45 protein-coding genes and 6 pseudogenes are annotated in these 44,698 nt (G+C 57.0%); 22 read left to right on the forward strand and 29 right to left on the reverse strand.

Annotated features, from left to right (window positions below):
- The 4 genes and pseudogenes from AC0QUY_RS36845 to AC0QUY_RS36860 form a co-directional block, all read left to right on the forward strand.
- Positions 1–1,505, forward strand: a 1,505-nt coding sequence (locus AC0QUY_RS36845; RefSeq protein ID WP_475390924.1) for an alpha-amylase family glycosyl hydrolase, incomplete at its 5' end; no start/stop codon positions are given.
- Position 1,506: 1 nt separating this feature from the next.
- Positions 1,507–2,639: pseudogene (locus tag AC0QUY_RS36850) on the forward strand (glycosyltransferase family 4 protein).
- A 354-nt stretch (positions 2,640–2,993) separates the two neighbouring features.
- A complete protein-coding gene (locus AC0QUY_RS36855; protein ID WP_475390927.1) occupies positions 2,994–4,016 on the forward strand; it encodes an alpha/beta fold hydrolase in 1,023 nt (340 codons plus the stop codon).
- Positions 4,017–4,561: 545 nt separating this feature from the next.
- Positions 4,562–4,825 (forward strand): hypothetical protein, encoded by a 264-nt coding sequence (locus AC0QUY_RS36860; protein WP_475390992.1) that lies wholly within the window; start codon positions 4,562–4,564, stop codon positions 4,823–4,825.
- A 1,340-nt stretch (positions 4,826–6,165) separates the two neighbouring features.
- Here the strand turns inward: AC0QUY_RS36860 and AC0QUY_RS36865 are convergent.
- The 8 genes and pseudogenes from AC0QUY_RS36865 to AC0QUY_RS36900 all read right to left on the reverse strand — a co-directional run bounded on the left by AC0QUY_RS36865 (position 6,166) and on the right by AC0QUY_RS36900 (position 12,232).
- Positions 6,166–6,312, reverse strand: coding sequence for a hypothetical protein (locus tag AC0QUY_RS36865; protein ID WP_475390929.1), 147 nt, complete (start codon positions 6,310–6,312; stop codon positions 6,166–6,168).
- 359 nt (positions 6,313–6,671) lie between these two features.
- Positions 6,672–6,746 (reverse strand): annotated as a pseudogene (locus tag AC0QUY_RS36870) (GlsB/YeaQ/YmgE family stress response membrane protein); the annotation flags it as partial.
- 22 nt (positions 6,747–6,768) lie between these two features.
- On the reverse strand, positions 6,769–7,224 hold the full coding sequence (locus AC0QUY_RS36875; RefSeq protein ID WP_475390931.1) for a YidB family protein: 456 nt from the start codon (positions 7,222–7,224) through the stop codon (positions 6,769–6,771).
- A gap of 334 nt (positions 7,225–7,558) precedes the next feature.
- Entirely contained in the window at positions 7,559–8,494 is a 936-nt protein-coding gene (locus AC0QUY_RS36880; RefSeq protein WP_475390933.1) for a PhnA-like protein, read from the reverse strand.
- 843 nt (positions 8,495–9,337) lie between these two features.
- On the reverse strand, positions 9,338–10,240 hold the full coding sequence (locus tag AC0QUY_RS36885) for a hypothetical protein (protein WP_475390935.1): 903 nt from the start codon (positions 10,238–10,240) through the stop codon (positions 9,338–9,340).
- A 416-nt stretch (positions 10,241–10,656) separates the two neighbouring features.
- Positions 10,657–11,106 carry an iron-containing redox enzyme family protein gene (locus tag AC0QUY_RS36890; protein WP_475390937.1) on the reverse strand — a complete coding sequence of 150 codons (450 nt, stop codon included), beginning with the start codon at positions 11,104–11,106 and terminating at the stop codon, positions 10,657–10,659.
- A gap of 122 nt (positions 11,107–11,228) precedes the next feature.
- The gene (locus tag AC0QUY_RS36895) at positions 11,229–11,537 is read right to left on the reverse strand and encodes a hypothetical protein (protein WP_475390939.1); all 309 of its coding nucleotides are present in this window, start codon (positions 11,535–11,537) and stop codon (positions 11,229–11,231) included.
- Positions 11,531–12,232, reverse strand: a complete 702-nt coding sequence (locus AC0QUY_RS36900) for a methyltransferase (RefSeq protein WP_475390941.1) — start codon at positions 12,230–12,232, stop codon at positions 11,531–11,533. Before AC0QUY_RS36900 ends, AC0QUY_RS36895 begins: the two co-directional genes overlap by 7 nt.
- A 67-nt stretch (positions 12,233–12,299) precedes the next feature.
- Between AC0QUY_RS36900 and AC0QUY_RS36905 the strand changes: the two genes are divergently transcribed.
- The 6 genes from AC0QUY_RS36905 (at position 12,300) to AC0QUY_RS36930 (ending at position 15,158) form a co-directional block, all read left to right on the forward strand.
- Positions 12,300–12,821, forward strand: a complete 522-nt coding sequence (locus AC0QUY_RS36905; RefSeq protein WP_475390943.1) for an SET domain-containing protein-lysine N-methyltransferase — start codon at positions 12,300–12,302, stop codon at positions 12,819–12,821.
- Between the two features lie 405 nt (positions 12,822–13,226).
- A complete protein-coding gene (locus AC0QUY_RS36910) occupies positions 13,227–13,619 on the forward strand; it encodes a hypothetical protein (RefSeq protein ID WP_475390945.1) in 393 nt (130 codons plus the stop codon).
- A gap of 152 nt (positions 13,620–13,771) precedes the next feature.
- Positions 13,772–14,008 carry a DUF6894 family protein gene (locus tag AC0QUY_RS36915; RefSeq protein ID WP_475390947.1) on the forward strand — a complete coding sequence of 79 codons (237 nt, stop codon included), beginning with the start codon at positions 13,772–13,774 and terminating at the stop codon, positions 14,006–14,008.
- 55 nt (positions 14,009–14,063) lie between these two features.
- On the forward strand, positions 14,064–14,243 hold the full coding sequence (locus AC0QUY_RS36920; RefSeq protein WP_475390948.1) for a hypothetical protein: 180 nt from the start codon (positions 14,064–14,066) through the stop codon (positions 14,241–14,243).
- A gap of 45 nt (positions 14,244–14,288) precedes the next feature.
- Positions 14,289–14,510, forward strand: a complete 222-nt coding sequence (locus AC0QUY_RS36925) for a DUF6894 family protein (RefSeq protein ID WP_475390949.1) — start codon at positions 14,289–14,291, stop codon at positions 14,508–14,510.
- 138 nt (positions 14,511–14,648) lie between these two features.
- On the forward strand, positions 14,649–15,158 hold the full coding sequence (locus tag AC0QUY_RS36930; RefSeq protein ID WP_475390950.1) for a DUF2243 domain-containing protein: 510 nt from the start codon (positions 14,649–14,651) through the stop codon (positions 15,156–15,158).
- Between the two features lie 1,628 nt (positions 15,159–16,786).
- Here the strand turns inward: AC0QUY_RS36930 and AC0QUY_RS36935 are convergent.
- Positions 16,787–17,752 carry a DUF6328 family protein gene (locus tag AC0QUY_RS36935; RefSeq protein ID WP_475390951.1) on the reverse strand — a complete coding sequence of 322 codons (966 nt, stop codon included), beginning with the start codon at positions 17,750–17,752 and terminating at the stop codon, positions 16,787–16,789.
- Positions 17,753–17,768: 16 nt separating this feature from the next.
- Between AC0QUY_RS36935 and AC0QUY_RS36940 the strand changes: the two genes are divergently transcribed.
- Positions 17,769–18,203, forward strand: coding sequence for an HAD family hydrolase (locus AC0QUY_RS36940; RefSeq protein ID WP_475390994.1), 435 nt, complete (start codon positions 17,769–17,771; stop codon positions 18,201–18,203).
- Between the two features lie 352 nt (positions 18,204–18,555).
- Here AC0QUY_RS36940 and AC0QUY_RS36945 read toward each other — a convergent pair whose 3' ends face one another.
- Entirely contained in the window at positions 18,556–19,065 is a 510-nt protein-coding gene (locus tag AC0QUY_RS36945; protein WP_475390953.1) for a hypothetical protein, read from the reverse strand.
- A gap of 181 nt (positions 19,066–19,246) precedes the next feature.
- Here AC0QUY_RS36945 and AC0QUY_RS36950 point away from each other — a divergent pair, with 181 nt between their 5' ends.
- From AC0QUY_RS36950 to AC0QUY_RS36960, 3 genes and pseudogenes are all read left to right on the forward strand, one after another.
- Positions 19,247–19,450: a hypothetical protein gene (locus tag AC0QUY_RS36950; protein WP_475390954.1), complete on the forward strand. Its 204-nt coding sequence runs from the start codon at positions 19,247–19,249 to the stop codon at positions 19,448–19,450.
- A 346-nt stretch (positions 19,451–19,796) separates the two neighbouring features.
- The gene (locus AC0QUY_RS36955; protein ID WP_475390996.1) at positions 19,797–20,069 is read left to right on the forward strand and encodes a hypothetical protein; all 273 of its coding nucleotides are present in this window, start codon (positions 19,797–19,799) and stop codon (positions 20,067–20,069) included.
- A 309-nt stretch (positions 20,070–20,378) separates the two neighbouring features.
- A pseudogene (locus AC0QUY_RS36960) lies at positions 20,379–20,726 on the forward strand (DUF2269 family protein); the annotation flags it as partial.
- Positions 20,727–21,950: 1,224 nt separating this feature from the next.
- On the opposite strand, the gene AC0QUY_RS36965 reads toward AC0QUY_RS36960, so the two are convergent.
- From AC0QUY_RS36965 to AC0QUY_RS36975, 3 genes are read right to left on the reverse strand one after another with little or no spacing between them, the layout of a single operon-like run.
- Positions 21,951–22,262: a hypothetical protein gene (locus AC0QUY_RS36965; RefSeq protein WP_475390955.1), complete on the reverse strand. Its 312-nt coding sequence runs from the start codon at positions 22,260–22,262 to the stop codon at positions 21,951–21,953.
- Positions 22,249–23,532: a DUF892 family protein gene (locus AC0QUY_RS36970; RefSeq protein WP_475390998.1), complete on the reverse strand. Its 1,284-nt coding sequence runs from the start codon at positions 23,530–23,532 to the stop codon at positions 22,249–22,251. Before AC0QUY_RS36970 ends, AC0QUY_RS36965 begins: the two co-directional genes overlap by 14 nt.
- A 59-nt stretch (positions 23,533–23,591) precedes the next feature.
- The gene (locus AC0QUY_RS36975; protein ID WP_475390957.1) at positions 23,592–24,512 is read right to left on the reverse strand and encodes a DUF72 domain-containing protein; all 921 of its coding nucleotides are present in this window, start codon (positions 24,510–24,512) and stop codon (positions 23,592–23,594) included.
- 84 nt (positions 24,513–24,596) lie between these two features.
- Here AC0QUY_RS36975 and AC0QUY_RS36980 point away from each other — a divergent pair, with 84 nt between their 5' ends.
- Both AC0QUY_RS36980 and AC0QUY_RS36985 read left to right on the forward strand, forming a co-directional pair.
- Positions 24,597–25,073: an FAD-dependent oxidoreductase gene (locus AC0QUY_RS36980; RefSeq protein ID WP_475390959.1), complete on the forward strand. Its 477-nt coding sequence runs from the start codon at positions 24,597–24,599 to the stop codon at positions 25,071–25,073.
- Positions 24,971–25,501, forward strand: coding sequence for an NAD(P)/FAD-dependent oxidoreductase (locus AC0QUY_RS36985; RefSeq protein ID WP_475390960.1), 531 nt, complete (start codon positions 24,971–24,973; stop codon positions 25,499–25,501). Before AC0QUY_RS36980 ends, AC0QUY_RS36985 begins: the two co-directional genes overlap by 103 nt.
- A gap of 8 nt (positions 25,502–25,509) precedes the next feature.
- On the opposite strand, the gene AC0QUY_RS36990 is transcribed toward AC0QUY_RS36985, so the two are convergent.
- From AC0QUY_RS36990 to AC0QUY_RS37000, 3 genes and pseudogenes are all read right to left on the reverse strand, one after another.
- A complete protein-coding gene (locus tag AC0QUY_RS36990; protein ID WP_475390962.1) occupies positions 25,510–26,049 on the reverse strand; it encodes a cell envelope biogenesis protein TolA in 540 nt (179 codons plus the stop codon).
- A gap of 122 nt (positions 26,050–26,171) precedes the next feature.
- Positions 26,172–26,555, reverse strand: a complete 384-nt coding sequence (locus AC0QUY_RS36995) for a hypothetical protein (protein ID WP_475390963.1) — start codon at positions 26,553–26,555, stop codon at positions 26,172–26,174.
- A gap of 201 nt (positions 26,556–26,756) precedes the next feature.
- A pseudogene (locus AC0QUY_RS37000) lies at positions 26,757–27,390 on the reverse strand (cysteine hydrolase family protein).
- A 345-nt stretch (positions 27,391–27,735) separates the two neighbouring features.
- Between AC0QUY_RS37000 and AC0QUY_RS37005 the strand changes: the two are divergent.
- From AC0QUY_RS37005 to AC0QUY_RS37015, 3 genes are all read left to right on the forward strand, one after another.
- The gene (locus AC0QUY_RS37005) at positions 27,736–27,957 is read left to right on the forward strand and encodes a hypothetical protein (protein ID WP_475390999.1); all 222 of its coding nucleotides are present in this window, start codon (positions 27,736–27,738) and stop codon (positions 27,955–27,957) included.
- A complete protein-coding gene (locus AC0QUY_RS37010) occupies positions 27,944–28,297 on the forward strand; it encodes a hypothetical protein (protein ID WP_475390965.1) in 354 nt (117 codons plus the stop codon). The genes AC0QUY_RS37005 and AC0QUY_RS37010 overlap by 14 nt, the downstream gene beginning before the upstream one ends.
- Positions 28,298–29,102: 805 nt before the next feature.
- Positions 29,103–30,272, forward strand: coding sequence for an ATP-binding protein (locus AC0QUY_RS37015; RefSeq protein WP_475390968.1), 1,170 nt, complete (start codon positions 29,103–29,105; stop codon positions 30,270–30,272).
- A gap of 159 nt (positions 30,273–30,431) precedes the next feature.
- Here AC0QUY_RS37015 and AC0QUY_RS37020 read toward each other — a convergent pair.
- The 5 genes and pseudogenes from AC0QUY_RS37020 to AC0QUY_RS37040 all read right to left on the reverse strand — a co-directional run bounded on the left by AC0QUY_RS37020 (position 30,432) and on the right by AC0QUY_RS37040 (position 34,847).
- Positions 30,432–32,366: pseudogene (locus tag AC0QUY_RS37020) on the reverse strand (hybrid sensor histidine kinase/response regulator).
- 462 nt (positions 32,367–32,828) lie between these two features.
- Positions 32,829–33,002, reverse strand: coding sequence for a DUF2934 domain-containing protein (locus AC0QUY_RS37025; RefSeq protein WP_475390970.1), 174 nt, complete (start codon positions 33,000–33,002; stop codon positions 32,829–32,831).
- Complete coding sequence (locus AC0QUY_RS37030) at positions 32,986–33,366, reverse strand: response regulator (protein WP_475390972.1); 381 nt, start codon at positions 33,364–33,366, stop codon at positions 32,986–32,988. The genes AC0QUY_RS37025 and AC0QUY_RS37030 overlap by 17 nt, the downstream gene beginning before the upstream one ends.
- Positions 33,367–34,114: 748 nt before the next feature.
- Positions 34,115–34,354 (reverse strand): hypothetical protein, encoded by a 240-nt coding sequence (locus AC0QUY_RS37035; protein ID WP_475390974.1) that lies wholly within the window; start codon positions 34,352–34,354, stop codon positions 34,115–34,117.
- A 229-nt stretch (positions 34,355–34,583) separates the two neighbouring features.
- Positions 34,584–34,847 carry a hypothetical protein gene (locus AC0QUY_RS37040; protein ID WP_161849329.1) on the reverse strand — a complete coding sequence of 88 codons (264 nt, stop codon included), beginning with the start codon at positions 34,845–34,847 and terminating at the stop codon, positions 34,584–34,586.
- An 881-nt stretch (positions 34,848–35,728) separates the two neighbouring features.
- Here AC0QUY_RS37040 and AC0QUY_RS37045 point away from each other — a divergent pair.
- Positions 35,729–35,917, forward strand: coding sequence for a hypothetical protein (locus AC0QUY_RS37045; protein WP_475391001.1), 189 nt, complete (start codon positions 35,729–35,731; stop codon positions 35,915–35,917).
- 706 nt (positions 35,918–36,623) lie between these two features.
- Here AC0QUY_RS37045 and AC0QUY_RS37050 read toward each other — a convergent pair.
- From AC0QUY_RS37050 to AC0QUY_RS37070, 5 genes and pseudogenes are all read right to left on the reverse strand, one after another.
- Positions 36,624–38,564, reverse strand: coding sequence for an AI-2E family transporter (locus AC0QUY_RS37050; protein ID WP_475390976.1), 1,941 nt, complete (start codon positions 38,562–38,564; stop codon positions 36,624–36,626).
- Between the two features lie 633 nt (positions 38,565–39,197).
- Positions 39,198–39,465: pseudogene (locus tag AC0QUY_RS37055) on the reverse strand (SOS response-associated peptidase); the annotation flags it as partial.
- Between the two features lie 417 nt (positions 39,466–39,882).
- The gene (locus AC0QUY_RS37060) at positions 39,883–40,092 is read right to left on the reverse strand and encodes a hypothetical protein (RefSeq protein WP_475390978.1); all 210 of its coding nucleotides are present in this window, start codon (positions 40,090–40,092) and stop codon (positions 39,883–39,885) included.
- Between the two features lie 165 nt (positions 40,093–40,257).
- Positions 40,258–40,548 carry a hypothetical protein gene (locus AC0QUY_RS37065; protein ID WP_475390980.1) on the reverse strand — a complete coding sequence of 97 codons (291 nt, stop codon included), beginning with the start codon at positions 40,546–40,548 and terminating at the stop codon, positions 40,258–40,260.
- Positions 40,549–40,921: 373 nt separating this feature from the next.
- Positions 40,922–41,107, reverse strand: a complete 186-nt coding sequence (locus AC0QUY_RS37070) for a hypothetical protein (RefSeq protein ID WP_475390982.1) — start codon at positions 41,105–41,107, stop codon at positions 40,922–40,924.
- Positions 41,108–42,147: 1,040 nt separating this feature from the next.
- On the opposite strand from AC0QUY_RS37070, the gene AC0QUY_RS37075 reads away from it, so the two are divergent.
- Positions 42,148–42,366, forward strand: coding sequence for a hypothetical protein (locus tag AC0QUY_RS37075; RefSeq protein WP_475390984.1), 219 nt, complete (start codon positions 42,148–42,150; stop codon positions 42,364–42,366).
- Positions 42,367–42,648: 282 nt separating this feature from the next.
- On the opposite strand, the gene AC0QUY_RS37080 is transcribed toward AC0QUY_RS37075, so the two are convergent.
- Complete coding sequence (locus AC0QUY_RS37080; RefSeq protein WP_161854610.1) at positions 42,649–42,897, reverse strand: DUF3551 domain-containing protein; 249 nt, start codon at positions 42,895–42,897, stop codon at positions 42,649–42,651.
- 17 nt (positions 42,898–42,914) lie between these two features.
- Positions 42,915–43,040: a hypothetical protein gene (locus tag AC0QUY_RS37085; RefSeq protein ID WP_475390986.1), complete on the reverse strand. Its 126-nt coding sequence runs from the start codon at positions 43,038–43,040 to the stop codon at positions 42,915–42,917.
- 645 nt (positions 43,041–43,685) lie between these two features.
- Between AC0QUY_RS37085 and AC0QUY_RS37090 the strand changes: the two genes are divergently transcribed.
- Positions 43,686–44,177 (forward strand): hypothetical protein, encoded by a 492-nt coding sequence (locus AC0QUY_RS37090; protein ID WP_475390988.1) that lies wholly within the window; start codon positions 43,686–43,688, stop codon positions 44,175–44,177.
- Positions 44,178–44,234: 57 nt separating this feature from the next.
- Here AC0QUY_RS37090 and AC0QUY_RS37095 read toward each other — a convergent pair whose 3' ends face one another.
- Positions 44,235–44,375 carry a hypothetical protein gene (locus AC0QUY_RS37095; RefSeq protein WP_475390990.1) on the reverse strand — a complete coding sequence of 47 codons (141 nt, stop codon included), beginning with the start codon at positions 44,373–44,375 and terminating at the stop codon, positions 44,235–44,237.
- Between the last annotated feature and the right edge of the window lie 323 nt (positions 44,376–44,698).

The raw sequence follows: 44,698 nt of genomic DNA on the forward strand, positions 1-44,698 counted from the left end.
TCGAAAATGAAGCAAAATCGCCTCCGAGACACCGCCTACGGCGTCGTTCAGACCTCGGAAGTCGCCGCATCCTCGCGCCGATCAAGAAAATCGCTCCTGCAATCAGCTTTTTCAGCAGCCTGCTAGACCTAGTTCCTAATCATACATCCGATCAACACCCCTGGTTTGTTGAAAGCAGAGCATCTCGCCATAACCCGAAACGCGATTGGTTTATCTGGCGTGATCCGGCTCCAAACGGCGGGCCTCCAACTAACTGGCTTTCAGAATTTGGAGGAAGCGCGTGGGAATTCGATCCGAACACTAATCAGTATTATTGTCATACTTTCTTGTCCGCACAGCCCGACTTAAACTGGCGCAATCCCGCCGTTCGCAACGCCATCCACGACGTCATGCGCTTTTGGCTCAGACGTGGTGTCGATGGATTCCGCGTAGATGCCGTCTGGTATCTCATTAAGGACGATCAGTTTCGCAACAATCCCCCGAATCACGAATTCCGGCCCGGTGGGCTTCCTCGCGATGCGCTAATCCCACTTTATACAGCTGACTTGCCCGAAGTTCATGATGCGATTAGCGGTATGCGGCAAGTGACAGACGAATTTTCCGATCGGGTGCTACTGGGAGAAATTTATCTTCCGATCGAGCGCCTCGTCGCGTACTACGGTCGCGATTTGGATGGAGTCCACTTTCCGTACAACTTTGCGCTCCTTACGGCCAAATGGGAAGCACGCTTGCTCGCACGGCTGATCGATGAGTATGAGGCCGCTCTTCCGTCGGGAGGGTGGCCGAATTGGGTTCTGGGCAACCACGACCGACCGCGCCTCGCAACCCGAATCGGGGCGGACCAAGTGCGCGTCGCTGCAATGCTTCTGATGACATTGCGCGGAACGCCAACCCTCTACTACGGTGACGAGATCGGCCTTCAGCAGGCGGCTATTTCCCCGGATCAGGTTCGGGACCCGTTCGAAAAAAACGTTCCAGGGATCGGGGTAGGTCGTGACGGGTGCCGCACCCCGATGCAATGGGATGCCACGAAATCTGCCGGTTTCTCGGACGCGGATCCCTGGCTGCCTGTGGCCGACAATTTTCGTGATGAAAACGTGGACTATTTCCGCAAGGATAAAGGATCGCTCTATTGGTTATATCGTCAGCTGATCGATCTCCGGCGCAATCATATTGCTCTCACGGAGGGCTCGTACACGCCTTTAAAGGCCAGCGGCGATCTGTTGCTGTTCTATCGTGAGCTGAGCGAGGAGCGGTTGTTGGTGGCGTTGAACATGGGACCTGTGCCTATCTCATTTCCTGATGAAAGCTTATCAGGGCGTGTCATTCTATCTTCGTTTCTAGACCGCGGGGGGGAGGAGGTGCTGGACAGTATCGATTTACGCGGCAATGAAGGGTTGCTCGTGAAAGTGGGTGTCGGACGCGCTCAAGTAGGAACATTAAGCAATTCCGAACGTTGGGTGCGTTACTGGACATCAGGCGGTTCGCGCGGGGGTGAAAACTAAGATGAGAATCGCGCAGATTGCCCCGCTGATGGAGAGTGTGCCCCCAATCTCTACGGTGGGACTGAGCGGATCGTTTCCTACCTCACGGAAGAATTGGTCAAATTAGGCCACGACGTTACCTTATTCGCCAGCGGCGATTCAGTAACCTCGGCAAAATTAGTGAGCTGCGTTCCTAAAGCACTTCGGCTGGACGCCAAAGTCTGTGACGTCATTCCATACTACATGCTCATGCTCGACCGGGTGCGGCGCCAGTCGCACCAGTTCGATATTCTTCACTTCCACATCGACTATTTGCACTTCCCACTTTTCCGAGACATGTCCTCGCGTGTCCTACACTCTTCACGGGCGGTAGGATCTTCCTGATAACAAGCCGATTTACATTGGTTTTGATGAAATGCGTTTGATCTCCATTTCTGACAGCCAACGCACACCGATCTCAATCGGAAACTTCGCCAAAACGATTTATCACGGTCTCCCTGAAACAGATCTTAAGCTGACCCTGCATCCCCGAGGTGGCTATCTTGCTTTTCTTGGTCGAATTGCTCCCGAGAAGGGTCCCGAAACCGCTATTCAGATCGCACGATCCGCCGGTATCCCACTAAAAATGGCCGCGAAGATTGATCGGGTGGACGAACAATACTTCGCGAACGGATCGCTCCATTGCTGGATCAACCGGGCATCGAATTCATTGGCTAAATCAACGAACATCAGAAAGCAAAATTTCTGGGTGAAGCCTCCGGTTTGCTATTCCCGATTGATTGGCCGGAGCCATTTGGCCTAGTAATGATTGAGGCGATGGCATGCGGCACGCCGGTTCTCGCTCACAATCGAGGCTCGGTGTCGGAAATCATCGAGGATGGCAAAACGGGCATCGTGGTCCAGTCGAAGGACGAGGCGATCAAGAAATTACCCCATCTTCTGACTTTGGATCGACGGAGAATCCGGCATGAGTTCGAGCGACGTTTTTCGTCTCAACGAATGGCCCATGATCACGTTGGACTGTATCAAGAGCTAATAGGGGCCGAGTGTCTCCAAAGCGATTTTCCAAGTGATGCACTCGCTCAGCAAGCGGATGAGTCGAGGTCCGCCATTTCGATGACCGAGGTGGCCGGCGCCAGCAGCGCGGCGAATTGAAACGGCTGAGGCAAACGCGCCGATTAATCCAATGAGCCGCTCTCGCGGAACAGCGCGCCGGCGTTTAGATGATTAACGAGAAGCACATCGCGAACTCTGTGCGGGAGCCCGAGCGGTCGGCGCTGTAAGCGCTTCCGGGCGAGACGTCGATGGACCAACATTAGGCGCTTTCGGCGTTAGCCTGGTTCCAACAGCACCGGTAAACTGACCGCACAGGACTCTTACCGACCACGGTTAGTCGGCAATTTCGCAACTAAAGCGTTAGGAACGATCAGAGTCATCGCCGGTTCACTTAGCAGGTGCAACATCTCCCAGATCATCTGGATTTCGTGCACGCGCTCTCCGAGTACCATTATGATTTCAGCCAACGCTAGACGCCTGCCTTCCATCCGGGTTCAACGTCGCAACGCAAAGGCACCTTCCTTCGCGGCAGCATCGGCGGTTGCGATCGGAGCCCTCGCCGCAATTGCCCTAGTTAACCGCCAACTTGAGATGAACGCGGAGCATGACAATCCGGCCCCCGGTCGCTTCCTCGACGTTAATGGCGTTCGGCTGCACTATGTTGAACGGGGCTCAGGCGAACCGCTGATCCTGTTGCACGGTAATGGCAGCATGATTGACGATTTCGAATCCAGCGGTCTAATTGATCTTGCAGCTAAGAACTACCGGGTAATCGTCTTCGACCGTCCCGGCTTTGGCCACAGCGACCGCCCGCGCAACGTAGTCTGGACGCCGGATGCCCAGGCCGAACTGATCATAAACGCCCTCGAGCGGCTCAACGTTTCCAACGCCATCGTTCTTGGCCACTCATGGGGCGCTTCGGTTGCCGTGGCACTGTCCCTAAAGTATCCTGATCTAGTTCGCGGACTGGTCCTTGCCTCGGGCTATTACTATCCGACTGCGAGACTTGACGTCATCGCGATGGGCACGCCGGCCTTGCCGCTGATCGGGGACATTCTCAGTCATACCTTGGCGCCGCTGATCAGCCGCGCGATTTGGCCGCTGATGATGGCGAAAATCTTCGGTCCTCAATCCGTGCCGGAAAAGTTCCGGGCGTTTCCGAAGGAGATGGCGCTGCGTCCTTCACAGATCCGGGCATCGGCGGCTGAGTCGGCTATGATGATTCCCGACGCCTTCACGCTGCGCAATCGGTATGCGGATTTGAAGATGCCCGTAGTCATCATTGCGGGCGAGCAAGACCGGTTGATCGATATCGACACACAGTCAGCCCGGCTTCATTCCGACGTTCGACAAAGTAAATTTCACCGCGTTGTCGGTAACGGCCACATGATCCAGCAGACCGCAACAGATCAGCTATTATCCGCTATACGCGAGGTGGCGGCCGTGCCGACGAAGTTCAGCACCGCGGCCGAATGACCCCTCTGTGGCATTCATCGCATGCAAAGAGGCAGCCTCAAGACGTGCTTAGCCCGGCGAGGGAAGGCAGCAGCTTCGAGCGCTCGACTAAGCACACACGCAGCGCTAGTCGCGAGAAGACGCGGTCGCACCCCTTAACGCGGCGTGCGCCCCGTTGTCCTCCTTGCAACATCAACCGATATAAATCGCTCTTTGTCCGCTCGGCTACTGTCCGGCCCATGCTATCGTGCCGATTTTAGGCGACCGGCCTGTAAGGGCGCGCGACGCTGTCAGCTCGCCTGGGTTAATGGCGACCAGGTCGGCGTCGATTTCTTCGGCCGGGCAAGAAGAGAATCGTCTCGGTTCGATGATTTAGGCAAGCCAAGCTAGAGCTATTAGGAACAGGATTTCAACGCCCCAGTTACTCTAGTCTCTTGCCAAGGCCCTTGTTGAAGCCGGCGGTGACGGTGAGACGTTTACTTCGCTTGCATTGGGAGGCCGTGGCACGGTCAACTTATTACTTTGATTTTTACCAAGTTGACTTGGTCATCGTCGATGAGCAGGGCATGGAGCTGCGGGACATTTTAGCTGCGCAAGAAGAGGCCGCGCGAGCCGTGGCTGATTTCGCGGGAGATGCCATTCGTGCGGATGACTCGCGGGGTCATCGAGTTGCGCGACGCGCAGGGCCCAGTGATGGACGTCAAGTTTTCGTATCGCACGCAGGCGGTAAGGTAGCCGTCTCCCAGCAAAAATCTGCCAGATGGTCTAGGTCGGTGGCGCGCTTGACGACGCGCAAGGTCGGGCAATCTACTTGGACTGCCCGACTGTAATTGCGAGTAATACACCCAAGTTCCTCGCCACTCTCTTCACCTCCAGCTCCTGCGCCTTCTCGGGTAGGCGGCCAGCGTAAAGGCTCATCCTCTCGTAACGGCTCCAATTACTCGCGTAATCACAAACGAGCGTGAATCATTGACATAAATGCCGATCGAAGGTCGAAGCTTGGCCGGTACGTCTGCATCAAGGGCGTCCCGGCCATGTTGCGGGAATTAAAGCGAACATTTTCCATTTGGCTTCTCGACGGGCTCCTTCTACTTGGGTTTTTATTATTGTCGGCCATGAGGATTTCTTTGAAATCATTAACAAGCTTGAACGGGATTACGGCAGCTATACTAACTATGATTACCGACTTCAGCGGAGCGACCCTTGAGCGGATGTTCCTGGGAAAGCGTCTATGTTGTTTTCCGGCGGGGCGCCCGGTCTCGACGTCGCGTGATCTGCGTCCGTCACGACTCCCGTAGCCTCAATACAAAGCTTGACGGTCTCGCTCATACTTGTGGCCGCAAGGTCCGCTTTTGCGCCTTCCCGCAACGAGGCTAACCCGGCAGGGTCAACTTCCTTGGCCCAACAACCTAGAATAATAGTTGCATTGGGGAACTTCCGCCTAAGACGTCGACCCGAGTAGCGCATGTGTGCTGGACCCTCGGCATCGAGGTAGACCAAGCAACGCGGGTAATATCTAGGCGGAAGATATTCGTTGTGGAAAGGGCTTCTGCCTCCTCGAAGCGCGCCGCCAGGCCATGCACTCGAGAGATGAGCCAGCATAATCGCGGTGGCCTCGTCAATGAGACTGCGTCCAGCCACGCAGAGAACTGGATGCTCAGCTTGCCAATCCGCCGGCAGGTTTTCCTTGAGAATTGGCAAATCCGCAATTGTCGGACTTTGGTCGACACTTTCTACCGCAGACGATGCTTCTGCATCGGTGGTCAACTCGCCCGTTGGCGGCGGGCGGTCATCCTGTTCGGAGAGATCAGGGCCCGCAGGCTTTCAAGTGCGCTAGGATCGGTCTGCCGCGTACCGAGAGCACTAAAAAAGCCGCTCGGGCATTACTCCGCGCGACTCTGATAACTGCCGTTTCCGGTTCTACCGCCCATACCAACTGGCGAAGTGCGCAAAGGTTTCGTGCTACCGAAAAGAATGCTCAGTCCGGAAAATGTTCTAGTTCGGGCTGGTCGGGACGGGCGTTGGCCACGAACCCTTCGGATGCGCAAGTCTGATTTGCCGTCGACTTAGCATATAGCTGATTGACGTCTAGGCTCTGATTATTGAGCGTCAATGGAGCCGCGTCTATTTGTTTGCGCAACATCCGGCTCACCTTCTCGAATGTTTTCAATTACCTCTGGCTCGCTTTCGTCAATCGAAGCTTCGTCAATCGAAGCGAGTTCGGTTTTGTGTCATGAATTGCTCTCAAGAGTTCGTCAAGTTTTGCAAGGACTGCCAGTGTGTCGCGCCGTCCCGCTCGTTGTATAAACAGCGTCATGGCCCATACCACCAAGGTGGTAATCGCAGGCCAGCCGAAGCTTGCCGGCTCAAAAATGAAAAGGCGTTTGGTCCCTTCTCAGCGCCGCAGCCACTGGATTAGGCTGCCCACGTACCAGCCTACGATGCCGGCGATAAGAAAGAGAACGGCTATCGACGGGAGCGCCACTTCGGGACTTAGCTGATCGATCCAGTCCAGATACCTCATCGTTCGATCTTCCAAAGCGGAGGGTCCGATTCCTTCCCTAAACCGCCCATCCGCAGCATTGGGCGCGCTGCGGAATCACCGCGCGAAGTGTGAGGGCGCCGATCGACCGTGCGCTCTTCTTAGATCGCGCGTCGACGTCCTGCGACCATGCCGTTGTCTCCCGGCATGATGAACTTGGCAATCATACCCGCTACAAAGCCGATTATAATCGTCCATAAAATACCCATGTCATGTTCCTTCGGTTGAAGGTTAGGCGGGGATACGGCCGTCGGGCGTATATTGATCGATGGCCGAAGGGAGTTCTCGGGAAAGCCGCGCCAAGAGTTCTTCTTGCGACAGCCCGGTTTGTTGCTCGAGTGCGGCCAGTACATCTGAGCCAATGGCTTGCTTTAGCTGGGGTGGGGGAAGTTCTTTATTGGGACCTTTGTTGATCCACGACTCCGCCGCATCGCCTTGTCCATTCTGCTTGAACCGATCCAGCAGTTCTCCCAGTCCGCCGCCTAATAGGCCACCAACACCACCCCCAGCGGCGGCACCACTTAAGCTGCCGAGGAGGCCTCCTAGCGGCCCTTGCTGAGTACTGGCCCCGGGCTGCGTATTGTTTCCGGCTCCCTTGAGCAACTCCGCCAACTTGTCCCTGTTCTGATAACCTGCCAGAGCGAGCAAGCCCAATAACGCCGTCATTGATGGCATTCCACGTGACATATTTCGCTCCTGTAGCTGAATACTCCGGCAGCAACGTTCCAGGTCGGCTTGCGTTCCAGTTCACTCCTAGCCGCGACGAACTTGCCTCTTGTTGGCGATGTCATCCACCGAGCGTGACGCGTCCGCTGCCCTAGGCGGTCTGTCCGGCAGGGCCTAGTCCCAGAGAGCTCCTCAAACTGTGCATTCGTCATGCCCGTGCAGCTTCAAAGCCGCTCCAGGCTCGGTTGCCACACATTACCACCAGGCCGAAACGATATGGGCACTTAAGATTTGAAGTGCGTTTGCGGGCGTCGGGCTACGATGCGTTGCCTGACGCCCGCCGTGGTCGCTGGGGTCAGTGCGAGGCCCTGGGGGAGCTGATGACGGTAGGAACGACCGCCCCAGCTTGACCAGCGAAGAACGCGGCTAGCGCGCCTAGCAGGAGCGCCAGAGCGCCGAACAGGGCACCTCGCGAGACAGCTTTTGCAGTGGCGTCTGCAGCTTCCTTTGCCTGCTGCTTAGTCTTCGCGACCATGTCCTTGTACTGTTGCTGATACTGCGCGATTTGAGCCTTAGCCTGATCGGCAGAAATATTCTGCGCCTTAGCTAGAGCTTCAGCGGCCTTGTCGGTAGCGGCTGCTTGCTGCCCTGGGTCGCCCGACAGAGCAGCCCGTACCGAAGTAGCAGCGGCATCGCGAAGCGCCGCGGGATCCTGGCCACCTGATGCACTTCGAACCTGACCCTCAATGCTAGCCAACGGATCATTCATGCTGTTCAGTGAAGGGGCAGCTGTTTGCACGGCAGTCTGTACGGAACCACCGACCGCTTTGCCGGCGCCGCCCAACACGCTCGTCGCTCCACTAACGGCCCCACCGATCAAGCCACTGGCCGCTGACGACACTAGGTAGACGACAATCAGCGTTGAAACTGCCCAGGCAATCAAACCATGGTAGGCGGTTGTGGAGTGGGACGGCTTGCCAGATAAACGACCGGCCAAGTAGCCGCCGATGCCCGCCGCGACAATTCCAGATATTACCCACCAAAGGCCTGCGCCGATTGAGATCGAACCAACGCTTGGGCTGTCGCCGGCAACCGCATCGATGGTAGAAAGTCCGATCCCAATTCCGATCATGTTTAGGATCAACTGGACGACTAGGCCAATGATGGCGCCGGCGAAAACGGCGCCCCACGAGATTTCATTGAGCATGATGGTTCGGACATCGTCCGATGCCGAAACGCGCGTCGTTTGAGGAGGCGCCCGTTCGGGCGTAGCTGTTTGATAGACTGTCATGTTTGTTCTCACAAAAAACGAGGTCCACCCACCGGATGGCAGGAGAGTAGAAGAGTAAAAAGTTGCACCTGCTGATTTAGAGCACCGCGTAGAGGCCGATCTCGCACAAGTTGGCTACGAGAGACCCGCGCTTGCCGAGTTCTCATCTGAACAAGGGATGAAGCCCTTTGTTCCTATGTCGCATTCCGCCAATCGTCCCCCTAGAGATGGCCCGAACTCCGTGAGGAGGCCGGGGCCTAGGTTAGCGTTATCTCCGGTAGGGCATACGCGACCAAGTCACTTCGCGAGCAGGGTTCCAGAAAGGGCTTGCCGCTTAATTGCGGTAGCGGATGGCTAAGACGATGAATATCGACGGGACGCGGCGGAGTGTAGCGATGTGGCGGAAAACGCCATGACCCCCCTACAAGGAGGCCCGGTTGAGCCGAGGGCAGAATCGAAATAGGAACGGAATGCTGATGGAAGTATTATTTGCCGCAACGAGGTAGGCCATGACAAGTTGCGCGGCACTAATGGCTGCCTATTTCGGTGGAATGCAGATCGCAGATGTCGACAGATCAAAAGTTTACGACGTGCCGGCGGCCGTCATAACCCGTATGACAGTCATTGAGCGCGCAACCGCCAAAGGTTGCGCCTTACGTTACGGAATTCGGTATCGCGTGCACCAATAGTTGTGCTGTCGCTGCTCTGGTACAGAAATCCGGCTCTCGACAATTTATAATTACCGTAGGGCGCCGTCGACCTGGACTTCCCCGTGTTACGTATGCGTAATCGCATGCGTTCGCAGAAGGCGCGGGAATCCGGAGCACGCAAATAGGCGTAAAGCCCCCGAGACTCGAAGGGGAGCTAAATATCAGCGAAGTTTATTGGCTCCAGCAACTTAAGTCTCTCGATGAATGCAAAATCCTGCGCCACTAAATCTGAGCCGATATCGCGCCGGTATCGCACATTCGGAACGACAATTTTCTCCGCTAGCACAGTAGCTTTGTTTCGAGCAGTCTCGATTGTACTTGCGGTAGCAGTGGCCACCATTGTCCAGCCATATTGGCCCGACGTGATAAGTTGTCCATCGAGCAGGCCAACCTCACCATAATAGAGATGGTCCAGCTCGGTTGCCATTAGCTGCCCGTCGAATACCACGGGCAAGCCAACGGGCTCGTCCACGGCTTTGCGATCATAGGGGAACGGCGGAATCGTCAAAACGATGGCCGCGCAGAACCCTGGACGCATTCGCACACGCCCTTTGTGGCCCGTCATTACAGCAAAAAGATCCGCCCAGTTCGTCTCTTGCAGGGGGCCTAAGACAGCAGAACCCGGATAGCCGAAGCGACAGGTGAACTCGAGGGGCCAGATGCCGGACCTATTAACGATAGTGTTTAGATTTATATAGCCCCGGTAGCCACCCGCTGACAACAAAGGCGCTATTGGCTTCAGCGTCTGCTCGAAAAACGTTTCAGATCGATCAAAGGTCGCAATGGTGCCCATCTCGCCGGTCAATTCGCCAAGGTTTCCAGGAAAAAATTTCTTATGCTCCCAATCGAGGCAGGCCCTTCCGACGAACTGCTCGCCGTCGAAATAGGCACCGACGCCCATCTCTACGCCCTCGACATGTTTCATCAATATAAAACTGAGGTCATTCCCAAATTGCGACGCCTTGGCCTGCAAGACCGCGCGCACGTCTGTCCCATCGCAAAGCTTGCCTACATAATTGTCTCTTGAACCGAAATTCTGCCCATTAAACTTCAGCACCTAACGGCCCGGATGGTCCGTCAAAAACTGACTGCCGCTCGCTACATCGGCAAATTCTTCAACTTTGGCCGTCTGAAGTCCGATGTCAGCGAGGATCCGCTGAGCGAATGCCCTGTCGTTTTCGAGGCGGTCGCCGTATGCACTTCCGTCTATAACTTGAAAGGCGTAGGCGATCCCGAAGTTCGCCTCGAGATTTCGCAACGTTTTCGAACGGGATGATGCCGTCGTCTCCCGAAGACTTAATCCAATCGAGCTCGCGTTCCCAGTCTGACGTATGTTCGACCAGACCGCTCATGGTACCATTGAGCCAATGGTTCGGCGACATGAACTTTCACCTCATGCCCATCAGCAAGAAGTCGCATGTACAGCGCACCGAGATCGCATGTATCGCCTATTCCCAGAAAGCGCATCGATTATCAGATTCCGAACTCGGTCCGGTAGCGTTCAAAGCAACGCGCCCCGCATTGCAATCGCATCAGGGCACCCTCAGCGATGGCAATAGCTACCTCAGGAGTTAGAGTTATTAGAGGCTTGATGGCTTCGGTGTTCCAAGCCATTGAGTGTTTCACATCGAGCACGGCGTGAAGGGCGAAGTAGTGTCTGTTGCCGGCCCTGACGCCGAGCCGCTTTAGACCCGCCGACGTTGCAGCCGAACGTGCAGGCGCGGTCATTTCGATCACCCCGAGGGCGCCCACCGAATGGTACGCGTAACGCCGGTTAGCCGCGAGTCCGGCCATGGTGTTTGCGAAAGCTAATGCTTCGGTCACGGTTGTTTCCGGCAACGGATGGAGTTCAAGGTGGGTGGATAATGCGGCGAGCAGGGGTCCATGCATGGCTTTTGGATACCCGCGTCCCATTTCATCCAATAGTTCCTCGCTAACTCAAGTTTCGGCTGCATTGGAAGCTTTAACTGCGTCAATGCGGTGAGATCTTCAAAACCCGCCTCGCCAGCGACCTCTTGCGTTAAGAACCACTTCATTTGGTCCATTTAACAGTCGTCGGTGAGCCAGGGGAAAAGCGGGTCGTTTTGGCCAGGACCGCTGTTTTTGAGCTCCTCGAACCACTCGATGAACATCTGCGGATCTGTTGGTGCCCGGGCCGCGCGGTCGGCGATCGACGTTCGAGCTTCTTCTAGAAAGTCACCTTCAATCAACGCCAGCGCCGCAGTTTCGGAAATCTCGTCTTTCCAATTTGATGAAGGCAGGTCCGGATTGAAGCGCAGACTGTTCAGCCGATTAAGCTGAAACTGCCGGCTCCTTTCTTTATCTCGTGGCGAAGCGCGTACAGTATCTAACATTCGTGTACTCCGGGTTTTCTTGCTATCAATACGACAGCCGCAATTCGATCAACTGTGCGGTATGATTCAGTTTCTAGCTCTTCTCCAAAGACGTCTGGATCCACTTCTTCGTAGGACCAGAGAAGATCGCAGCCGCGGAAGCATCGTTCGACGGTTTGAAGAAAGAGATCGTTCCCGTCGACAATAGGCGACCCCGTGTACAACAGCAGCGTTCCTCCTTGGGAAAGCTTGTCTATTGCTGTCTCAGCTATGCGGACAGAAAGCGCACTTCCAAGCGAACCCCCTCCGTGGCGATAGGCCCGTTGCAGCGGGTCATTCAGGTAGGGCGGGTTGGCGACGATGAAATCGAACGTGCCCGCAATATTCGCGAATAGTTCGCTGAACAAAGCTATCGCCCTCACACCCGCCGCGTGTGCATTGACTTGTGCCAGCCGAAGCGCATTTTCGTTTATGTCGGTCATAAGCAACTCGTCACACTTGGCGTTCTTCGACGCAACGATCGCCCCGGCGCCTGTCCCACAGCCAATGTCCAAGACTCGGTGAAAACGGCGAGGTTCTGCGCATAAGTTGCTTCTAATGGCTCTGGCAAATCGATACGTATCGGGTCCAAAAAAGACTGCGTCAGCAGATCGCGTGGGAAACGCCGAATGCGCAAACAATTCGCCTTGCAGCGTAGACACCCGCACATCGCTCATCTCCCGTCACCTTCGTCTCTAAGAGCGCTGAACAGGGCCGCCGGCAGTAAGCTCCTTGCGAAAGGTCATGGAGTTCAATCCGGCGCAAAGTCCGATGTTCCTATTATTAGGAACTAACCACACGCGCGGCTGTTCGGAAGTTATGAACGAGCAAGATCTAAAAGATAAGGTCGAGGCCAACTTACCCAGGACCGCGCGGGTGTCGCTAGCCGTATGCGACTTCGGTAAGCGAGGGCGCGGGATCGTGGCGCTCGAAGACTTGGAACGCGGGCAACTGACGGAGCGGCCTCCCGTTCTTATCATTCCCTCTCATGAGCGGGCGACACTGGATCGTACTGTGATTTTCACATACGTCTTCATGTGGGAGCACAACACGGTAGAACAGGACCTGTACAATCATTGCGGTCGCTCAGCGATCGCGCTTGGATACACTAGCTTGCTGAGTCACTCCTTCGAGCCAAACTGTGACTTTGTGCGCCATATAGATGCGCTGCTAATTGACGTGTTCGCGAAGCGTGCGATCAGGGCCGGTGAGGAGCTCACGATTGATTATAAAATGACGCTTTGGTTTGAACCCGCTCAGATCTGAGGAAAAGAGATGGACAGAGATCCCTACGAAGCTGCAATCGAGCAGATCCTGCCAAGGAGCCGACGGCGATGTTCGATTGGCGCTCCGAACTGTGCTGATCCAGAACCTGCAACTGCCGCGTTGCAAACGCTTGCGCAACGGCAGCCAACATTCGGCGACCTCGACGAAGCGAGTAAAGGGACGCTGAACTAAAACGGACGGCCTGCCCTGTTTCAGACGCCCGCCGCGGCATCGCCCAACGTTTAAAAAGAGCTATCCGTGTTGCAGAAATCGTCCGTAGCGCGGATACTGATACTGGCCTAATTCTCCACCGAGGAGTAGGGTAGTTCCATCACCGCACTGCCCTTGGCCTCTATCGGTGACTGCGAGCATTTCCGGCTCCCGCCTCCAAATGGGAGCACTGCTTTGCCCGATTATCGCGTCTACATCATTGGTCACGACGGCCACTTCCAAGCCTCCACAGCCCTTCCAAACTGTCCCAACGATGATGCTGCGATTGCAGCCGCCCAACCGCTGGCTGATGGGCATGACGTGGAGCTTTGGCACCTCGACCGGATGGTGGCCGTGTTCGACCATCGGACCAAAATTATTGAAAAAGTAATCGGCCTCTATGGCGCGCCGGAGGACGTTTTGACGCCAACAAATGATCGACGCGAGTTAGAGCGCCGCCTGGAACAAACGAGGCGCATGGTCTTGCAAGTAGGCGACCCTCAAACCGTCGAGAGTCTCAAGAAACTTGCTGCAGAAATCGAAGAAGAGCTGCGGAAGGCGGATGGTTCTGACGCTGAACCAACCTAATCCCTGGCTGGTCCGGGAGCGGTTGCGGCTCCTGGCACTACTTTAGGAACGACGGTTTTACCCAATCGTTTACCTACGGTGCTGCCAAGGCCGAAGGCGCCAGCGACCGAGAGACCCGTTGCTCCCGCCTGCGTATCGAAGAGCACCGCCACATGATTTTTTACTTCGATATTTATGCCGGAAACGAGCTCCGTATCGATGATGAGGGCATGAATCTCCGTAGCGTGTTGGCAGCGCAAAGAGAGGCTGCGCGCGCTCTGGCGGTTTTCGCTCGAAATGCGATAGGCGTGGAAGGCGCGCGGGGCCAGCGAATGGCAATCTGGGTGCGCGACACTCACGGGCCGGTGATGGAAGTTAACTTTTCGTTCGACATTGCACGAAAGCGATGAGGCCCTGCTCAGTCGAACGAGACCGCATATTTGAAAGAGAGTGTGTCAAGCAAGCATGAAAAAACGCATCAAGCGATTGCGAACCGACCAGCGGCTCGCGCAAGATGCCAGGCAGCTGCGACAAGAAGCAAGCAGCGTTCCCCCGGGCAAAAAACGTGAAAAACTTGCAAGCGCTCGTCAGTTAGCGAAAGCGTCCGCCATCAGCCGTCGGCTGGATGAGGGGCCTTCGGAATAAAGCGCCGAAGGGCGCGCATTCCGCAACTCAAACAAAGGATCGGCCTTGCCCCGTTATTATTTTCACATCAGAAATCACATCGATACGGTTGATTTCATTGGGGCGGAGCTAAAGAACTTGGATGCAGCGTATAAGGAAGCGCTGAAGGACATCGCCGATATCATTAGTGCAAAATCGGATAAGCGCGGCTTACTGTGTCAGATAACGGGCGTGGCATCTGCAAGGTCAATGAGAATGGATCTGGGCTCAAACTTATCGCATCTCTAGCAAGACAAATCGGTTGAACTACCAAACAGGAAAGTTCAGATTCTGGCACAACAACGATCCTCACCTTCCCTTGATACCGTGACTAGCTATTGCCTTGCTTCGTGTCCACCTTTGTGTTGTACGTGAGAAAAAATCAGCATGGATCCGGCAACTCAGACGCACTTTCCATTATCAGCAGGCATCCTGTTTGGATTGGGTTTGGGGGGCTTTTTTGACGGAATCCTGCTCCACCAAGTTCTGCGCTGGCATCACATACTGAGCAACTGGTACCCGGTAAATTCAATTGAAAACTATGAGCTTAACACCCTCTGGGACGGCATCTTTCATAGCGTCACCTACCTTTTTGTAGTCGCGGGATTGTACATCCTTTGGGGGGCTGCTCGAAGTCGTCATCTATATTGGTCGAGCAAGCGCCTCGTGGGATCGATGTTGATCGGGTTCGGGTCCTTCAATGTCGTCGAAGGAATCGTTGATCACCATCTGCTCGGCATCCACCATGTGAACGAAATCGTAGATCCTGCTTATCGTCTCTATTACGATGTCACTTTCCTTATCTGGGGAGCATTGATGCTCATTCTCGGATACATTCTATTAGGGCAGGGACGTGACACCCAATCGGACGGCGCGAATGACAAGAAGCATAGTTAGCCCGATGACCGTTCCGGCGCCCCTTGTCTGCTTTATCTTCGCTCTGCTTATTGTAATCGCGACGGCGCCAGTGTGGCGGTTTGCCGTTTTCGGCGTCAACCCTACATTGGATGATCTACTCACGTTTGTGTGCTCGGCCAGCTCATAGAAGGGATTGGAACACAGAGTTGCCGATGCAATGCGAAGGAGCCGCGACAGCACGATTTAGGAACGTCGAAACATCCCTGACGTTTACGATCGATCCTCGAAGACACGAAAGCACCCTTTTGAAATACGCCTTCATTCTCGGCGTTCTTCTGGCATGTCTTTTGTTAAGCGCCGGGATAGCGGCCAACATCGGCGGTCAAATGCCGGAAATGCGGGGTGCGTGGGTCGCGCGAGCCGTTAGATGAATGGTCGGCAAGCGGTGCTCAACTCGTTGACCGTGTAGTACGGTAGGAGTGGACTCTAACTGTCCCGGCACCAGCTACCGGACGGCTGGCAACACGCGCAGCGCGGCACTCGCAGCTGAGCTCGATTGCCCATATAGCAAAAGCTTGTGACTAGGGGCTTAGTCGATGAGAATTTCCCATGCTTGAAATAGGAAGCATCAAGGGTCACCAACTTTCCGGTATGTTGCCAGAACAGATGCTGACCAATACTGGCCGCTACTGAAAGCCGGTGTTGGCCTCCAATCAAGGTGCCATCATCCGTCGTCTTGGCGATAACGTCGCCCTCTTTGTTCACAATGTTTTTCATAGCCGGACAACTCTTGGATGCCTTTCACACCATTATAAAATCCGGGATCTTTAACTCTGTTCCTAAGTGCGTTCTAAATCGTGCTTGGCTTTTCAAACCTTCTGAGGCCTGCGCCCAATAGGCATTGTTGCAACCATCACATCGGGCCTCCGTTGTAATGCATGACCGACCCAGCAAAAGATAAACGCGCATCGAGTTCTGCCCCGGAGGCCGGGTATAGACTTGACCCTCACACCCCCATTGAAACGACCGACCAACTTCGGATCGCCATCGACCAAGGTTACGCCGGAGATAAGGTGGATGCCACGGACCCCGCCGCCGCTCCTCTCGGAACCGACGACGAAGCGGGAGGTAACCCTAACACGGTAGCGAAGGTGCGATTAGCGGCGGCTCATGAAATTCACGCACGTCCTAGTTCCGCGAGACAACGAGCGTCGGGCCTAGGTACCGCGTGGTGGCTCATCGGATACACCGTACTCTCGGGAGGCTCGATCCTTGCTTCCGCTGTTTGGATTGTGTCAGGTTAAAGACGAAGTGATTCCTCACCAAGCGCCGTGGGGCGCCGACGTGCGGCCTGAGCCGGTGCCGGGACCGGACGAAGGATATCCTCTGCCGGAGGGATTGCGGAAGCCGCGGATGGGCGCGCTCAACAAAGACACCGGACGGCGACCAAAGAAGATTTAGCTGTGTACGGCGACTCGTACACGTGAGTATTTGCTTTCTCGCGTCGCCAACTTGCGTAAGGCCCTGCAGGGTGTGCTCCACACTTGATATAGTCAGAGTAGCTTTCGGCGTTCTCTCGCGACGAGCGGGTACACATACCAGACGGCCAAGAAGACCATAGCTGCTCCGCCTGCGATCATAACAGAGATCGCGCTTCTTTCAGTGATCTAGTACGCCACGACGGCGACGTCGGCGGAAATTCCCAGAGCGAGCGGAAATGCAGCCGCGACCACAAGCCTCGAGCCGATTTCGAAAAACTGCGGGTCGTCCTCGCCATGAAACGCAAGGCGATGCAACGCGGCGGGTGTCATTAGAAGCAACACTGACAGAGCGACGGCCGCCAGAGCGGCGGCGTGCAACCATTTGAACTCGTTAGGTAGGTTGTCGAACGCCTTCGTCAGCGTCGCCACGAACTGAAAACCCAGAAGTGCCTGGCCGCCCGGGATGATGACGCGTGCTTCTGTCAGAAGTTGTTCGATCTTCGTTTTGAGCGACGTCTCGCTCTCCGGCGGCAGAGCTTTCCGCCTTTTACGTAACGAAAAGCCAAGTCCGTAAAGCAGCGAGAGGCCGGTCGCAGTCAGCAAGCCTGCGAAGATCAAGCCTATCTCATTGCGAGCGAAGCGTGCAAAGACCACATATGCCGATGCACCTAGTCCCAGGGTCAGCGGAAGTAGGCTCCAGCCCGCGAACAAGGTCGCCACGCCGAGCGCCTCCTGGAACGTGCGCCCCCGGCAGGCGATCTGGTGGTAGAGAGAAGGGACGATCAGAAGCGCGACGCTGAGGCTTAGCAGGCCAAGCGCGAGTATCTGCATGGTGCGGCCCGCGGCATCGACCTCTGCAAATGGCTCCTGAAAAGCCGCCTGGAAGGCAAAGCCGAACAAGACCTGCGCTCCCAAAATGAGGAGACGGGATTCATCTAGGGCGGTTTTGAGCTTCGCGTCGAGTTCTTTTGACATCGGGCAACAAACTAAGGGATAGCGTAGCGGTTCCTTTGCTCTGCAGAGAGCGAGACAGCGGCTGATTAGGAACCTGGCGATCAGATGCTTCAACTGATTGCGCCGGATGCCGACGAGTCCGAACGGAAGAGCATCCTCAAGGGGCAAGGTGCAATCTATGAAGAGCGGTATCTTCATGGCGTGGAAGCCTTTGATGTGTACCCGACGTATTTCGTTCCCTCGTTCAGCAGGGAGGGCGGATCGCGCTCGCCACCGACTGCAAAGGACCCGCGCTGAAACACTATCTTTCTCTTTTGAAAGTCGACGAGTTATCAGCGCGACCGCATGTGGCGATGACGTCGAGCACGGCAAACCCGATCCACGTCTTGTTGGCGCGGCGCTGAGAAAGCTTCGGATCCCCGGATCTCAAGCAGTCATGGTCGGCGATACGCCATACGACGCCGAAGCCGCCACTGGAGCAGGCGCCGTTGCCGCTGGTGTGCTTACCGGGGGATATTCATTGGAGGCACTCTCAGAGGCTGGCTGCTTTGCCGTGGCCGACAGCCTGCGTGCGCTTCTTCCTAGTCTCGAACACGGGAAAGCAGCCGGGGTCCCAAGTGCCACGAACCAGTCTCGCCGGAGCGCGTAAGAAGCAGGAGCGCTGCTGATCCTTGGATGGCTCGGCTGATACCGCGTCTGCGAATCGAGAACGCAAGCAAAATGACGCTGACTTTCAAGCTATCGTTCAGCGTCTGAAGGCCGACCGTCTTTTAAGAAACAGAGCCTCGCAAGGGACGTGCCGACCGCCGGGGGTGTGTGATCTTGATGAGGGACACGGGCTTGGGATGTTCTTCAGCGGTCAGGAGACCTCGGAGAGGCCAATCAGGCTCTCGATTTCTCTTCGATACCCTTGCACAGTGATGCAAAAAGGTAAACGGAGAAGACTCATTCTATCAAATCTGGCAATTGATGCCTACCGCGCTACTCACCCTTGTCTTACCTTAATGCCCTGACAGGCCGGACACTGAGGTTTCTTCAAGGTTCGAGCGGAGCTCTTGCGAGACGAGGGCGCCCGCTGTGAGACCCACGGCTAAACTTGCAAAAGCGCCGATTATCGATTTCTGAGATAGGGTCAATTCCCAGCCGGGTGTCAATCGTTTGGGAACTATTCCATAATCCACAATTGCGGCAACTACCGCCATTACCGATGCATTGCGCATTAGTTCGATGTTGGACCGCGGTGGATGAGACGCCAGCCAAGCCTCAAATGGTAGCGCCCAGAACACCGCGGATGCATGGTGAGTTGCCAAACCTGTTCCCGTGTGCGGCATGTCCATTTCCTCCACACTGCCGGCATTCTCACCGTGCAACCAGTGGCTAGTGGAGTTTGTAGGTTGCACGGCGCGCTTGCCTTCCGCTTTCGACATCGCAGCGAGCGCCGCCGTTGAAACTATGCTGGCCACCGTGCCCGTGACCAGGGTCGAAACCAACAGCTGTGATATTTTATGCATTTTAGGCCTCCAATCTATCCGGTAGCCTAACCGCTCCTTGCGACCTAATGTTCCACGATCGTCACTATGCTTGAACTGGTGCTCGCCAAGTGAATTGCCGCGGGCTGCCGTTCTGGCTCAGTTATAGGAACGTTTGCTCAGACGGCGATCTGTGGATCCGTGTTGCACGAGGAGGTCCGAAATGGGGGCCGACGAGGTCCTGCGAGCGATGCTGATGTATTTCATTATGCCGCTTTGGCTCGCCGCCGGCTTTGCCGATTATCTCTGTCATCGCGCGGCTCACATCGAAAAGACGAGCGGTTGGACAGAGTGTGTTGGCCGCGCTTTTCTTGGAAATCACATCAGGTGTGATCCTGCTTATGATCGCATTTTTGATACTTCATAAGCGACTGCCATCTGGGACGTTCGCTACGCCTCAACAGCTCGCGAGATTGCACCGGTCGAGCAACATGTCCATAGCGTACTTGAGATACTCCCGCTGACAGGGTTGCTACTGGTCATTGCACTTCACTGGACCGCCTTCATGGCATTGTTCGGCTTTGGCGAGGCCAAGTTCACGTTCACGCTGAAACAACAACCGCTCCCAGCGACTTACGTTGTCACTATGCTGATCTTGACGGCTCTGTTCCAAATCATCCCCTACTTGGAGGAGTTGATTCGAGGTCTGCGTAACCGGAGCCGGCAATCACCGGGTCCTCATTGTTGGCGGCACGGGATTCATCGGGTCTGCGATCAACGCACGACTTTCCGCTGAAGGGCACGAATGCGTAACGGCGGCCCGGCACACAACCGCGCAGAGCGGTGCGGGGCACGTACAGATCGACCTCGCCCAGATCAATGCCGACAACTGGAAGGCAATGGTCAAGAGCTTTGACGTCGTGATCAATGTAGCGGGGCGCTTCACGGGCAGAACATGCACGGCGTACATGTCTCGGGAAGCGATGCGCTTTACGCGGCCGGGCGGGCATCCGACGGGTCATCCATTTTTCTGCCATCGGCACTGACCGCGATACGCCAAGCGTTTTCTCGCGCACCAAGCGGGAAGGCGAAGCGGTTCTGACCTGCCGCGATCTCAATTGGGTCATTCTGCGTCCCTCTGTCGTGATCGGACGGACAGCTTACGGGGGAAGCGCCCTGTTGCAAGGCCTCGCATCGTTGCCATTTCTTCGAGTTATGCCAGATACCGCCGCTATCTAGCCAGTGCATCTTGATGATGTAGTCGAAACCGTCGTATTCTTCTTGAGACCGGACGCGCCTTCGCACCTCGCGCTTGATTTAGCTGGGCCGGAGGAGATGACTTTTAGTCAAGCTGGCGGACCGTGGTGCTCGCCGACTTCATTTTTGCTGCAACGGCCGTTGTGCTTCAGCCAATAACAGGGGTTTGGCTGGCGTGGTCTAGCGGCTACTCACTCGCAGATGGATGGATAGCCGCTTCCATCGTGCTCTATGTCATCACTAGGGCTTTTTGGTCACCGGTCGTCTGGATGCAAATGCGCATGCGGGATCTCGCAGTCCTGGCAGTTGAAACGAACTCGCCTCTATCAGACGCCTACTCACGCCTTTTCTGGTGGTGGTTTGCCTTCGGATTTCCCGCATTCGGTGCGGTATTGCTCATCTTCTGGCTGATGATCGCCCGTCCGGCTATTCCATACTGGGACTAGACCTTCTGCAGAATGACAGGTCGCGACCTCACTACGACAGGCTTGCCGCTAACACAACGCATTCTCAAACGATGTGAAACGCGCTACCACATTAGGAACCGGGCTCAATAGCCTTTGTTTATTTTTCATGTCCGTTGGGCAACAGCGCAAGATCTATCAAAGCGAAAATGGCGATAGCTGGTGGCTCTGTCGCGACGAGAATGGTGTCTTCGTTCTTCATGAAGCCAATGTTCCTGTTGGGGCAACCGCAACAAGGATTGAGCTCCCAAGGTTTCTCCAAAGTGGGAATGCGCCGGAAAACGAGTTAATCCTAAAAGCCCCGCTTCAATCCCGTACTCAGCTTCCGGCTCCAATCGAGTCGCCGTCGACGCTTCTTCCGCGGCTCCTTCACGATCGGTCGGCGTTCTTCTGAACCGTCATCAAAGGTCTTTAGGAGAATGCGCTCGTCCCCTTGGTCAATGATCTCAATCGCAGTGCGTTTACTTACCATTCTCAGGAACTTAAGAGAGAGAACGCGGTTCCTCGCATGTGCGTAGTGTGACCAAGGGGACTTACTCTTTTCCGGGCTGGGTCTCGTTCGGTAGGTCTAGGCCACAGCAGTCGGGCTTGGCGGGTGGGCAGTTCCGCGGATGGTGATCGTGCAGATAGATAGCGAGGTTATGGCGTAGCACCTCATCCCCTCCCACGGCATCTTCGAACAAGCGCTCCTGGAGGTCGCGCGGGAGGTCAGACCAAAGCTTAAGCGCGGCCCGACCCACCAAATGTTCAAAACGTAACACAAGCTCGGTCATGGCAATTCTTCGCTATCGATGAAACCAGCGTGCAGCAGTAAAGGGGCAATGCCGGCCTGACCGTGAAGTTTCATGCTTATCATATGGGATCGCAGAGGAGCTAACGACCAGCCGCACGAACGATTCAGTAAAGGGACGATCGATTGACGCGGGAGAAGGCGCGGAAACGTTGTCCGGTAGGCTATTGCGCTAAAGGGGCGGCTATTCGAGGTCTGACCGCCCCGCTTGCCGTGGTGGCTCGGCGCATCGTCCGTCTTTCGTCCCTCAATCAAATCGCGAGCAACCATTTTGATTCAGCTGGAAACTATCGCTTGTCTCGGGCGTACCCTCCTCAAGGCACAGGAGTCGGTCATGAGCGATCCGCTTAACCTCCCGAAACAAACGTGACGAAGCGCAAACATTGCCGCCAAGAGCCGCATGATGCGCGGCTGAGCTATCTGGCCAGCCGCTCCGCATTCGCGCAAACGATTTTGTTGTAATAGGCGACAACCTGATCGCAGCTGCCGCCCTGGAGTAAGATGTTGCCAGCTTTCGCGGCAGCATCCATCTTTTCAGTTACCATCAAGAGCATTTCGTCAGGGGTGCCATTGCCCGCAGCAATCTGGTGAAGCCGCATATCCATCACCTGCAGCGCGTCAAGCGTAAGCGCAATCGAAGAATACCATATAAGCATCGCAAAACTCCGGGCATTAAAAAAGGCCGCCCCGATAGGGGCGGCCCGTTTGCTTTTCTCAAGCCTCTTCAATCGAGCTTTGCTCGATGGCGTCTGGCATCTTCGCGACCGACATCAGGCTCCGTGCGATCTGGTTCAGGAGCTGGTCAGCGTTCTCTTCCTCCGCCAGCGACTTCGAGAGCAGGGCGACGACGGCACTGTGCCGAAGTTGCTGCGCGAGATTTTTTGCGGTTGTGTAGCCGGAGATCTCGTAGTGCTCGACCCTCTGCGCCGCGCCGATGAGGGCGAGATCCGCGAGGGCATCTTCCTTTTCTTCGCCCTCGTCCATGACTTCCTGGCCTTCCTCGACAAGGCCCATCATTCCCTTGCAGGGCTTCGCCCGAGCGGTTTCCCCGAGCAGCGAGAAGCATTCGTTGAGCCGCTCGATCTGGCCTTCGGTCTCAATCAGATGTTCCTCGAAACATTCGCGCAGCCGGTCGAACCTCGCGGCTTTGGCCATCTTGGGAAGTGCCTTCGTAAGCTGCTTCTCCGCGTGCAGGATGTCCCGCAGCTCGTCCAGCAGGAGATCATTGATGCCTTCGGGCGCCGTCGGCGGGGAGCTTTCCGTCTTGATCGGCGCTTCGGCGTCGGCGCTAGGCGCAGACAGAGCCGGGGATTCGACGAATTCCCAATCGGCACCCTCATTCCACGGTCCCCGCGTATCGATCTCGCCTTCGTCGCCCGACCCAGTCGAGTCGTTGAAGAACTGGTTCACAAGGCCGGGGGTAGGCGCAATCCTGCCGATGGAGAAGGCCGGCTTCTTCATGCTCTCCAGCGCAGCAGCGAACGCCTTCATGTGGGTGATCTCGCGCGTCATCAGGAACTGAAGCGCGTCTTTGGTTCCCGCATCGTCGCAGAAATTGATCAGCCGCTCGTACACGATCTTCGCGCGGGCTTCGGCCGCAATATTGCTGCGCAGGTCGACATCGAGCTCGCCCGTGATCTTGAGATAATCGGCAGTCCAGGGATTGCCTTGCGAGTTAAAAAGATTGACGCCACCGCCGCCGGCAATCGCGATGAGCGGATCGGCCTCTGCCTTCTCGCGATCAAACTTGGTCGGCTTGAGGTGGAGGCGGGCCAGGCAGCCGACGACTTCGAGATGGCTGAGCTCTTCGGTACCGATATCCATCAGCAGGTCTTTGCGATCGGGATCTTCGCAATTGAGGCCCTGGATCGAATATTGCATCGCGGCCGCAAGCTCGCCGTTCGCGCCTCCGAACTGCTCAAGCAACATATTGCCGAAATGGGGATCTGGTTCGTCGACGCGCACGGTGTACATAAGCTTTTTGACGTGATGATACATGGCGACCTCTGGGAGATACTGGAATGGCTCTAACCAATTGCCCCGAACCGGTCCGGTTCCTATTTCGCCGGTCGCATCCGCTTTTTGCCCTTTGCTAGCAGCCCATGCAGAGCTTTGGCATTTCGGGTCGCGTGGGCGTCGTAATAATTGTTGAAGTAGATCCAGGCACGCTTTGCCCCGCTGGCGGTGATCCGCTCGGCCCACACGGCGAGTTCCTGACTGGAATAATCATGCCTGTACCAGCGAACGGGGCCATGCAGCCGCACATAGACCTCGTCCGCGGTCTTGACGAGCTCGTCAGGAAGCCGGGGGCCGCTGCAGGAGCAGAAGATGATCCCGGCTTTCCGGAATGCGCGGTAGACGTCCTCGTTCCACCAACTTTTGTGCCGGAATTCCACGGCGTTGCGCCGCGCCGGGTCGAGCTCGCCCACGATCGAATTCAGGCGCGCTTTGGTGTAGCGGAAGCTCGGCGGGAGCTGGAAAAGGAAGCATCCCATTCGGTCGCCGAGGATGTCGGCGATCATCCCGAAATCCCGAATGAGGTTTTTGGTGCCCTTGAACTGTTTAATATGCGTAATGAGCTCGCAAACCTTGACCGTGTAAACGAAATCCTTTTTGCCCGGCTGGCGGCGCCACGCCTGCACGCCGGCCACCGTCGGCCATGAGTAAAATGAGGCGTTGATCTCGACGGTATCGAAGACGCCTGAGTAATGCCCAAACCATTCCGGCTGAGGGACCGCGGCGTAAAACGAGTCCCGCCACTTCCAGTAGCGCCACCCGGAGCAGCCGACATAGACGGCCTTTTTGAGGTACGGCGGCACTTTTGGCCCGACGGCTTCCATTTTCAGCCGCGCCTTATGCATCTTCGCGGCGCGAAGGACGTTGTTCTCGCGCTGCTTCTCCAGGCGCAGCGCGCGCCGCTCCCGGCGCTGCTCGGGCGTCAGATCTATCGTAGCAGTGGCTGAAAGGGCGCGCGGCATGAGTTCTTCCAGGATAAATAACAAATCAACCGGCATAAAAAGTTCCCAAAACGTTGGTGGCTCCGATGAATGAGGGGGTTGGGTATGAAAGTTGATGTTCTGATCGTCGGCGGCGGGCCCGCAGGGTTAAGCGCGGCCCTCGTCCTGGGAAGGTGTTGCAGGCAGGTTCTCGTCTGCGATGACAATCAGCAGCGCAACCGCGCCTCGCACGCCATCCATGGCCTGCTCGGGCGTGAAGGAATGATTCCGACGGAATTCTTGGAAGAAGCAAGACGCGATCTCGCCCGGTATGAGACTGTTGCGCTTAAGGTGGCAAGGGTTACCGATATCAGACCGGTAGAGGAGGGCTTCTCTTTCGTCTGCTCGGACGGCAGCGCCGGGTCGGCCTCAAGAGTTCTTCTTGCAACGGGCCTCGTGGACGAACTTCCCGAGCTTGCAGGGTGGACGGACTTTACGGCATGTCCGTCCATCACTGTCTATACTGCGATGGCTTCGAATATGTCGGTAAGAGGGCGGCGGCCTACGGCAAGGGTGACAAGGGGGCGGACCTTGCCATCATGATGAAGCACTGGACGCCGGATGTTGTCGCGTTGAGCGATGGCACGGACGTGAGCGCACAGGCCATGCTGAAGCTGGCTCAGTACGGCATAAAGCTGCGGCGCGAACCCGTCCGGTCGCTGGAAGGGGCGGATGGGCAATTAAAAAACATCAGGTTCGAAGCCGGACCGGACCTTGAGCGGGAAGGACTCTTCTTCTCGACAGGATGCCACCAAGGCGCGGATTTACCTCAGCGTCTTGGCTGCAGACGTAATGAAACGGGCGGCGTCGTCATCGACCCTGTCACGGAAGAAACAAGCGTTCCCGGCGTGTACGTCGCGGGAGACGTCTCGCGCGACGTTCTGCTTGTCGCGGTCGCCATCGGGGAGGGCGCAAAAGCCGCGGTCGCCATCAATAAAGCTTTCCTGAGACGCGATGGATTCTGCGATTAGATTCACCTCTATCGGCTTGCCTTGCGCAACTCGGTCTGAAGCCGCTCTTTCAGCTCCTGCCACCGTTCTTCCTCGGCTTCCGCCCGGCGCTGTACGGCGGCGAGATCATTTTCGATCTCGGCGGCCTTTTCCTCATGGCCGCGCTTTGCCTTTTCAAGCGCTGCTTCCGCTTTTTCCCTTGCAGCCTCGCGCTTCGCACGGGCCTTGGCCGCCTCTGCCTCTTCCTTTTCGCGCTGCTTTTGGCGTTTCTGTTGCTCTTTTTCGAACGCTACGGCAGCACGGCGCTCTGCCATCTCGTCGGTCTTTCGCAATTTGGGAGCTTTTGCCTTCGGCTTTGCATCCCTCTTAGGTCGCGGCAGATCGAGCGACGCTGCGGTCGGCAGGTCCGCATCCTCGCGGAAGGGATCGCTCGAACCAACAGGACGCTTCAGGACGATGCCAGGCTTTGCCATGGCCGCGGCGATGATGTCATCGTCGTCCGCCTCTTTCGCAAAACCCTGATGAAAGAGGTTGCTGCTCGCCCCCCAGGCTTCGAGCGCCGCCTTCATTGAAGGCGCGGCGAGGGCGAGGTCGTAAAAGCCCTGCGATGTCTGGTAGACCTTGAGTTTGCGCGGCATGGGAAGCCAATGTACCGCAAAAGCCCTCGGTTCCGCCAGCCGGGCGGCCAGACCTAGCTCATTTCCTTCTCGGCTCGGGGAAGCCAGCGCCAGACCCCGAGCACGTTGATGGCAAGCAGAATGACGTTCTGAATGACGAGCGAGGCTTTACCCTCAAGCCAGCCATCCACTGTCCAGGCGATTGCAGCGACGATGAAGAGCGCAAATCCACCCACCATGACCCGGGCATTCCAATTGGCTGCGACGAGCGCTGCGGCAATGATTGTGGTCGCGGCGGCGAAGGTCCTCAGCATCATCATCGGGTCCATCATTATTCCTTGATTTTTCAGAGCCGCATTATTTGATGGCCGCGGATCACGAGTTCTTCCTGTGATAGTTCGTTCTCCAGTCTCTTCCGCAGCGAGCGCCAGTAATCCTGCGCTGAGATCGTCGGCCATGACTTCGATGACGGCGATTGTATCGCGCTCCGTATCGCCACCGTCCCGCCAAAGCCCTGGCCGGGGGCTCGGACGAAACTCGTCACGCCGCCGAACTTAACGGTAAGCCCTTCAGGAAGGCCTCGAATCATTCCTGCGAAACCGCCGCGCCTTTTCTGGTCGTTTTGGGCAGTAAAATCTGTACGAGATACGAGCCGCCGCTCATGACGCCCACGCCGCGCGGGCGCGGCCGCTCCAGCTCTCCAGGAGGGTTTTGGTGGTTACGCATTCCACCTGCTCGCCAAAGCGGTTCATGTAGACATTCATCATGGCGTCGTGGGTTTCGTCGGCCGAGCTGCAGAGCGCGTCCGTCACGAGAATGGCGCGGAAGCCCCAGTCGATGGCGCCAAGCATTGTTGCGAGCACGCAGACATCGGTTTCTCCGCCGGTGATCACGATCGTATCGATGCCCGCGCCTTTCAGCTGCAGGTGCAGATCGGTGCCGGTCCTGCGAATAGACATGCTTGTCAAAGGTCCGCGCAGGCGGGACGAATCGCAAGGTCTGGCACAACGTCCACTACCTCTGGATCACCCCGCTCGATCGTATGGATGCCCAGCGCTCATAATAGCGAGCCCACATGCCGACCCCGTCTCCGGGCTTCCGGGCAGGAATAAAGCGGGTAAAGATCGTTCTCTCGGGATGTTCTGAGGCTATCCCTGCGATGTTCGGCAGGACGCGGGCCAGCCACGGCATCTTCCAATCTGTGCATTCAGCAAACATGCGCTGCATGTCCACGCAGATATGGACTGCGCTCTCTCCCGGCGCTCCGTAGCGAAGCTGATCGTCCTTGGCCATGGCCCTATCCTTAAAAGCCAGCTCCAACGAAGCGGGACTGGACTTGGTTCCTGTCCGAAAAGGGTTGCGGCCTGCAACCCGGCTAACCTTGCGGCAATGAGGAGGGGATAGGCGTTCAAGGGAGGCGTGGCGCCGAGCAACGAGCTCGCTCTTGACGGCCAGGGGTGCGGCCCCTTGCGCGAGGGATTGGCCGAGACGAGAGACTGGCGCCGCAGCCCGGCGCCGAGGAGCCCGGCCGCAGCGGGCGGCGGCTCGCCTGAGGAACTTCGAGCCTTCGCAATGAGTTGGAATAATCCGAGAATTTTAGTCAGGGAGAGGAGAGTGAAAAAGCAGACAACAAAAAAGGTGCTTCCAGAAAATCGCGCCCCCAGGCGCGAGAAGATCGCGCCGCGCGGTGACAGGCGCTACATCCGGCGCGATGCGAGGGGCAGGATCAAGGAAGGCGACGACGTCGGCCGCTCGCTGTCTCAGGATCGGAAGCGCAAGACGAAGGCAGGGCAGGGCGACCGCGGCGACCGTAAACCCGCGAAATCTTCCGCACGGAAAAAGACGAGTGGCTGGCAGTAACGCAACGCTCGATCTTTTCGGAGAAAGGCGCCTTCCGGAAGGCATGAAGTACAAGGAGAACTTTCTCAGCGGCTCTGAAGAGCAGGCGCTCCTGCGTGACGTCCAGACTCTTCCATTCAGGGAGTTCGAATTTCACGGCTTTACTGGCAAGCGGCGCACCGTGTCTTTTGGCTGGCGGTATGACTTCAACGGTGGCTGCCTCACAAGAACGGAAGACATGCCGGCGTTTCTCACGAGCCTTCGCGAGCGAGCGGAAACATTTGCAGGCGTCGCAGCTAGCAGCTTTCAGCAAGTGCTGGTGACGGAATACGCGGCCCGGGGCCGCGATCGGCTGGCATAAGGTTGGCGATGTCGTTGGCATAGCCCAGGTGACGTTCTATAAGCGTCGCGGCCATAGCCCCAAGGTGCCAGCATACCAACCAGCGATGCTAGCGAGCAGAAACGTCAGGCTGTTGTAAGCGACGTCGCTAGCGGACTGAGCTGCTCTCTATCTCTCGACTCGCGATCGTCCATGAAGGCGCGCGCGGAAAATGGATAACTCCCTTAGGCGCCCCGCCATACAGCTTGTTGCTTATGCCTGTTGCAACTTTATCTGGGTGTCCCTGTTGAGGGAGGATGAGACATTCGAGCAACCAAGCGTCCAGCTCTTCTCCGCTCCCCGGAGCTGACCTCGATGCGATAGAGCCCATAGAAACAACGGAACAGCTCCGGATTGCAATAGATCAAGGCCACGGAAAGGTCGACGCAACCGATCCGGCGGCGGCTCCTCTTGGAACTGACGACGAAGCCGGTGGAACTCCCAATACCGCAGCCCAGGTCATGCTAGCGGCTGCTCATGAGATCCGCCCGAACGATAAGAGACAGCGGAGTACGGGGCTCGGTCATGCTGGTGGTTCATTGGCTTTTCCGCGGTCATGGGCGTGTCTATCGTCGCTTTCGCGTTTTGGATGACTTGAATTAAAGGAGACGGTAGGGGCGAATTGAGAAGCGCGGTGGCGCGTATGCCCGGTCAACAAGGTTGGGAGTCCGCTGCCCCCAGCAGGTCCGACAGGCGGGAGCATGGGATATAAAGAGGTTTTGAGGTCTAGCAATTGGAGCGAGTAGGCGCTCTCGCAAACCTGGCGGCTGACTTTCAAGGGACGATTTTGAACGATCCTGATGAAATGACTGAGCAGCAGGGGCATAAACGCCTTGCAAATTTCATTCGTCAAAACGAAGCCGGCATTGTGAAAGAATGGATAGCTTTCGCGCGAACACGCTCGCCGGCTAGCGATAAGATGTCCAAGTTGGCTCTAGAAGATCATATCGTTGATATCCTTGGATTTGTCGCAGACGACCTCGAGTCTGCACAAACCCCGCGCGAACAATTTGACAAATCGCGCGGCAGAGGCCCAAGAGACGGACCGTATTCTGAAAGTGCGGCAGAGATTCATGCCGCTCTTCGCCTTGCTGATGGTTTTGACATCGAACAGATGGTTTCAGAATACAGGGCGCTTCGAGCGAGTGTCGTCAAGCAATGGCTGGCGAGCCATCAGGGCCTGGCCAGTACTGATATTGAGGATCTGACGCGATTCAACGAAGCGATTGATCAGGCTGTAACCGAGTCAGTAGCTCGCTATACAGAAACGATTAATAACTCCCGCAATTTGTTTCTGGGGGTTCTGGGCCACGACCTCCGCAATCCCATCGGTGCAGTTTCCATGGGAGCGCAGTGGATCGAACGATCCGGAACAACGAGTACAAAGCAGGCGAAGGTGGTTGCGGAGATCAGGGCGGCGGCGGGTCGGGCGACACAGATTCTGAACGATTTGCTGGATCTCACGCGCTCGTCTTTCGGTACTGAAATTCCCCTGGTGAAAACCAAAACGGACATAGCTTCGCTCTGTCAGCAGATCGCGGACGAGCTTCGTGCCATAAACCCAGATCGTCGCTTTGAGGTCACGCATGAAGGCGATCCTAACGGGTCATGTGACTCCGCACGCCTGGGGCAGGTGTTGTCCAACCTGATGGGCAACGCCATCCAGTATGGCGATGTATCCAGCCCAATCACGGTAAGGATTGTCGGACAGGATGCCGAGACTATTATTATAACGGTTCACAACTTAGGCTTACCAATCCCATCCGATGCACAAAAGGTGATCTTCCAGTCTTGGATGCGCGGACAGGACGTTAACAATCCGCCGGAGCTTAGTACCCACCTGGGTCTGGGCCTTTATATTGCAAGGCTTATCGTCGAAGCCCATGGCGGCGATATTTCGGTCACCTCGAACGAGCAAGCAGGGACGACCTTCTCCCTTCGGCTCCCGCGCAGTTGACGAGGCCATGCTCCAGAAGCGTCGCCGCCATCGCGGTTCGGGTACGGTTTCAAGAACCAGTTGGTATATGACCGGATGCCAACGTGTCTCAACGTGAGAGCCGAACCATTACACCTGTGCAGCCTCAAGATTGATTTGACGGCCCCATTACCAAGTCTGCTAGGCCAACCTATCTGAGAAGCTGTTAATGGATGCGATTGCGTTTGCGAGGTCCTGTTCGAAGAAGGGCTTTGCAAGGCGGGGGATGGCCTGAGCGGGTCCCTCCGGCAATTCCGCGTAGCCAGTTGCAATGATGATCGGAAGGTCGGGCCAATCCCGACGGACCGCTTCCGCAAGTTCGGAGCCGGTCATGCCTGGCATCGCCTGATCGGTGATGAGGAGATCGATGTCGCCCCTCTCTCTGATGACGGTTAAGGCTTCTGCTGCATTACATGCCGAAAAGACGGTGTGACCGAGCTCTTCCAACATCGCCAGTGTATTGAAGGCTACGAGGGGATCGTCGTCGGCGCTGACGATCCTGAGAGCACGCCCTACGGATGAAGCAGGACGAGTAATGTCCTTTTTTTCTGCCTCCTCCTCGGTAGGTGCTACCGGCAGGCAGAGCTCAGCTGTTGTTCCTTCTCCGGATTTGCTCTTGAGGTACAACTTGCCGCCGGTTTGCTCGGTCATGCCGAGCACCATCGGCAAGCCAAGCCCCGTACCCTTTCCAACGCCCATTGTCGTGTAGAAGGGCTCGGTCGCGCGGCGCAATGTTTGTTCGTCCATGCCGATCCCGGTGTCTTTCACGGCGAGGCAAACGTAGCGACCCGGCTTAAGTCCAGGCTCGTTTTGGACATTCCGTTCCCGCGCGAAAGAAGGACGGAGCCACCTTTCGGCATCGCATCCCTCGCGTTCATCAAAAGATTGAGAATGGCGAGCTCGAGCTGGTTAGCGTCAGCCAGCACTCTCGGCAAGCCCAGCGAGAAGTGGGTTTCTATCTGGACCGCTGCGCCCAGAGAGCTTTGCAGCAGCTCCGTCATGCCGTTGATAAGTTCGGTGACGTTGACAGTCTGGAGCTTGAGTTCCTGGCGCCTGGCAAACGCAAGCATACGCTGCGTGAGGGCCGCGCCGCGCTGTGCGCCCTGCAGGGCGTTGTCGAGCAATTGCTGAATCTGCTTGTCGCCGGCGGGCAGGCGACGTTTCAACAGCTCCAGGCTGCCCTGGATCGCCATCAGAAGATTATTGAAATCGTGGGCGACGCCGCCCGTCAGATGACCGATCGCTTCTATCTTCTGCGAGTGAACCAATGCTTCCCGCGTACGTTCAAGGGCCTCTTCCGCTCTCTTGCGCTCGGTGATGTCACGAGTGATCGTGGCGAAACCTATGAGCACGCCCTCACCATCGCGGATCGCGTCGATGACGACGTTCGCCCAGAAAGTCGTGCCATCCTTACGAACGCGCACGCCTTCTTTTTCGAATCTCCCGTCCTGTTGCAAGCGCTATGCCAGGCAGCCCGGCATTCCGATCCTCTTCGGTATAGAAAACCGAGAAATGCTGGCCTATGATCTCGTCCGGCTGGTAACCCTTGATCCGTTCCGCGCCCGCATTCCAGCTCGGGACCAGTCCTTCAAGGCTGAGAAGATAGATCGCATAATCGGTCACGCCCTGCACCAAAAGTCGGAACTGTTCCTGGCTCCGGCGCAATTCGGCCTCGGCCGCTCGCCGCTCTGTCAGGTCGCGCGTAACCTTGGCAAAGCCAACCAGATTGCCGTCGCTGTCACGAATAGGGTCGATGATTACACAGGCCCAGAACCGGCTGCCGTCCTTGCGGACCCTCCAGCCTTCGCTCTCGAATTTGCCTTCGCGTTCCGCTGTCTCCAGCGCCCGCCGCGGCAGCTCCCTCGTGCGGTCCTCCTCGGTGTAGAACCGCGAGAAGTGCTCGCCGATGATTTCGGATTCGTCGTAGCCCTTAAAGCGCCGCGCTCCTGAATTCCAGCTCGTGACAACGCCTGAGACGTCCAGCATGTAGATGGCGTAGTCCGTCACCGCCTCCGCCAACATGCGGTAACGACCTTCGGCGGATTGCGCCGCCTTAAATCTTTCAGCCCGCTCCAAAAGGTTTGCTGGGGGTGTCAGTGTGTTCTCCTAACTGGGTTATACGCGGCGTGAGGCTGAAAGTTCCTCGACGAAGTCATCGTAGTGACGACGGAGGGTCGCCGCTCCAGAGTGAACACCGGGCGGGCGGCTGTCCTGGCCGTAATCTTTGATCTGGCCGTTGGTGGATTTCCTGTTTGTCAGATGAGGCGATCTGCGATCCGGTGGCGAGGCTCTAGCCGCCGTAGGTTCGAGAAACAGCGCATCGTTGAAGACCTTGCACCGAGGGTGCCGAAAAGGAAAGCGACGCACAATCTTCCAAGACAGCCCCATCTTAGCGTCGCTACCGGCTTAGGGTGTCGCAACCTACGAGCCTCCGCATCGTCCGATCATTCGAGAGGGGGCCCAGTAGTATTGGCCCACAGAAGAGGGCCGCGAACGCGAAGGCATGGTAAGGTTAGTTGCTGCTACCCTTGGCACTTGTTAATTCCGGGACGGCTTTGCGGTATCTACATCCAAAAGTTGCCGAAGTTCTTCCTCTGCCTGAAAATAAAATTCCTCGTCCCGCCCTTGTGGCCGCCCTGCGGCCTCCCAGAGTTCGTAGGCTCGTAAAGCTACGTTGGGCAGTGCGAAACTGGGCTTAAGTTTGTTCGACATCTAAGTGCAAGAGCTGTGAGACGGTTGATAGTAAATGTGCGGGCGCAAACGGCTTCTTCAGCAAGATGCTATTGGGCACGCCATGGATCGCCCAGTCGTCGCCAGATCCACCCGTGATGTAGATAACTGGCAGTGACGCGTCGAATGCTCGGGCACGCCGAGCAATCGACCACCCCTCAACCCTGCCTATTCCAAGGGAGATATCTACAATCACCATGCGATACTTGTTGGCAATCAACAACGCAGCCGCCTCTTCCCCCGACGAGGCCACTCTTGAAATGAACCCCCCTTCGCCGAGGGCTTCCCCGACAACAGTCTGAACCGATGCATCATCATCGACAATTAGAACACTGAGCTCTTCCATTTGGCGGCCTCTTCAGAGAACGCTACGCGTCAACGTCAAATCCGTTCCTACCTTCCGCACACTTGCTACCCAGTTCCGAGTCGAGGCGATCTCTATCGGTCCTTCTAATCGCCGGTCGATGAGAACTCCCTCTCCACGCGCGAACCCTTCAGCAGGTCTGGGTAGGGTGCTGCCAATGGCGCCTTTGGCCCCTGACAATATCAAGCACGCAGTTACAGTCTGTCCCCATGTGAGCGGACGCCGCGTCCAAGGGGGCATTCTCGGAGCGCGGCGCCAAGACCGGTTGCGGACTAGTGGAACGTTCACCGGTCTCGTAGCTGATTTATGCGAGCGTAGCGGCGTTTGAGATCGCGGCCGTGATCATTTCTCACTGACGGCCCTTTTATCGTCAGCCTAAGTTATTTCTTGAGAAGCACGCCAGCGGTCCGCCCCATTCGCCTCACCGAGCCGGCATACCTTCCAAGTTCAGCTGCGATCTTGGATGCGCTGGCGCCTTGTCTTGCCAATCTGGAAAGCTTTTGCGGCAGCGGTCCACTCCTTAGGTTTTCGCGTCCTCATTGCCGGCACCCTCGATTCGGGCGCTCAAACTAACAAATGTTGGTCTGCAGCAATATATCCGATCGTGTGTGATCCTCATCCCCCTGGGGAGAATACATAGTTGCTAGTGAGCCCGGTCTCACCAGCAATATGACGCTTAAAGAGGTCCGACAGAACTACCCGCGCGCGGCGCCGGGCTTCTCAAGAAGAACTACGCGGATTGTTTTTGACGTTGAAAATCGACCGCGGGTTGCGCACGAGATTGCGGACGCGGGCAAACCGGAGGCGGGCTTGGCGGCGGGAGGCCGTATTTGGCCGCGCGTTCGGACACGAGCTTACGATAGGCGGCCGCCTGCATCTCTAAATGATGTCGGAGCTCTAGATTCGTTTCTTCGGCGGCCAACCGTTCGAAGGTGAGCGCGTGCTCCAGGTATTCGGTCAACAGCTTCATCGGCATGTCCTCCGATTTCTCCGCCAACGCGCCTAAGTTGCCCGCGGTTCCTAGCTGTTTCAGAAGGAAGAGAGGCTCCGCGCTAGTTCATTTAAAGGATTATCAAAGGCTGACTAACGTTTGTTGGGGACCTGTCGATCTGACATAGCGTAGCATCTAGTCACCATCGAGCGGCCCATGGCATCTATCGGTGATGAGAACGCCTGAATAGCGCTCCCGCCTTTCTCCATTAGGAAAGGATCAGCGGATGCAGAAGCGTCGCCGATTCAAACAGACATCGACACTGCGAGAACGCCTGCTTGCAGATACCCAGCACCTGCGCGAACAAGCTGGAATGCTTCCTCAGGGTCAGATACGCGATCACGTCATGCGTCGCATAAGGCAGAATGAAGCTGCCGCCGACCTCTGCGAGATGCTCGATGCGCCGCGCTTGGCCTATCCTGCCTAGTGGAACGCTTTCGGGGCGGTGGTGATTATTGTGCATGACCGACACCGAACTTTTTCAGCAGTCTTTCTACATTGCATGGAGCGTCCTTGAGAGGACAGGCGAACTTGGCGACCCCACCGACACCACACGATTCTTGGGGGAGCGTATCGCTGGCATGATGAGACGCGGCGAACGACGTCGGTTGCTGCTTTCAAATCTTGCAATAGACGAATACAGGCGGCGCCCGATCCGGCTTGTGCAATGATCAATCCTGATTGCAAACTCTGTCTTGGGATCGGCTGGGTGTGCGAGAACCATCCCAACCGGGCATGGACCGAAGAACTGGGCTGTCAATGCGGAGCGGGTATGCAGTGCCGATGTGTTCGCGCTAATGGCCTAGAGGAGCCGGACATAAGTCAGGTTAACGAACCAACGGCAGCACGACATTAACGCCCGACAGCCCGCTGACGAACTTAACTTTTGTTGTGTTGCAAGCAATCAACTACGCGCGGGCAACATCCTTCGGTGGCTTGGTTCCCTGTGTACTTCACTGCCGAGATGACCCACCCTTTGCTTGAAGGCAAGTAGGTAGGGCAAATGAATCCCTGTGACCGATGGCCGTCGCAGTGGACTGGCTCGATGCGTACCGCGACGCTTCCGTCGATCAGATTGTCGCAATGTACAGTCCAGATGGAGTGGTCGAGTGCGCCTGTGAAGGCCGGAAGATCATCCAAGGTCGGCGAAGTTTATGGGCCTATTGGCAACATCGTTGCATTGAAAGACCCGCGCTTGAACTGGTCAATTTGCAGATGGACGGGGGAGCCGTGGTGGTGCCCTACCGGATCAGCAGCGGGATCGTTCATGCGCTGCTGGACATTGCGGAGGATGGGCTGATCACCCGGTGTCGGTGTGGTCCATTTGAGCAGTGCGATAAATGGGGGCGTTCGATGCAAGACACGCTATCTCAGTTGGAGAAGCTGCGCAGCGATGCAGCAGAATGCGAGATGATCCGAGACCTCGCGACCGATCCCAAGAAGCGCGAACTATTTGACCGACTGGCGGCGCACTTGTCTGTGTTGGCCTCTGAGGTCGAAAAGGCAATGCTAGCGGACGACAATAGTAGTCAGATGCCATAGGCCGCATAGGTCGTCAGGCTTGCAAACTGTTTCATATTTCCGGTGTTGTGCGTGCCCTATCTGGAGGAGGCAAAGAAGACGTTTCCAAGCAGCCGGATTGCCATGGATTTCGACCAGATCGTGATGTAACCGCTCGCTGCGGAGTACGTGCATGGCGAAGAAGCTAAGACCTACGAGGACATCATTAGGCTTCTCGCCTAGGCGATAGCGGCGCTTCCATGAAGCTGGCTTTGAAAGCCAAGCCCCACGCTCTAGCCGGAAAGTCCGACTGCATTGTGCTAAGTGAAGGGCGCGATGTGCGGCGATTTCTCAGCATTTGCTGTCATCAGCCGCCAGGATCTTGTCTTTCCGCGCGTTGGCCGTCAGCGGCGCGCGCCTTACGCACCTTTGTAGACTGGATAACGTCGGAGCTCGCGCAGACGGATAACAAGTTGGTCTAACTAAATGTCCCGCCTTTGCGCTGTGGCGACCGGATGCAAGCGGGGTGATCCAAGACAAAGGAGAATGTTCCGCGTGACCGATAAATTCAGCGGCAGGGATACTACGGCCGGCGGCTACTACAATGATGGTCCCAGCGTTCGGTGTTAGCCGCGGCGTTGGCGTCGGAGTGGGAGTTGGCCCTCGCCGGTAACAAAGCTCGAAAGGCGATGAGACCGCAGAGGAATCTGCGGCCTTTTTTCATGCGTCGCTGTGTTGACGTCGCCCCTCACGCAGCTACCGTCGTCGACTTTTCCTGCGTGGAGCTTTCCTGACGCTGGTCCTTTACTGCCGCCGCTTCGATGCAGAGCTTGAGCGCATCACCCAGGCTTGATGCAACGAGGTCGGCCTTGGCGCCTTCGCGCAACAACTCCAACGCAGCCGGCTCAGCCTCCTTGAGCCAACAGCCCAGGATAATGGTTGCCCTTGGTAACTTCCGCCTCAGGCGCCGTACGGCGTAGCGCATGTGGGCGGGTCCACTGGCATCGAGATAGACCAGGCAGACGATCGCAACGCCCGACGTATCCAGGCGGAAGACATTGGTGGTGGAGAGCGCTTCCGCAGCTTCTACCCGTGCCGGCAGTCCGTGCGCCGTCGAGAGCTGAGCCAGCATGATTGCCGCCGCCTCGTCGATGAGGCTGCGTCCGGCCACGCAGAGCACGGGATGTTCACCTTGCCATTCCGGCGGCAGGGTTTCCTTGCTGAGAACCGGCAAGTGTTCACTGACCGCATTCTCGGCCACGCTTTCCACCGCAGACGATGCTTCCGCATCGGTGGTCGCGCTTTCTTTCGCCGGCGGCCGGTCGTCCTGATCGGACAGGTCGCCGGCAAATTCGCTTACCGCGTCTCGAATCTTGATGAGACGTTCCCGGTCAAGCGCACCGCGCTCGGCATCGGCTTGCGCCAATTGCAGACCCTTCAAGGCAACCTCGTCATAGTACGAGGCCAGAGACCGTTCTTTGAGAAACTCCTCGGCCTTTTCGGCAGCTTCCGTCGGGTCGCCCGCCAGCATCCGCTGATAAAATATTTCGGGGGGAGACAGTGCCGGCCGGTCCCCGAACATGATGTCAAGGAATTCCAGACGCTCGACATGACGGCCGAGCACAACAAGGCACACCGTGAGAGGCGTCGCGAGAACTAGCCCGATCGGCCCCCATAGTGCGGTCCAGAAGGTCGCCGACGCGACCACCGCGACGGGAGAAAGCCCGGTGCTGTGGCCGTAGACCATTGGCTCGACGACGTGGCCGACCAGCGGCTCCACGACAAGAAATAGTGCTGCTGTCCAGAGCAACATCGACCAGCCGGGATCGACGGCTACCGCCAGGGCCAGCGGAAATGCTGCCGCGATGACGGCGCCGATGTAGGGAACGAAGCGAAGCGCTGCCGCCAGGATGCCCCAAAGGATCGCGCTTGGAATCCCGATGATCCACAAGCCCGTGCCGATCACTACGCCGAATGCACCGTTCAGGAGAAGTTGGGTCAGGAACAGCCGGCTGAGCCGGCTTGCCGCGTCGTCGAGCGCCGCTGTCGTACGCTGCAGGTCGGATGAGCCCGCCAGCCGAATGAGACGGTTACGAAGATCTTCGCGTTGAAGCAGAATGAAGATCACGAAAATAACGATGATGCCGGTCGTCGCGAGGGGATGAACCAGCGGGGAGATCAAGGTCCGTAAGCTTTCCAGAGCGCCGGGATCGGGTTGGCGTACTTCCACCGGAACCGGCGCCACTGGCCCGGGGACGCCGGGAGCGAGGACGGTACCTGGCGCACGCGCAGATGGCGCGTCCTTTGGCTTATCAAGTTCCTTGCTGAGATCTTTCAGCATGTCGGAGGCGCGCTCCAGCGTGCCCCGGCCGGCTCGCGTGTCTCGGAAGGACTGGATCTTTTCGCTAATGGTCGACTGGTAGCGGGGGAGGTCGCCCGCGAGTTGCGTCAGTTGCGTGGCAAGAAGGCTGCCCATCGCGAAGATCAGCCCGAAGGCGAGTATGGCCACGCTGACGACGGCCAATCCGCGGGGGACACTGATCCGCTGCAATAATCCAACCAGCGGCGCCAGTACGAAGCTGAGAAGAATAGCCAGCGCGACCGGCACGAAAATATCCCGGCCGAAATAGAGCATCGAGATGATGATGACGGCCAGAATCGCAGTCGCGACCGCGCTAAGCAGCGCCATAAGCTCTTCAGTAGTGCGCGGCTTAAATGGCTGTCTGGCTAGAGGCATCTGCTTTCCATAGCGGGGACGCCCGCATAGAAAAGCCGCTCGGGCATTACTCCGCGCGGCTCTTATAGACGGCTGCCGTTTCCGGTTCCGCCGCTACCTACCAATAGATCAGCCGCGCAAAGGTTTCTGGCTGGGAGAAATAAAACCGCTGTAGCCGAGCCTTTCAAAGATACGCCTGCGACCCTGAAAAAGTCGGCCCGTTCGCGATATGCCCTCTTCGCCGCTTATGGCGTGGTCCAGGTCCATCCGTCAGAAAGATCAAATCCCCGAATTCGCAATGGTTCATCCGGCAGGCTTTCGTTCGGACGGATTGGCTGTGTGGGCTCATGTAGCTAAGCGAACAACTCCGCACCCGCCGGCGTGAATGTCACGAAGGTTCCAGACTCGTGCAGTACCAGCCAGCCGCGTTCGATCGCGAGTTTGAGACCCGCGCCATACTCGGCCGGGCTACCGCGATGATGGAATAGGAACGGCTCGTTGATTTTTTCGATGTGGATGCGGCCCTGAATCGGCTCGACCGAGTTGGCACTCGATGATCCGGCGCGGCCTTTTCCGGGTCAGCGTAGGGGCGGGCGGTGGCGTATTTCATGCCGCGGCCTCGTCTTCCTTGTCGGCGCCCCGGGCGACGATCCGGATTGCATCGTCGGGCAGGGGCCGCTGCAACACCTTGGCTTCGTCCCATGGCGCGCATCCAAACGTCACGCTCCTCGTCTGTGGTCAGGATGACCGGCATGGCCTTCGGGTGGCTCGGCTCGACCACGGCGTTCGATGACGTGGTGAGAAAGCCGTAGACGTTATGCGGACCGGGGATCGGCTTCGATTTCGTCCCGCGATCGCCCTTGAACTCGGTCCAGCGGTATCAGTGCAAACCGCGGCGCCGTTCGGGGACAACCCTGGCGCTATCACGGTCGGCTTTTATTCGGTGCATGACGACGTGGTGGTAACGCACGACGAGGCCTGAATACCGACAGGGAAGCGCCAGCACTTGGGGGCAGGGGAGGATCCCCGCGGCGTGGCGTATCGACTGACGCGGGAGTCCTGGCAGGCGAAAGCGCCGGACTTCAATCGTGCGCTTAACTATCAACCGTTGGGAATTGCCTGACATTATTAGGACGTAGATCGTGTTTCGACATTTTGGACGCATCTTCGGCAAGCTGGTGATACAGTCGGCGGAGTCACGAAGCGTGACAAGCTTCTTGCCCCTGGGCATACGATATCGGATCCTCGAACTTGCGCTGCCAGTCAGCCTTTGTATCGGGCTTGTTCTGAATCAACTGCGCGACCTAAAATACAAGGTCGTCTCGTGGCCGTTGCGCAGAACTTGCTTGCGTTCGATTAAACCATCCCGAGCCATCAGCCTCAAAGTGTGCTTAATACTCGCCGGTGACCACATCTTCAGTTGCTTCCAAAGCAACAGGCCAGGTACCGCGTTTTCTTCGCCAATAGGAATGAGTTTGGCCAACTCGTCAGAAATAGACATGTGACAAAGCTCGATCAGTAAATGATGAACTAGGGCGAAAAATGCCCCTTGATAATCTATTGCTTCAGTCCATTTCGGACGCGGATCCACCCAGCCAACTGAGCCGCACCGTGTGCACTTCAAATGCGTGCAGATATCGTACCAGTTAGAACTCGGGAGTCAGAGTTAAACTAGCCAAAGGGTCAACTGACGCCGATCACGGTCCTCATGCCGTTCGACAAAATCAGAGATCGTAGAGGGAACGTCGCGCGTTTGCAGATCGCAGCGACGGCGCAATTCGTTAGCGTCGTCTTCGGAAACGTCTTCCGACCAACGTTCGGCGGTATTGAAGGCGACGACGCGGATTGGGTGGCTATATTGGCCGGTCAGCAGGTCTTGAATGACCGTTTCGAGGTCGGTGGCTTCGTAATCGGCTTCGCGCCAGGCGCGGCCTATTCGACCAAGATCATCCGCCACCAAATAGACCGTCTCATCGTTGTCGTTCGGGACTATCGACGGCGTCCAACTAGACCTACGCATTATGAACTCCACGCAATACGGACTCAAATTGGCCTGACCTGAATCGTTCCGGCGAGAAGAACAGGAACCCGACACATCATGACGCGTTGCCATTCGCAATGGGAGGTATTGCAGGATGGCAAAGGCAACGAAGAGATCAAGCCGCGGGCGCAAGCAGGACCGGGCGCGGGTCACTGGTGGGCAGCATTACGAGGTGAGTTTCACGGGTAACAAGATGAGGAAGAAGGCCATCAAGAAGGTCGGCACTAGCCCCAAGCGAGTCAAGCGTCGCCACGTTAGGAACGCGATCTAAATTTCTTGCTTTGATACGTCAGGCGGACCACCTGTCTTCTTCGCGCCTGGCTTCATCTTCGTTCAAGCGCTCTGCCACCTCGTCAGCAACGTCCGGACTCTCCGCATCGGCGATAGGAGTACCGTCCTGCTTCTTTATCTTCTCGCCTTCGGCATCAACGGGAAAATCTTCGGGTCGTAGCGGCTTCTTTGGATTCGATGTCATGTCTCCCTCCCGAAACAAAAAAGCCCAGACTGCTAAAAAACGGCCCTGGCGGGAGTTCTAATCACGCGAGAGCCGCGAGCGATCCCGAGTTTGCCGACTGCGAGACCGTTTGAGTTCGTGAGTGTGTGCCCCACTCTACGGAGGAACATCCCCCATAATCAACCTGCCCGACAATCGTTCCTGTCGCTGAGAAATCAACGGCAGAAATACCTGGAGACCATTTGGACCTCGCGAACAGCGGATCGCCGCGGTAAATGCGTGACAATGGTGTGCCAAGTCGTGGAAATCGAAGTGCTTAGCTTTTCAGCGATGTATGTAGCGGCGTCCAACCACTCGGCCGGGTCCTTGCGTCAATCGTTAGCCTTAAAATGTCGCGCCCCCGGCGCGCTTACATAGCCTAGCGAATTTACTAGAGCCGATTAATGGGCCCGCCGGTTTACGCTGGCCGCACCGCGAAGGGATGTGCCTTTGATCCCCATTGTCCCGAGGCAGGCGGCCCCAGTGCTTCCCCGTTGGGGCTGCTTCTCTGAGCGCGCAGCAACTCGCCGCTGAATGAAAAGGCCCCAGCTATCTCAACCGACAGCTGGGGCCGCCAACCCCGAGTTTTTCTTCCGGCAGGATTCTTCGGGGGACAAAAACGGAAGCTGGGAATAGACTCCGCTCATAGCCGCGGGTTCCTAATTTATTGCCGCTTTTTCCCGATAGTCTTAGTTAAAGACGCCGGTATGAAAACCGTATTCAGCGCCGTGGAACCGAACGTGAGCCAGCCCCATCGTGGGCCATTGATGTAGATCAAGCTCGAAGCGCTTGGGGAGGGATTTCAGTGGGTGTCGATCGGCGCCGAGCGTATTACGGCCACAGCAAGTCCCGCTGTGGCCGTTTGATTGCCCGCAAAATATCAAGGTCCGTCGGTTCACGCTGGCGGGCCTTTCGCAATGGGAACGTGTCATGCCTAGAGCGTGGCACTCCAGCTTGCCGTGATGCGAGCTTTATGTTCGACTGCCGGCGCGACCTTTTTCCAAGTTAAGGGAGAGCTGAGCATGAAGAAAATAATTCTTGTCGGTCTTGCGATCTTCGCTGTCTCCACTTCTGGCGCTTTGGCAGCCAAGAAAGCGACGAAGCCGAAGGCACCTGCCGCCGCCGCCGCCACGACCACGAACCCGGGTGGCGCAGCTCCGCCCGTGTTGGGCCAGGTAAGTGCCGCTGACCGCGCGCTATATGAGAAAAATCAACGCGAGTCCGGCATGAAGAAGAAGTAGAGGGACAAGCTGCTCCAGCGCTCGATTGCGCGCGCTGGATGGGCTAAGAAAGTAAGGCCGCCTCAGTTGGCGGCCTCGTTCATTCCAGAACCTCATACTCGAACGCAACGCCATCCGGGCCGTTCTCCGCGAACCACTTTTCCGCAGCGTCCGTAGTGGCGAAGATCTTCTTTCTCGCGCATGGCTTGCGCAGACTTTTATAGCGAACCGAGCACCTGCCAAATGGCGAGGACCAAGATCACCAGCATGGCATAGGCGGTCCTTCGGCCAATCCGGTTCACTTTAGTAGACCCGGCCATGCCGCCGATAACCCGCTTGCGCACCCCCGAAATATGGATTGATCACGCACTGTGCCGAGCGGCCCGATGCCGACGCGTTGCATTGAGGCAGCGACGTGTATCCGCATTCGTAATAGGTGGCCGGGCCATATACCCGCAGGCAAACCGGATAAGCCGGATCGTACATCTGGGCAGCCGCCGGCCCCATTGAGATTATCCCGATCGCCAAAATCGCCAAGACCAGAATGCGCATCAGAGCCTCCTTCAGCACTAGGCAACGCCTTCAGGATCGTTCTCCTCAAACCATTTTTCCGCGGCGCCTGTGGTGGCGAACACCTTGAGATGCTCGAGGTCGCCAACCTGCTTGCTCGTATTGACGTAGACAAAAACCGTCATAGCAAGATCATCCTGTAGCCTTGGGTCCTCAAACCGGGTGTACCAGGGCAATAGGTTGCTCAAGCAAGAGGTTTCTGGCGTGCCAATGAGGACACCCAGTCCGAAACGGCCCCGGCGCGGAAGCTGGGAGTGCGCCTGCCGGAGCCGTCCCCTTGCGCGCCCTAACGAGCGCAGAAACTACACTATCGGGGAAAACAAGAACGGGGCCGGCCCACTTTGTCATACCCCGAACTCTGGCGGGTTAATCCCTTCGACACATAAGCTTAGTGGAATTTGACGCCGATCAAGCGTTCGGTTCGCCATATCACAGTGCACCCGCACCTCAAGCGATCAGCAACGATCAGAAGGGTAAATTGCGCCGGGATGCCCAGTGCGCCGACCACCTCCAGCGACGCCCCAGTGGCGGACTGGTTACGAATTAGACAGGCGATCGTGCGCCCGTTGAACTCGATGCTTCCTGACTTCAAAGCGCTTCATTCCAACTCGGCATTACCTCGTCACGTTTTCACAATTCGAACGCATCGCTGAGCCTCCTGCTGGCCCATTGAGGCGAGGTATCTGCTGCATGACTGCGTCCAAATCAGCTCGAATAAGTATTGCATTTTGGCCATCCCCTGATCGTTGGAGACAAGGATAGCTCGCCCATTGTTTCAGGACGTTTTCCTCGCGCGAGAAAACGGTTTCGTCCCAAATAAAGACGCCGTCGGTCTCGAAATACATGCTGGAGCAATGTCTATGCGTGTCGGGCTTGCGCCCGCCATTGTTTCTGCTCTTCATTGCCATTTTTTCCCGGTAGAAAGATTTGCGCTTTCCGCATCATGGGCGCACTGTGACAGTCGTGGCGTAACCCTGCCCCGCGCCACGGCTGTCTCTTTTAAGAACGAGAGTGTGTGCAGGGCGGTCCAACGAAAGGGTTGGGCGGTCGGAGCTGGTGATGCGCGAACAGTTGAAATGGTACGGCGAGAAGGCCGATACTCGCCATGGATTCGCGCGCTTGCTGAACTTCGCCAGCGGGCCGCCCGTGAAGGCCACTGCTATCAACACGTTCAGGCGATCACCGTCGCGATCGACCAGTACGCAGAGAAGGCGCTGGGCAACCGCGATTACTTTCTCAACAAGCCTTACGGAGTTGGGTGAGGGCGATGGCTGACGTAACGGCCGACCTAAAGCGGAAGTCGCCCGTCCGCAACACTTTCAAAACAGATAGAAGGTCCCGATCAGCAGGCCCGCAGAAAAGGACCAAAGCCCCAGAGTGCAGGCCGACACGACGCGCGCGAGGTTGCGAACCTGCACCTCGAACTCCTCATCCGTTTTCTCATGGAAACTAGCTGCCATTGGCGCTATCCTGCCCCAGCAGGCGTTGGGTGGATATATGTACAAATCATGGTGAAGGTGGGGCATTTGCGCCCGGCCCCGAGGCCAGAGCCGTTCCCCATGTTCGCAATGGTCAGGGCCGCTTCAGTCAATGCTGCTCCGAGCTTGTTGACCTTGGCCGAGATCGAGGCGACCGCCACTACTTTCTCAACAAGCTCTACGGCGTCGGCTAGCGCGCCGTCGAAGGCGGCCTTATCCCGGCGGGCCTTACAATCCGAGCACCAGCAACTGGTAAGATTTCGTTAACCTTACGGGGGCAAGACTTTGCCTGCCGGGGCTGGGCG

It is taken from the genome of Bradyrhizobium sp. WYCCWR15520 (assembly GCF_056174665.1).

Excerpts from the sequence above, each read along its gene's own strand:
- AC0QUY_RS36855 (WP_475390927.1), top strand. The coding sequence starts at position 2,994 with ATGATTTCAGCCAACGCTAGACGCCTGCCTTCCATCCGGGTTCAACGT.
- AC0QUY_RS36860 (WP_475390992.1), top strand. The coding sequence starts at position 4,562 with ATGGAGCTGCGGGACATTTTAGCTGCGCAAGAAGAGGCCGCGCGAGCC.
- AC0QUY_RS36865 (WP_475390929.1), bottom strand. The coding sequence starts at position 6,312 with ATGACGCTGTTTATACAACGAGCGGGACGGCGCGACACACTGGCAGTC.
- AC0QUY_RS36875 (WP_475390931.1), bottom strand. The coding sequence starts at position 7,224 with ATGTCACGTGGAATGCCATCAATGACGGCGTTATTGGGCTTGCTCGCT.
- AC0QUY_RS36880 (WP_475390933.1), bottom strand. The coding sequence starts at position 8,494 with ATGACAGTCTATCAAACAGCTACGCCCGAACGGGCGCCTCCTCAAACG.
- AC0QUY_RS36895 (WP_475390939.1), bottom strand. The coding sequence starts at position 11,537 with ATGTTAGATACTGTACGCGCTTCGCCACGAGATAAAGAAAGGAGCCGG.
- AC0QUY_RS36900 (WP_475390941.1), bottom strand. The coding sequence starts at position 12,232 with ATGAGCGATGTGCGGGTGTCTACGCTGCAAGGCGAATTGTTTGCGCAT.
- AC0QUY_RS36905 (WP_475390943.1), top strand. The coding sequence starts at position 12,300 with ATGGAGTTCAATCCGGCGCAAAGTCCGATGTTCCTATTATTAGGAACT.
- AC0QUY_RS36915 (WP_475390947.1), top strand. The coding sequence starts at position 13,772 with ATGATTTTTTACTTCGATATTTATGCCGGAAACGAGCTCCGTATCGAT.
- AC0QUY_RS36920 (WP_475390948.1), top strand. The coding sequence starts at position 14,064 with ATGAAAAAACGCATCAAGCGATTGCGAACCGACCAGCGGCTCGCGCAA.
- AC0QUY_RS36930 (WP_475390950.1), top strand. The coding sequence starts at position 14,649 with ATGGATCCGGCAACTCAGACGCACTTTCCATTATCAGCAGGCATCCTG.
- AC0QUY_RS36935 (WP_475390951.1), bottom strand. The coding sequence starts at position 17,752 with ATGAAGATACCGCTCTTCATAGATTGCACCTTGCCCCTTGAGGATGCT.
- AC0QUY_RS36940 (WP_475390994.1), top strand. The coding sequence starts at position 17,769 with ATGTGTACCCGACGTATTTCGTTCCCTCGTTCAGCAGGGAGGGCGGAT.
- AC0QUY_RS36945 (WP_475390953.1), bottom strand. The coding sequence starts at position 19,065 with ATGCATAAAATATCACAGCTGTTGGTTTCGACCCTGGTCACGGGCACG.
- AC0QUY_RS36950 (WP_475390954.1), top strand. The coding sequence starts at position 19,247 with ATGGGGGCCGACGAGGTCCTGCGAGCGATGCTGATGTATTTCATTATG.
- AC0QUY_RS36970 (WP_475390998.1), bottom strand. The coding sequence starts at position 23,532 with ATGTATCATCACGTCAAAAAGCTTATGTACACCGTGCGCGTCGACGAA.
- AC0QUY_RS36975 (WP_475390957.1), bottom strand. The coding sequence starts at position 24,512 with ATGCCGCGCGCCCTTTCAGCCACTGCTACGATAGATCTGACGCCCGAG.
- AC0QUY_RS36980 (WP_475390959.1), top strand. The coding sequence starts at position 24,597 with ATGAAAGTTGATGTTCTGATCGTCGGCGGCGGGCCCGCAGGGTTAAGC.
- AC0QUY_RS36985 (WP_475390960.1), top strand. The coding sequence starts at position 24,971 with ATGTCCGTCCATCACTGTCTATACTGCGATGGCTTCGAATATGTCGGT.
- AC0QUY_RS36990 (WP_475390962.1), bottom strand. The coding sequence starts at position 26,049 with ATGAAGGCGGCGCTCGAAGCCTGGGGGGCGAGCAGCAACCTCTTTCAT.
- AC0QUY_RS36995 (WP_475390963.1), bottom strand. The coding sequence starts at position 26,555 with ATGGCCGACGATCTCAGCGCAGGATTACTGGCGCTCGCTGCGGAAGAG.
- AC0QUY_RS37025 (WP_475390970.1), bottom strand. The coding sequence starts at position 33,002 with ATGTCGAACAAACTTAAGCCCAGTTTCGCACTGCCCAACGTAGCTTTA.
- AC0QUY_RS37030 (WP_475390972.1), bottom strand. The coding sequence starts at position 33,366 with ATGGAAGAGCTCAGTGTTCTAATTGTCGATGATGATGCATCGGTTCAG.
- AC0QUY_RS37035 (WP_475390974.1), bottom strand. The coding sequence starts at position 34,354 with ATGAAGCTGTTGACCGAATACCTGGAGCACGCGCTCACCTTCGAACGG.
- AC0QUY_RS37045 (WP_475391001.1), top strand. The coding sequence starts at position 35,729 with ATGCAAGACACGCTATCTCAGTTGGAGAAGCTGCGCAGCGATGCAGCA.
- AC0QUY_RS37050 (WP_475390976.1), bottom strand. The coding sequence starts at position 38,564 with ATGGCGCTGCTTAGCGCGGTCGCGACTGCGATTCTGGCCGTCATCATC.
- AC0QUY_RS37060 (WP_475390978.1), bottom strand. The coding sequence starts at position 40,092 with ATGTCTATTTCTGACGAGTTGGCCAAACTCATTCCTATTGGCGAAGAA.
- AC0QUY_RS37070 (WP_475390982.1), bottom strand. The coding sequence starts at position 41,107 with ATGACATCGAATCCAAAGAAGCCGCTACGACCCGAAGATTTTCCCGTT.
- AC0QUY_RS37075 (WP_475390984.1), top strand. The coding sequence starts at position 42,148 with ATGAAGAAAATAATTCTTGTCGGTCTTGCGATCTTCGCTGTCTCCACT.
- AC0QUY_RS37080 (WP_161854610.1), bottom strand. The coding sequence starts at position 42,897 with ATGCGCATTCTGGTCTTGGCGATTTTGGCGATCGGGATAATCTCAATG.
- AC0QUY_RS37085 (WP_475390986.1), bottom strand. The coding sequence starts at position 43,040 with ATGACGGTTTTTGTCTACGTCAATACGAGCAAGCAGGTTGGCGACCTC.
- AC0QUY_RS37095 (WP_475390990.1), bottom strand. The coding sequence starts at position 44,375 with ATGGCAGCTAGTTTCCATGAGAAAACGGATGAGGAGTTCGAGGTGCAG.